This window comes from Neobacillus sp. NPDC097160 (assembly GCF_044762155.1).
Taxonomy (GTDB): Bacteria; Bacillota; Bacilli; order Bacillales; family Cytobacillaceae; genus Neobacillus.
On the sequence record NZ_JBIWDU010000030.1, the window covers coordinates 1 to 47,126 of the forward strand.

40 protein-coding genes and 3 pseudogenes are annotated in these 47,126 nt (G+C 38.4%); 32 read left to right on the forward strand and 11 right to left on the reverse strand.

The features are described from left to right. Nucleotides 1–400 precede the first annotated feature (400 nt). Nucleotides 401–622 (forward strand): hypothetical protein, encoded by a 222-nt coding sequence (locus ACIQXV_RS27695; protein WP_402964995.1) that lies wholly within the window; start codon nucleotides 401–403, stop codon nucleotides 620–622. A gap of 415 nt (nucleotides 623–1,037) precedes the next feature. Here ACIQXV_RS27695 and ACIQXV_RS27700 read toward each other — a convergent pair whose 3' ends face one another. After that, nucleotides 1,038–1,205, reverse strand: a complete 168-nt coding sequence (locus ACIQXV_RS27700; RefSeq protein WP_402964997.1) for a hypothetical protein — start codon at nucleotides 1,203–1,205, stop codon at nucleotides 1,038–1,040. A 482-nt stretch (nucleotides 1,206–1,687) separates the two neighbouring features. Beyond that, entirely contained in the window at nucleotides 1,688–3,568 is a 1,881-nt protein-coding gene (locus tag ACIQXV_RS27705) for a terpene cyclase/mutase family protein (RefSeq protein WP_402964999.1), read from the reverse strand. A 312-nt stretch (nucleotides 3,569–3,880) separates the two neighbouring features. On the opposite strand from ACIQXV_RS27705, the gene ACIQXV_RS27710 reads away from it, so the two are divergent. Beyond that, nucleotides 3,881–4,021: a YjcZ family sporulation protein gene (locus ACIQXV_RS27710; protein WP_402965001.1), complete on the forward strand. Its 141-nt coding sequence runs from the start codon at nucleotides 3,881–3,883 to the stop codon at nucleotides 4,019–4,021. 208 nt (nucleotides 4,022–4,229) lie between these two features. Here ACIQXV_RS27710 and ACIQXV_RS27715 read toward each other — a convergent pair whose 3' ends face one another. Beyond that, on the reverse strand, nucleotides 4,230–4,388 hold the full coding sequence (locus ACIQXV_RS27715; protein WP_402965094.1) for a hypothetical protein: 159 nt from the start codon (nucleotides 4,386–4,388) through the stop codon (nucleotides 4,230–4,232). A 2-nt stretch (nucleotides 4,389–4,390) separates the two neighbouring features. Between ACIQXV_RS27715 and ACIQXV_RS27720 the strand changes: the two are divergent. Beyond that, nucleotides 4,391–4,492 (forward strand): annotated as a pseudogene (locus ACIQXV_RS27720) (recombinase family protein); the annotation flags it as partial. A gap of 634 nt (nucleotides 4,493–5,126) precedes the next feature. On the opposite strand, the gene ACIQXV_RS27725 reads toward ACIQXV_RS27720, so the two are convergent. Further along, nucleotides 5,127–5,681, reverse strand: a complete 555-nt coding sequence (locus ACIQXV_RS27725; RefSeq protein WP_402965003.1) for a hypothetical protein — start codon at nucleotides 5,679–5,681, stop codon at nucleotides 5,127–5,129. A 224-nt stretch (nucleotides 5,682–5,905) separates the two neighbouring features. On the opposite strand from ACIQXV_RS27725, the gene ACIQXV_RS27730 reads away from it, so the two are divergent. The 4 genes from ACIQXV_RS27730 (at nucleotide 5,906) to ACIQXV_RS27745 (ending at nucleotide 10,806) form a co-directional block, all read left to right on the forward strand. After that, the gene (locus ACIQXV_RS27730) at nucleotides 5,906–7,075 is read left to right on the forward strand and encodes an oxalate decarboxylase family bicupin (RefSeq protein ID WP_402965005.1); all 1,170 of its coding nucleotides are present in this window, start codon (nucleotides 5,906–5,908) and stop codon (nucleotides 7,073–7,075) included. Nucleotides 7,076–7,318: 243 nt separating this feature from the next. Further along, nucleotides 7,319–7,708: a cupredoxin domain-containing protein gene (locus ACIQXV_RS27735; RefSeq protein ID WP_402965008.1), complete on the forward strand. Its 390-nt coding sequence runs from the start codon at nucleotides 7,319–7,321 to the stop codon at nucleotides 7,706–7,708. A gap of 163 nt (nucleotides 7,709–7,871) precedes the next feature. After that, nucleotides 7,872–9,077, forward strand: coding sequence for a quaternary amine ABC transporter ATP-binding protein (locus ACIQXV_RS27740; protein WP_402965011.1), 1,206 nt, complete (start codon nucleotides 7,872–7,874; stop codon nucleotides 9,075–9,077). Between the two features lies 1 nt (nucleotide 9,078). Then, nucleotides 9,079–10,806, forward strand: coding sequence for a glycine betaine ABC transporter substrate-binding protein (locus ACIQXV_RS27745; RefSeq protein ID WP_402965014.1), 1,728 nt, complete (start codon nucleotides 9,079–9,081; stop codon nucleotides 10,804–10,806). 115 nt (nucleotides 10,807–10,921) lie between these two features. Here the strand turns inward: ACIQXV_RS27745 and ACIQXV_RS27750 are convergent, their stop codons facing one another. After that, on the reverse strand, nucleotides 10,922–11,980 hold the full coding sequence (locus ACIQXV_RS27750; protein WP_402965016.1) for an LLM class flavin-dependent oxidoreductase: 1,059 nt from the start codon (nucleotides 11,978–11,980) through the stop codon (nucleotides 10,922–10,924). Nucleotides 11,981–12,277: 297 nt separating this feature from the next. On the opposite strand from ACIQXV_RS27750, the gene ACIQXV_RS27755 reads away from it, so the two are divergent. Further along, entirely contained in the window at nucleotides 12,278–12,526 is a 249-nt protein-coding gene (locus ACIQXV_RS27755; RefSeq protein ID WP_402965019.1) for a hypothetical protein, read from the forward strand. 260 nt (nucleotides 12,527–12,786) lie between these two features. Beyond that, on the forward strand, nucleotides 12,787–13,188 hold the full coding sequence (locus tag ACIQXV_RS27760) for a CotD family spore coat protein (RefSeq protein ID WP_402965021.1): 402 nt from the start codon (nucleotides 12,787–12,789) through the stop codon (nucleotides 13,186–13,188). Nucleotides 13,189–13,324: 136 nt separating this feature from the next. Here ACIQXV_RS27760 and ACIQXV_RS27765 read toward each other — a convergent pair whose 3' ends face one another. After that, nucleotides 13,325–14,092, reverse strand: coding sequence for a DUF3891 family protein (locus ACIQXV_RS27765; RefSeq protein WP_402965024.1), 768 nt, complete (start codon nucleotides 14,090–14,092; stop codon nucleotides 13,325–13,327). A gap of 529 nt (nucleotides 14,093–14,621) precedes the next feature. Here ACIQXV_RS27765 and ACIQXV_RS27770 point away from each other — a divergent pair. Together ACIQXV_RS27770 and cdiI are read left to right on the forward strand one after the other, a co-directional pair. Next, nucleotides 14,622–16,655 (forward strand): PrsW family glutamic-type intramembrane protease, encoded by a 2,034-nt coding sequence (locus ACIQXV_RS27770; RefSeq protein WP_402965026.1) that lies wholly within the window; start codon nucleotides 14,622–14,624, stop codon nucleotides 16,653–16,655. A gap of 22 nt (nucleotides 16,656–16,677) precedes the next feature. Further along, complete coding sequence (gene cdiI, locus ACIQXV_RS27775; RefSeq protein ID WP_402965029.1) at nucleotides 16,678–17,040, forward strand: ribonuclease toxin immunity protein CdiI; 363 nt, start codon at nucleotides 16,678–16,680, stop codon at nucleotides 17,038–17,040. 146 nt (nucleotides 17,041–17,186) lie between these two features. Here the strand turns inward: cdiI and ACIQXV_RS27780 are convergent, their stop codons facing one another. Continuing rightward, nucleotides 17,187–20,219, reverse strand: a complete 3,033-nt coding sequence (locus ACIQXV_RS27780; protein ID WP_402965032.1) for an efflux RND transporter permease subunit — start codon at nucleotides 20,217–20,219, stop codon at nucleotides 17,187–17,189. A 511-nt stretch (nucleotides 20,220–20,730) separates the two neighbouring features. Between ACIQXV_RS27780 and ACIQXV_RS27785 the strand changes: the two genes are divergently transcribed. Further along, nucleotides 20,731–21,879, forward strand: a complete 1,149-nt coding sequence (locus ACIQXV_RS27785; protein WP_402965035.1) for an acyl-CoA dehydrogenase family protein — start codon at nucleotides 20,731–20,733, stop codon at nucleotides 21,877–21,879. 42 nt (nucleotides 21,880–21,921) lie between these two features. Beyond that, complete coding sequence (locus tag ACIQXV_RS27790) at nucleotides 21,922–23,514, forward strand: long-chain-fatty-acid--CoA ligase (protein WP_402965037.1); 1,593 nt, start codon at nucleotides 21,922–21,924, stop codon at nucleotides 23,512–23,514. Between the two features lie 34 nt (nucleotides 23,515–23,548). Here ACIQXV_RS27790 and ACIQXV_RS27795 read toward each other — a convergent pair whose 3' ends face one another. After that, a complete protein-coding gene (locus ACIQXV_RS27795; RefSeq protein ID WP_402965040.1) occupies nucleotides 23,549–25,702 on the reverse strand; it encodes a sigma 54-interacting transcriptional regulator in 2,154 nt (717 codons plus the stop codon). A gap of 287 nt (nucleotides 25,703–25,989) precedes the next feature. Here ACIQXV_RS27795 and ACIQXV_RS27800 point away from each other — a divergent pair, with 287 nt between their 5' ends. The 15 genes from ACIQXV_RS27800 to ACIQXV_RS27870 all read left to right on the forward strand — a co-directional run bounded on the left by ACIQXV_RS27800 (nucleotide 25,990) and on the right by ACIQXV_RS27870 (nucleotide 42,111). Further along, a complete protein-coding gene (locus ACIQXV_RS27800; RefSeq protein WP_402965043.1) occupies nucleotides 25,990–27,339 on the forward strand; it encodes an acetyl-CoA carboxylase biotin carboxylase subunit in 1,350 nt (449 codons plus the stop codon). An 18-nt stretch (nucleotides 27,340–27,357) separates the two neighbouring features. After that, nucleotides 27,358–27,570 (forward strand): acetyl-CoA carboxylase biotin carboxyl carrier protein subunit, encoded by a 213-nt coding sequence (locus ACIQXV_RS27805; protein WP_402965045.1) that lies wholly within the window; start codon nucleotides 27,358–27,360, stop codon nucleotides 27,568–27,570. Between the two features lie 26 nt (nucleotides 27,571–27,596). Continuing rightward, complete coding sequence (locus tag ACIQXV_RS27810; RefSeq protein WP_402965048.1) at nucleotides 27,597–27,950, forward strand: AtuA-related protein; 354 nt, start codon at nucleotides 27,597–27,599, stop codon at nucleotides 27,948–27,950. Nucleotides 27,951–27,982: 32 nt separating this feature from the next. Further along, a complete protein-coding gene (locus ACIQXV_RS27815) occupies nucleotides 27,983–28,765 on the forward strand; it encodes an enoyl-CoA hydratase/isomerase family protein (protein WP_402965051.1) in 783 nt (260 codons plus the stop codon). 53 nt (nucleotides 28,766–28,818) lie between these two features. Further along, the gene (locus ACIQXV_RS27820) at nucleotides 28,819–30,198 is read left to right on the forward strand and encodes an acyclic terpene utilization AtuA family protein (protein ID WP_402965053.1); all 1,380 of its coding nucleotides are present in this window, start codon (nucleotides 28,819–28,821) and stop codon (nucleotides 30,196–30,198) included. Next, nucleotides 30,198–31,763 carry an acyl-CoA carboxylase subunit beta gene (locus ACIQXV_RS27825; protein ID WP_402965056.1) on the forward strand — a complete coding sequence of 522 codons (1,566 nt, stop codon included), beginning with the start codon at nucleotides 30,198–30,200 and terminating at the stop codon, nucleotides 31,761–31,763. The genes ACIQXV_RS27820 and ACIQXV_RS27825 overlap by 1 nt, the downstream gene beginning before the upstream one ends. Before the next feature lie 11 nt (nucleotides 31,764–31,774). Then, nucleotides 31,775–32,584, forward strand: a complete 810-nt coding sequence (locus ACIQXV_RS27830) for an SDR family oxidoreductase (protein ID WP_402965059.1) — start codon at nucleotides 31,775–31,777, stop codon at nucleotides 32,582–32,584. A 35-nt stretch (nucleotides 32,585–32,619) separates the two neighbouring features. Further along, nucleotides 32,620–34,179: a class I adenylate-forming enzyme family protein gene (locus ACIQXV_RS27835; RefSeq protein ID WP_402965061.1), complete on the forward strand. Its 1,560-nt coding sequence runs from the start codon at nucleotides 32,620–32,622 to the stop codon at nucleotides 34,177–34,179. A 22-nt stretch (nucleotides 34,180–34,201) separates the two neighbouring features. After that, entirely contained in the window at nucleotides 34,202–34,969 is a 768-nt protein-coding gene (locus tag ACIQXV_RS27840) for an enoyl-CoA hydratase/isomerase family protein (protein ID WP_402965064.1), read from the forward strand. 66 nt (nucleotides 34,970–35,035) lie between these two features. Continuing rightward, nucleotides 35,036–36,703: an AMP-binding protein gene (locus ACIQXV_RS27845; protein ID WP_402965067.1), complete on the forward strand. Its 1,668-nt coding sequence runs from the start codon at nucleotides 35,036–35,038 to the stop codon at nucleotides 36,701–36,703. A 97-nt stretch (nucleotides 36,704–36,800) separates the two neighbouring features. After that, nucleotides 36,801–37,586 carry an enoyl-CoA hydratase/isomerase family protein gene (locus tag ACIQXV_RS27850; RefSeq protein ID WP_402965069.1) on the forward strand — a complete coding sequence of 262 codons (786 nt, stop codon included), beginning with the start codon at nucleotides 36,801–36,803 and terminating at the stop codon, nucleotides 37,584–37,586. Nucleotides 37,587–37,633: 47 nt separating this feature from the next. Then, nucleotides 37,634–39,250, forward strand: coding sequence for an ATP-dependent acyl-CoA ligase (locus ACIQXV_RS27855; RefSeq protein ID WP_402965072.1), 1,617 nt, complete (start codon nucleotides 37,634–37,636; stop codon nucleotides 39,248–39,250). After that, complete coding sequence (locus ACIQXV_RS27860) at nucleotides 39,240–39,641, forward strand: hypothetical protein (protein ID WP_402965074.1); 402 nt, start codon at nucleotides 39,240–39,242, stop codon at nucleotides 39,639–39,641. Before ACIQXV_RS27855 ends, ACIQXV_RS27860 begins: the two co-directional genes overlap by 11 nt. Before the next feature lie 23 nt (nucleotides 39,642–39,664). Beyond that, nucleotides 39,665–41,131: a sodium:solute symporter family transporter gene (locus ACIQXV_RS27865; protein ID WP_402965077.1), complete on the forward strand. Its 1,467-nt coding sequence runs from the start codon at nucleotides 39,665–39,667 to the stop codon at nucleotides 41,129–41,131. Nucleotides 41,132–41,988: 857 nt separating this feature from the next. After that, a complete protein-coding gene (locus ACIQXV_RS27870; protein ID WP_402965080.1) occupies nucleotides 41,989–42,111 on the forward strand; it encodes a hypothetical protein in 123 nt (40 codons plus the stop codon). Between the two features lie 130 nt (nucleotides 42,112–42,241). On the opposite strand, the gene ACIQXV_RS27875 is transcribed toward ACIQXV_RS27870, so the two are convergent. Continuing rightward, nucleotides 42,242–43,000, reverse strand: coding sequence for a cell wall hydrolase (locus ACIQXV_RS27875; protein WP_402965083.1), 759 nt, complete (start codon nucleotides 42,998–43,000; stop codon nucleotides 42,242–42,244). 203 nt (nucleotides 43,001–43,203) lie between these two features. Here ACIQXV_RS27875 and ACIQXV_RS27880 point away from each other — a divergent pair. After that, a pseudogene (locus ACIQXV_RS27880) lies at nucleotides 43,204–43,453 on the forward strand (cysteine synthase A); the annotation flags it as partial. Between the two features lie 522 nt (nucleotides 43,454–43,975). Here ACIQXV_RS27880 and ACIQXV_RS27885 read toward each other — a convergent pair. Then, entirely contained in the window at nucleotides 43,976–44,293 is a 318-nt protein-coding gene (locus tag ACIQXV_RS27885) for a hypothetical protein (RefSeq protein WP_402965085.1), read from the reverse strand. Nucleotides 44,294–44,519: 226 nt separating this feature from the next. Between ACIQXV_RS27885 and ACIQXV_RS27890 the strand changes: the two genes are divergently transcribed. The 3 genes from ACIQXV_RS27890 to ACIQXV_RS27900 all read left to right on the forward strand — a co-directional run bounded on the left by ACIQXV_RS27890 (nucleotide 44,520) and on the right by ACIQXV_RS27900 (nucleotide 46,286). Further along, nucleotides 44,520–44,897: a RidA family protein gene (locus ACIQXV_RS27890; RefSeq protein ID WP_402965088.1), complete on the forward strand. Its 378-nt coding sequence runs from the start codon at nucleotides 44,520–44,522 to the stop codon at nucleotides 44,895–44,897. Nucleotides 44,898–45,167: 270 nt separating this feature from the next. Next, nucleotides 45,168–45,524: an FAD-dependent oxidoreductase gene (locus ACIQXV_RS27895; RefSeq protein WP_402965091.1), complete on the forward strand. Its 357-nt coding sequence runs from the start codon at nucleotides 45,168–45,170 to the stop codon at nucleotides 45,522–45,524. An 84-nt stretch (nucleotides 45,525–45,608) separates the two neighbouring features. After that, entirely contained in the window at nucleotides 45,609–46,286 is a 678-nt protein-coding gene (locus tag ACIQXV_RS27900; protein WP_402965096.1) for an FAD-dependent oxidoreductase, read from the forward strand. Here the strand turns inward: ACIQXV_RS27900 and ACIQXV_RS27905 are convergent. Continuing rightward, a pseudogene (locus ACIQXV_RS27905) lies at nucleotides 46,245–46,835 on the reverse strand (ATP-binding cassette domain-containing protein); the annotation flags it as partial. The gene ACIQXV_RS27900 and the pseudogene ACIQXV_RS27905 overlap by 42 nt on opposite strands. Nucleotides 46,836–47,126 lie beyond the last annotated feature (291 nt).

The following is a 47,126-nucleotide window of genomic DNA, read 5'->3' on the forward strand; positions in this document are numbered from 1 at the left end:
GTAGTACTAATGCAATGCTTATTATAGGCATCACCGTTTTTGGTCTCAATAATGAAGGAGAATGTGAAATATTGTACTTAAAGTAACGGGTGCTTTTGTTAAACAAGAACATTTAAAAAAATTGACTTTTATGTTGTAGCACGGATTTGATTATAAAATTTCCTAGAGCGCTCCCTTATTAGGCTTTGTAAAACTTCTTTGTGAATATACAAGATCTTTAATCTTCTCATTTTGCTACTTTGACCACTACTCCTTCTGGAAGGCAGCAATGATTCCTGAAAGCTTCTTTCCTTTTATAAGTAGTTAGTCCGCCTATTTTAAAGGTAAATAAGCTCTCCTATTTTCTATAAACATAGTATGTATAAGACTATGAGTATTATAAAAAAAAAGGGTGAAAACAATGGCATTAGACTATCATCGTGTTATGGCCTTACCTGGAATGGGTGGAATGGGAATGGGAATGGGTGGAATGCCTGGAATGGGAATGGGTGGAATGCCTGGAATGGGAATGGGTGGAATGCCTGGAATGGGAATGGGTGGAATGCCTGGAATAGGAATGGGTGGAATGCCTGGAATGGGTATGAGTGGTTTCCCAGGAATGAGTATACCAGGTATGATATAGCTTCAAATCAAAAACGAACAATTTGAACCCCTTTTGCGTACAAGGGGTTTTTAGTTTATGTAATTCCTAAAATACCAGCTATGAAAAAGAGGTTGGGTATCTAAAAAGGCATAGAAAAATATGGGTGTATAATGTCCTGTTCCAAAATGATGATGTATATAGCCTTTTATGACAGGAATCTGCTTTTCAACAAATGGGCCAGATTGTGGAATACATAATTATAGATTTAAAATTAAGAAAGGTGAACCGTATCATATATGGATAAAGTTATTCAACAATCGGGCGCTTTTGTTAAATAAGATCATAAAAAAAATTGTCCAACGGATGGAAATCCTATTAAGAATTATTTTCTCAAGTTTAAACGCATCTGCAGTAAAATCTTTACTTCATCATAAGCAATATTGATTAATTGTTATTATTCTTTCGTTAATTCTTCTTCAAAGAAAAAGGTATTTGGGTATTCATTTACAATGTAAGAGTACCTCTTCATGTTTTTTACATAATGACATTTATAAATTGTTACCGATTCACCGGAAGCTTTGATATTTACTTTTTCCCCAATAGTAAACAGACTTTTCCTCATTCTAACACCCTCTTTAGTATCGAAAATAATTAAGTTTTTAATTATTCTTAACGCTTATTTTGCCCAAATACATTTGGGAATGCATACCAGAGTAAGGCATCATTTGTTGTTTTCCTCCTTGAAAAAAATGTAGCCATCTTATCATAATTAATGTATGAAGGGGTTGAATAATGTTAAAATTCTAAAATAAATTCTAACGTTGGGGGAAATGGTAATAATGAAAGTAACTATTTTTAATCAAAAATTAAATGAATTGCCTGAATACAAACAGGTCTAACAAAGTCACACTTTATTTAGTTTGTTCTTCAAAAGAATTACATATTGAGTTTGTAAGCTTTAATAGTGGTTTATCAAGAATACTTATTCGAATGAGGTCCGACCGAGATAGTAAAATATATCGATAGTTAGCTTGTTTTTTGGAGAATGTGAAAGTTTAGCCATAAAAATATCGACGTGCAGCTCTGCCACGTCGATATGGATCATTAATCGAACTTTCGATGATAATGGGACAATGCTATTAATGGGAAAATATACCTATAGCTGTGATAGTGGATATAGAAGCCACCTGCCATTGCCTGGCCCTTTGGATATTCTGTGGTCCAATCTACTTTTTCAATCGACTCAAGTAAATACATGATACCTCCTTGAATTTCTTTAGTTGGACTTTCTTCAACAGTAATCAGTGAATCAAGTGCCCATGAGGTGTCCGTTAAAGTACTCTTATTAAGTGGAACGTATCTTTTTTGACTATCGCTTAGGCAGGATTCCCCCCAACCTCCATCCTTATTTTGAACGCTCTTTAACCAAGTTACTGCTTGTTGTATGGATCTATGGTTTGTTGGAAATCCAACAGAGATTAGTCCTGTAACAGCGGCCCAAGTTCCATATAAATAGCAAATTCCCCACCGGCCGTACCATGAACCATCTTTTTCTTGATTTTTTAACAACCAGTTTATCGCTTTTTTAACCGCAGGATGATTTCTTGGTAAATTTGTATAGTTTCCTAAGAATTCAAGGGTTCTTCCTGTTAAATCTGCAGAAGTTGGGTCACCAAACATAAACTCACCTTTTTCAATCGGCAGTAACCCGAGCCATTTATTCTTAATATTTTTTTCAAAAGAAGCCCAGCCTCCGTCATCATTCTGCATGGATAACAACCAATCTAAGCCGCGATCCCAGGCTTCACGAAATTGTGGGCGGGTTGGAATGCCTCTTGCAATGGATCGTAATGAAGCTGTCGTGTCATCAACATCGGGATTGATTGTATTTACATCCGAAAATCCCCATCCACCTGGTAAACTATTTGGATTATGAATCACCCAATCACCAAATTTATAATGTTGACGCTCTAGTAGATAGTGGTTTGCATTTTTAACAACGGGATCATCGGGGGATACTTGGGCAAACTGCAGAGCAGAAGTAATTAACGAAGTATTCCATACATTAGCAGTTGTATATTGCATATGGGGGACCCCGTTTATTTCAGTCTTCATTGATTTCAAGCCATTAAGCGCTTTTGTAATAAGCGGATCATTTTTTGAATACCCAAGCGATAGTAATGCAAATACCATTAAAAAGGTTGAACTATAATAACTATAAACTGTCCCATCGGGTTCAATGTGCTCCAGCATATATTTTTTTGCCCGATCCATTGCCAATGAATGAAGCTGAATCGGTAAGCCAATTAAGCTTTTTATGCCTTCTTCAATAGATGAAAATAAGGATCGCCACTCAGGTTGAATCTCCCAGTCATTCTCCGTAGTTCTTTTCGAAAATAAGTCCGAAAGATCCGGACTCCGTTTCGTTTTCATACTAAATTTTTTCTCTGCCAAAATCAGGATCGGGGCAAGGTTTACTCTCCCATAAACAGAGAATTGGTAAAAGTTAATGGGAAATGATAGGGGCAATAGAATAACCTCAATCGGTATAGGGAAAAAAGCCGGCCATTTGTAATGTCCTGTTAAGGCAAGCATTATTTTAGTAAACATATTTACCTTTTCAATCCCACCATTGGCAACAATGAATCTTTTTGCAGCTTTCAACCTATGATCTTCTTTCTTGAAATATCCCGAGTATAAAAGCCCGGAATATGCTTCCAAAGTGGCCGTTAAATTTCCATCTCTTTCATCATAGAAAAGCTTCCATGCTCCGTTTTTCTCTTGCTTGCTTATAATTCTTGAAGCAAGCCCCTGAATTAATTCTTCATCATCTATTGACAATGTCCGTAATAAAATGATCATGTAAGCATCTGTTGAAAGTCCTGTTTCAAATGGATAGTTCCATGATCCATCGGGAGATTGGTCTTTTCTAAGCACATCAATTATCTGTTTAATTCCTTTTTTGGTATTTATCGTCAAATACACTCATTCCTCTCCTCAGTAAAATTACCATCATCTATACTTATTCACACGTTGGGGGGAGAATTCATGGAGGGGATGAACTATATTTTTCAAAAGGAATCGAGAAAAAAAACCATTGAGGTTATAAAGGAAGAATTAAAGAGAAGAAAAAAATAGACAAGGCTATTTCAAGTCTATCAAAAGAAGAGGAGAGTATCATAACTCAAATTAAGCTGCAAACAAAGGAATGGAATAAAGATAATGTAACTAGAACAAGGGCCTATCTTAACTTCTACATCATTTGATAAAGATACCTTTCAGAATGGAGGATTTTCTATGGGATTCGGCTGGGGTGGCTGCGGATGCGGCTTCGGAGGTTATGGTTACGGTGGAGGCTTTGGTTACGGTGGAGGTTTCGCCTTAATCGTTGTATTGTTCATCTTATTAATCATCATTGGAGCAACTGTTTTTTATTAAATAAAACTTAGATTCTTTGAAAAAGCCCTCTTTTTAAGAAGGCTTTTTCTTGTTTGATTTTTTGCGCTTTATTACAGATAGTAAATAAAGCAGCAATGCCGGAGTGGATATGGCGTTTCGGCTACTCTTAGTCTATGCATGAGATCATGTACATAATCAAATAAATTAAGCCTGATTTTTATCTATTAATATTCCTCTTCGCTAAGTGTTACTCGACAACGGCACCATCTTTATCGGTAACGATTAATGATCCATCCGAGCGCAAATGATATTCTTTTTCTTTTACACTGATAACACCTGTTGCCATGCTGCCATCTTCATAAAGATAATACCACTTGTTTTTGTCGCGAAGCCATCCTAGGCTGATTTAAGAAATTTCATAAAAATTACGCAGGTATGAATTGTGCAGTAAAGCTATATAAAGAAGGAGGTATGACAGTAAATCAAATTTTTGAAATTACAAATGTATAAAGAGCTTCATTATATAGTAAGCTGTCGGAAGAGAACAAATAGTCATTCCCTATTTCATTAAAGGGCCAGATTGTGGAATACATAATTATAGATTTAACATTAAGAAAGGTGAACCTTATCATATGTAAGGGAGGTTTTTTATGATGTCTAAAAAAGCTGAAATATACAAGTTAATTGATGAAGCTGTGTATATTTCAGCTTAAATTAGCTAAGAAGTAATTATAATTTTTTTTATTGATTCTTTGTGACGACAATTGTTATCTTTGTCTAGGCATCGTTTGCTCATTCTTTTTTAATGCTTCTCCATTCATCTTTTACTGAAAAGTATAAGAATATAACTAATTAGTTTAAACTGAGCGTCTTTATTCATTTGTCTATTGCTTCCTTTGATATTAAGATGGTTCCTGATTATGATAGTAGATCAATTAAAATTTATGCAAAATTTGAATTTAATTTTAAGTATAAGGAGTCAAAGGAGTTTGAAAACAGGTAGAGAGATAATCGCATCCGAAGGGGTCGCTATTGGCGTTCCTGTTTTTTTTTTGAACTAACGGAAGCAGGTTAGTTAAAGTAAAATAATTACAGGAAGACAGTACATTTCCAATAATGGAACCAACCTGCCGTCTAATTAGCCTTAAAAAGAGGCTACATCTGGATCGGCAGTATGAGATTGCTTTGGGAATAGGAATCCTGTGGTGTATGGTGATGATTGGCCTTTTAATCGAAAAGCTTTTTCAATTTCAACTGCAACACGACGAGCATTTTCTACGGTTCGCTTGCCAGTCACAATGTCGTTCATCAAGTTTAATGCCATAAAATTCGCCGCTTCTTGATCGCATTTAGCCGTAGCTTCACCAGCCGTTCGGTCTGGATATAAACTACCATCAAACTGTGCTAATTCATCAAAAAATTGAACAGGAACTTTATAATCAATGGTTTGTTCTAAATAATCAAGATGGGGAGTCGGAGTGTTATGAGGTACAGTATCAAGATGCACAATTGTTCGCTTCCAAGGACCATTATTATACCAGATGATTCTTCTTGAACTTGCTTCATTAGGTAAACCATATTTATTGATTAGCAAATAAACTGTTTTTTTTGGTTCTCCAGTCCATCTCTCCAAAATTTGATCTAAAATTGGATGAATACTGGGATGTTGACGGTAATAACCGCTAAATCCATAATCCATTTAAAATCCCTCCTGCCATATTTTATACTGGTCATTTGTCCATAGTTACAGTGGGCAGCTTGGCAAGCACAAACAAGATTGTGTGTAATTGTACTTATGCAGCGGGTGTATTTCTTGAAAAAGGGATGCCCCTGTTTTTTATCAATATGCACTTTTTGAAGCCCAAGTCATACACTATGAAAAAGAATTTTCTCTATGTAATCCCATAAAAGAGGAGTGTAGTTATGGAAAAACGAACCATTAGTCAAATGGGTGGGAATGTCCCTCAACCTATCAGAAGTGATGGGGCTGGAGGGATTGATTCCGGCCCGCGTAATATTATGCGTGATCTTCAAAATCCGAATATGCTAGTCCCGCCTATTACGGATGCAGGCTTGCTCCCAAACTTGAAATTCTCATTCTCAGATACTTCAATGAAATTAGATCACGGAGGATGGTCCCGTGAGATCACGGTGAGGGAACTTCCTATAGCCACCACCCTTGCAGGAGTAAATATGAGTTTAACTGCCGGCGGGGTACGTGAACTCCATTGGCATAAACAAGCAGAATGGTCTTATATGCTGCTAGGACGGGCACGTATAACTTCGGTTGACCAACAAGGACGAAATTTTATTGCCGACATCGGACCGGGAGATATTTGGTACTTTCCCCCAGGTATTCCACATTCGATCCAAGGGCTGGAACATTGTGAATTTCTGCTCGTCTTCGATGACGGGAACTTTTCCGATCTTTCCACCTTATCCATCTCCGATTGGTTTGCACATACTCCCAAAGATGTTTTGTCTGCAAATTTCGGAGTACCAGAGAGTGCTTTTAACTCAATCCCTTCTGAACAGGTATATATTTATCAGGGAGAGGTACCAGGTTCACTAGAAAGTCAGGAAGTCCAGTCACCCTACGGAGATGTTCCTTTAACCTTCAAGCACGAGCTATTGAAACAAACACCAATGAAAACGCCTGGTGGTAGTGTACGAATTGTGGACTCTTCAAACTTTCCAATTTCGAAAACAGTAGCAGCAGCACTCGTTGAGATTGAACCGGGTGCAATGAGAGAACTTCATTGGCATCCCAATAACGACGAATGGCAGTATTACCTTACCGGACAAGGGCGAATGACTGTATTTACTGGGAATGGTACAGCTCGTACATTTGACTATAGAGCTGGTGATGTCGGATATGTACCCTTTGCTACTGGACACTATATTCAAAACACCGGTACTGAAACATTATGGTTTTTAGAAATGTTCAAAAGCAATCGCTTTGAAGACGTGTCATTAAATCAATGGATGGCACTGACTCCTAAAGATTTAGTTATGAGCAACTTAAATGTTAGAACAGAATTGATTGATTCTCTACGGAAGGAGAAATGGCCTGTTGTGAAATATTCCGGGTAATCCTACTACCCAAAAAACAAGTAGATAAGAGGAGATTTGCTCATCCATAAAGTTGTGGAGGTGTTTACTATGTAGAGTGAATTATTATTCAACTATTGGGTGCAAGAGTTGAGGTTTAAGGCTGTCTTTTAGGCAGTTTTTTTCTTTGTCACTGTCTCAAATAAAAGTGAGCTGGAACCCAATTTATAGTGATAATATATTATGATTTGGAAGAAAATAGTCTTAGGAAAGGAGGGATTGCGAATGTCTTTGAAAAAGTGGTTAACTGGACTAGTCGTTTTGCTTGCGATGATTGTGGTTGGGACAACTCCAGGCTCACTAAGTGTATTTGCCGAATCCGGTGTCGCAACACAGCCTATTGAAACAGTGAAAGCGATTGAGGTCGAGTTGAATGATGATTATTTTAATCCGAAAGAGATCACCATTCCAAATGGAAGAACGACAACGTTGATAGTAAAAAACAAAGGTAGGAAAAAGCACACCTTCACTGTGGAAAATCTCGGAATTGACGCCGAAGTCCAGATGGGTAAAGAAAAAACCATTACCGTGAAACCGACAAAGCCCGGTACATATGATCTAATATGTCGGTACCATTTACAGGAAGGAATGGCTGGAAAAATAATAGTCAAATAATGATTAGTATAATAAATCACATAATTAGTCCTTCTGCTTTAAGCAGTAAGGGCTTTTTACAATCATAATAAATTATGTATGTTATTTTGTCCTAAGGTCACATAGAACGGAACTATTCGGAAAAAATGTATATGATATGGTTTTTATTAGAAGAGGTGACAGGATGAATCCTTATGTTGAGGTCAGGGGTGTTTCTAAGATTTTTGGTACGAATCCAAAAGCAGCGATTGATTTATTAAAGCAGGGGAAAACGAAGAAGGAAATTTTGAAGGCTACCGGACAGACCGTTGGGGTCAAGAATGTTTCTTTTGAAATTTACCCTGGTGAAATATTTGTCATTATGGGTTTATCCGGAAGCGGGAAATCCACATTGATTCGAATGTTTAATCGCCTAATTAAGCCAACAATTGGAGAAATTCTAATTGAAAATGAAGATATTGTGAAGATGAATGATGCGCGGCTAAGGGAAGTCAGGCAGAAAAAAATCAGCATGGTGTTTCAGAACTTTGCGCTGTTTCCTCATAAAACGATCTTAGAAAATACGGAATATGGTCTGGAAATCCAGAAAGTACCCGCTGAAAAGCGCCGGGAAAAAGCATTTAGTGCACTGGAGGTTGTCGGATTAAAAGGGTACGAAAACCAGCTTCCCAAACAATTGAGCGGGGGTATGCAGCAGCGGGTGGGGCTGGCTAGGGCGCTCGCCAGTAACACAGATGTGATCTTGATGGATGAAGCTTTCAGTGCACTTGATCCATTAATTCGAAAAGATATGCAGGATGAATTGCTGGAGATCCAAGAAAAATACAAGAAAACGATCATTTTTATTACTCATGATTTGGATGAGGCACTGAGAATCGGCGATCGGATTGCATTGATGAGGGACGGAAGTATCATTCAACTGGGAACACCAGAACAAATTTTGATGAATCCTGCCAATGAATTTGTCGAGAAATTTGTGGAGGATGTGGATTTATCAAAAATATTAACAGCAACACATGTGATGAAACCGGCAGAAAGAATCGCTGTTGATCGCGGGCCGCGGGTTGCATTGGAAATCATGCGGAAGCAGGGATATTCAAGTATATTCGTCGTTGATCGTAATCGAAAGCTGTTGGGTGCGATTACCGCTGAAGAGGCACGACAGGCCATTGATCAGAATCAATCGATTGCAGAAGTCATGTCAACAGATATTCCAACCGTTTCCGGAGATACTGTACTTGCTGATTTGATGGACGTGATTGCCACATCGAGTCTGCCTATCTCCGTTATCGATGAAGAACACCACCTAAAAGGTGTCGTCATTCGTGGTGCGGTTATTGGGGCATTGGCAGGAAATAAAGATTCCTTGAACGATTTGGAGAGTGAATGAGATGAATGTGCCGAAAATCCCTTTAGGTGATTGGATAGACGTTCTGGTCAAATGGGTCACCGTTGCCTTTGCCGGATTTTTTACCTTTTTAACTACCGTCATCGAGTCTCTGTTAAATATTATTGTGGATGTATTAAGTGCCGGCCCGTCCATCATCTTGATAATCGTTTTAACGCTTTTGGTTGCCTATACCAGCAGGTGGCCATTAGGAATTTTTACCCTCATCAGTTTACTTTTGGTTGATAATCTTGGCTATTGGGATTCAAGTATTCAAACGATTGCCATTGTTTTATTATCAGGCTTACTCACCATCATCATTGGGATCCCTGTTGGAATCTGGTGTGCCCAAAGAAAAACGGTGCATAGAATTGTGACGCCGATTTTAGACTTTATGCAGACCATGCCCGCCTTTGTTTATTTAATTCCTTCTATTTTATTTTTTGGCATTGGGGTAGTACCTGGAATTATTGCCTCATTTATTTTTGCCATTGCACCTACGATTCGGATGACCAATCTAGGCATTAAGGAGGTCCCTAAAGATTTAATAGAGGCAGCTGACGCCTTCGGTTCCAGTAACAGTCAAAAATTATTCAAGGTTCAATTGCCTATAGCCACGCCAACCATTATGGCAGGGGTAAACCAAAGTATTATGCTTGCTCTATCAATGGTGGTGACAGCATCATTAGTGGGTGCACCGGGACTAGGGGCAGATGTTTACCGTGCTGTCAGTCAAATAGACGTAGGCCGTGGTTTTGAGGCTGGATTATCGATTGTGTTCATCGCTGTTATTCTCGACCGAATTTCGCAAAACCTTCGAAAACCGGCATATGAAAATATCGTGAATAAAAAAATAGTCTTTTCCATTGTAGCTCTTCTAATCATCGTGACGGCTGTTGTGACAGGCATTACAAAAGAAACAGCTAAGGATAAGGATGGTAATAGAATTGGGGCTCAAGTTGATTATCAAATTATTGGAATTGAGCCTGGTGCAGGAATCATGTCACAGACGAATAAAGCCATAAAAGACTATCAGTTGAAAAATTGGCAGCTGCAGGAAGGTTCATCCGCAGCGATGGCGGCAGAATTGGACAAGGCTTATCAGAATAAGAAACCAATTATTGTTACCGGGTGGGCACCTCATTGGATGTTTTCTACTTACGATTTGAAATTTCTCAAAGACCCTAAGGAATCATATGGAGCGGTGGAAGATATTCATACAATCGTAAGAAAAGGTTTGGAACAGGATGCGCCAGGCGCCTACACTATCCTCAATCAATTTACCTGGAAACCTGCGGATATGGAAAAAGTGATGCTGGACATTAAAGAGGGAACAGACCCAGCTGAAGCAGCTGAAAATTGGATCAAGGCGAACGGGGAAAAAGTGGGGCAATGGACAAATGGTGCACAGGCAGGGAAAGGGGAAAGCGTGAATCTTGTCTATGTTGCTTGGGATACTGAAATTGCTAGTACAAATGTCATTGGAAAGGTACTTGAGCAGAATGGCTATAAGGTAAAATTGAGCCAAGTTGAGGTTGGACCAATGTTTGCTGGTGTGGCAAATGGCAGTGTGGACGGAATGGTGGCTGCTTGGCTTCCTAGTACTCATAAAGAATTTTATCAACAATATAAAAACGATATTGTTGATCTTGGACCCAATCTTCATGGAACAAAGAATGGACTGGTAGTACCGGAGTATATGGATATAAATTCAATTGAAGATTTGAAGTAGAAAAAGGGATGTCACTTTTGGAGAAGAAGCTTCGCTTTTGTGGAAGAAGATAACAGTCACAACCTAATGAAAAGACCAAGTCGTATAGATTTGGTCTTTAGTATGTGTTAAAAGTTTATTTACTTGTTTCTTTCCGAACAATGGGGGCAACTTCCGTGGCTAAGAGCTTAATATTCTCAGCCACCTTATTAAACGGTAAACCACCGATATCCATCTGCGCCATGAAACGTTGGTGTCCAAAGAGTTCGTGCTGCCGAAGGATTTTTTCGACGATTTGCTGGGGGCTGCCGACGAACAAGGCTGTTTCTGATGCTGCTATTTTTTCATAATCTGCTCGAGACATGCTAAAGCCTAACCCATGCTGCTGGTTTAGGTATGACCAATAATTTGAATAATATGGATAGAATTCATCTTTTGCTTGCTGGGTGGTCTTTGCAATAAAGCTGTGACCGGTTATCCCGACTTTGAGATTTTCCAATGCATGCCCAGCCTCGGTGCCCGTTATTCGGTATAAATCAACCAATGGCTTGAATTGAATAGGATCACCGCCGAGGATAGCTAGCGCCATCCCTACACCCAACTTGCCGGCCCGAGCTGCACTATCAGGTGATCTCCCCACTGCAATCCATATCGGTAACTGTTTTTGTAATGGTCGTGGGGCGACTTCCGCATTTCTTAAAGAGGAGCGGTATTGACCATCCCATGTTATTTTTTCGTTTTCGTTAAGCTTTAAAAATAAGCTCATATGTTCCGAAAATAAGGCGTCACAATTATTTTTGTCATAACCGAAAAGCGGGAAGGATTCCATGAACGCTCCTCGGCCTGCGATGATTTCAGCCCGACCATCCGAGATTAAATCTAATGTAGCGAAGTCTTCGAATAAGCGAACAGGATCAACCGTGCATAACACGGTGGTTGCACTTGTTAATTTGATTCGTTTGGTTGCCTGGGCAATAGCGGCTAACACAACAGGTGGTGCAGAAGTGGCATAGTCTAAGCGATGATGTTCTCCTACTCCGAACACATCCAGTCCCATTTCGTCAGCAAGTTTAGCTGCTTCGATGATTTCCTTCGTTCGTTGTCCTGCACTAATAGTTTTGCCAGTATGGGGATCTGGGCCGAGATCACCAAGTGTATAAAGACCAATTTCTAGTCCGGAATGTTTTTGTTGCATACAGAATGGTCCCTCCAATTTTAGATGTAAATAGTGATGAAATATTTTATTAAAACTCTAGGTAAATGTGATTCAATATGGGATTGTTGGGAACGAAGAGGCGATTTTTTTCCGTACTGGAGATTTAGTTGCTGTAGTAAATGGCATGTGGTGAGTAATTAAACTAAAGAATATACGTTCTTATTCTGACAAGGGTATAATCTACTTTTTGATACTTTGATTTTGAAAGGAATGTCCTAGAACAATTGACAAGGTCCCATACATAAACTATGGTATCAATTCTTAAGGGTGTTCAACATGAGAAACATAACGCAAACACTAATTCAACCTATAATCGGGCATGCATGGACCGGAAAACATGTTGTCTTGCTTCACTGTACAAACGATAATCAGTTCATCAGTCTTTATAAAAGTTACCAGGCTCCGATTGAGCCGCCCCGTCACAATTGTGCGGAAACTTTATCGCAATTACTAAGTATTGGATATCGCATAATGGCCATTACACCAATCTCATTAAATCAAATTCAATACTTTTTGGTACTTTGATTGTAAGCTACCGAGTTAAAAGCCCTTGAAAAAACGAAGAAGTAACCATAAGAAAATATGAAAATACAACTGCACTCTAATAGCAGAGCAAGGGGACGGTTCTTGTGGCTGATAATAACCATTCTAAAAGCCATCGGAACCGTCCCTGTGGTATTTAATTCATTTCTAATTGTAAAAATAGGTATTCAAACTAGTCCGCACAACCAAAAGTTCACATAGACTAATGATGTACCAAGACAAATTCATATGGAGGTCATTTAATGATGAAAAGAAATATTGGATATGGTGGTTTTCCATCAAATATGCCACCAAATATGCCACCAAATATAATGCCTACTCAGTTTGCTCCTATACAATCGATGCCAGCCCAATACTGCCCACCACCACCATGTCCGCCAACATACTGTCCGCCACAAGTGTTTCCAACACAGTATGACCCGGGACTAGTTGACCCTGCACAACAATATGTAAAAACAAACTTATTTAATAATGTAGTCTCTCATGTCCATCCTTCTCATACGACAACAGTAAACAAGTTTCATGTTAATCATCAACATCATTTTCCCCACACAGAATCATGTGTAAATGAATGCTGTGAAACACATACGATGTGCGGTGTACCACATAATCCTTGTTGTCCGACTGGACCATTTGGATTCTAGTTTCTTCAAACTCCCCACCATTTGGTGGGGAATTTTTTTTAACAACTACAAATCCAATTTTATACATAATAAAAGGAGGGTAAGGGTATGGAAATTAATAGTTGCTTTGATTACTGGTGGTTTCTCTGGGAGAAGTTCACTTGATCTTTACTTCCCTGGTGGACTCTGGAGTTTCTGAATAAGCCTTCAATAACCCGTTTGACATGATTTCTTCTATTTTAACTTCCTTAAAAGGTAAATAAACCGATACCTCTTTAGAGAGCGGAGAAACTGAAAGCAAAACTGTTTCTAGGTCCATCCAGTGAGCGTGGATGGGCTGGTGATCGGCGAAAGGAAATACTTCTGGAAATCCGTTTCGGAAAAAGGGGTGCTCATTTACTTTTTCAACCCCGGGTTCATTCAGGCAAATATAGAGGGAGAGGTTATCACAAAACTTTAGGATTTTAAGGTGATCCATGACTAGGGTTTCCATTTTCTTGTTTCCCTGTATTCCTAACTCCTTAAAAAGGCGCCGGAGTCTGTTTCTTTCATCCGCCACAAATTGCTTGGCAGCGAAATGACCGTCATTCTGGAGGAAGGATATATAATGCAGACTGCAAAGAAGACTTGCATACTTACTTTTTATTTCAACTTCATCAATTCCTTTTGTATAAAAAGCTAACTTGGATTCTATTGGGTAATCGGTAAAAGAGTAAGGTTTGTCTTGTCCCGTATTCCATAACGGGTCTGAGTCAGCTTCAATCCAGCCGCGATCGTGTTCACGGATTGCTACCACCACTTCATCTTTCCAATCTATTCCAAAAAAATAGTCATTTTTCCATTGCTGTGAAATGATGCCTGATATTTTGGCGTGATCATGCTGTTTTATCATAATAAAACTGTCTTCCCACTTACGTATTATCATCCTCAGCAACTCCATATCTTTATATTAATAAATAGCTACAGATATCATGACAATCAGGAGGTAACACCCAAAAATAAATCCTATAGAAAAACTCACCGATTGTCGTGCTAAAGTCGAAGACAGAGGGAAAGAATCGCACATATTTACATATCCAATATATGCGATTCATTTATTTTTCTGTACCAAAATGTTATCACTATAAGTTGGTATATCAAACTGAACCTTTACTGACCTAATGTTTCTCTTACTTGATTAGCTTGCAGTCTTTGTTTTTTTGCTTTCCGAAAATGGAATAATTCATAGAATGTTGGGATGATTTTTGCGGCCAGGATATCCTCACTAAAAACACGAGAACCGTCCTTGTGGGATGGAATAACGCTACCAGCGTAAAATATATATTTGGAAAATTTGGCCTATTCCAATTATTAGTAACTTGGGGTATAGTTTGAAACTGTAAGCTGCGGAGATTATCAAAAATTTTATTTTAATATTGCTGGAATGAAAAAATTGGGCATCGGAGTGGTGCAATATGATGACTCATGTTGGAAAATTTAGAGTGAGTTTACGGAAGAAACTCGAGTCAATCTTTCACATTTGGAATGAATGGATTAAGGCACATCCAATCATTTTACGGGTCTACACAATTTTTTCTTGGATATCGCTATTTGCCTTTGTACTTAGCATAATTTTTATGGAAGACTCCCGAAAAATGTTCGTCCAGTTTTTGTGGTCATTTTACCTCATTTTGCAATTTTGGTTACTCTGCCGCAGTAAAACTTTATCTTGGAAGAAGTACACCTATTTCTTTATGGCGGGGGCATGGTTAATCGTACCGTTGAATTCTTTTATTGTCCGTTCCATTACGGCTATTTTCGGTGGGATGGAACAAGATGTATGGAGTCAAGCATTTTTAACCCCAATTGCTGAAGAAGTGTTAAAACTAATCCCTCTTGGAGTTTATCTATTTATTTCACGACATGCTTCTACATTGAGTTTAAGTGATTATGCCCTTATGGGTGCGGCAACGGGGGCAGGTTTTCAATTTTTGGAGGAAACCACTCGTCGATTGGTTTCTAGAGGTATTTTTGATTATAATGTTACACTATTTGGAGGGAAAGTAATTCATTGGGACTTTTTTACACTATTTCCAGGGTACTTTGAGGAGAGCTTTATTCCTGACAAAATGACTGCTGGACATCCGTTGCTTTCCGCTATAGTAGCGTTAGGAATCGGGCTAGCAGTGAAGTCTAAGAGTAAATTTAAGCGATCTACTTATATTTTTCCTGTTATCCTATTGGTTTGGGCCATTTTTGATCACGCAATATGGAATGCTCGTTACCAAGCTCCGGGTTGGTTAACCGGAATTCATGATTTATTAGGAAGCGGATATGCCGCAAAGCCGTTATTTTTAATCATGCTAGGAGCAGCGTTAATCATCGATTATTGGGAATTGAACCGAGTAAGAGAGAAGATTCCCATGCTGGATGGGGAAAACATTATCAATCCTGTTTCTGAATTGTGGAATCTATTCAAATGTATTTTTGAGGAAAGACAGCGTTTTGGATACTTGCTGCAATTTTATCGAGAAAGGAGAGAACTAGGTTTTACATTATTACACGGTAAAACAGAAGCTAGGGAACTGTTATCCGACTTAGAAGCAAATGTAAAGAAGTACTACAAAGCTTTAATCGTCGTCTTTGTAACATTATTCACCGCTATGCTTCTTTCTAGCTGGGGAGTTACAGCCAGTGGTCAAGAGGCTTGCTTTGCTTGTTTATTTGATAGTCTGCAAAACTGGTGGAATGGTTTGTCCGCTTTGGAAAAAAGTTTGCTTGTACTTGGAGCATTTGCTTTAACGTTCCCGTTATTAGGATTCTGGTCGGCTATAGGTGCCGTATCGACTGGAATCGGAATTGCAGAAGGTGGCAGTCAGATTGCAGATAATATCCGCAATCCTAAAAAATTACTTACGCCAGAAACAGCTCTTTTACTGGGAATTGATGTACTTTTAAGTCGAATTCCTTTTGGGAAAGCCCTTGTAAAACTAGGCGACTCGGTTTCACCGAAAATAAAACCTTATATAAAAAAAATCTTGGAATCGTTCACTAGAAAGAAAAGAAATTTTAAACCAGGATATGATAAACATTTAGTGGAAGTACAAGACATTGTGAGGAAAAAAGGTAGGGGTGTAGTTGGAGGACATAATCTCAATAATTTCGAAAAGGCATTTAAAGAGAGAGGCTGGGATTTAAAAGAATGTATTATTTCAAAAAGAAAACACCCATCCATTGAGGGAGTGTATGAAATAGAATATCGCCTACCTAAACAAGACAAGGCAGGAAACATAATACCTGGTGAGTTTAAGAAGGTTACCCATCCAAAAACAGTTTATGATCCTAATATAATATCAGACAAACAGATACTAAAATGGGGAGAAGAAGCTTTGAAAAAAGGTAAAGTTGTTGGGAGAAATATATCAGGAGTTTCCTCTAACGGACTCAAATTTCAAGGCTTTGTTGATGATTCAGGAAAAATAACAAATTTCTTCCCTACACTGGATTAATTATTAAGGAGCTGGAAGCATCGTGGAAGATAAAAAGAGAAATTTAATTAGATACTTCTATCATCATATGGGAGATGGTAAATTTTTAAGAATCTTAAGAAGTTACGCGAACGGTGAAGGTTATGGTACCGAATATGCGAGGTTTGTGTTTGCTGATTATTATGAAGAATGGGAAGAAGATTATTTTGGTAAAGAAGGAATAGCCTATTACATTGATCGTCCTGCAGTAGAGGAAGACGAAGAAGTTATTTTAGATTATCCGACCTTCTATAGATATTTAAAAGAAGATTGTATTCGTTATCTTGAAAATTTTCCCCAAGATAAATCAGAAGTAGAAGCACAAATAAAAAGGATTAAAGAAAGATTTAATATACAAGAACCTTGATTAGCTTATATGCCTTTCGATTGGCGAGCTAAAGTCGAAGACATAGGGAAAGAATCGCATATATTTACATTTCCCATATATGCGATTTTATTTATTTTTCTATACTAAAAAGTTATCTCTATAAGTTGGTATATCAAACTGAACCTTTACTGACCTAATGTTCCAGTTACTTGGTTAGCTTGCAGCCTTTGTTTTTTCGCTTTCCGGAAATGGAATAATTCATAGAATGTTGGGATAATAATCAGTGTCAAAAGGGTAGACACGATGAGTCCAAAAATGACGACCACAGCGAGTCCCTTTGAAACAAGATTTAAACTCATCGCCGATTCATGTGTAACTAGAAGCGGCAACATGGCAAAGACAGTGGCAAGTGCTGTCATAAGAATCGGACGCAGTCGTACGGTTCCTGCTTCCATAATCGCTTCCCGAATGGTCATTGTTTCTTCATTGTGACGGATTCGGTCAACCAGCACTATGGCATTGGTTACCACAATTCCAACGAGCATCAGCATTCCGATACCAGAAGAAATATTGATGCTTGAGTTGGTCATCACGAGTCCTAATAACGAACCGATCGCTGCAAGCGGCAATGTAATCAAGATCGCAATGCTTGCCCGGAACGACTTTAATGTCACGAGCAAAATCATAAACACGATTCCAATTGATAACATAGACAGTTTAGCGAGTTCCCCTAATTGATCGGAAGACTGCATGGAAGAACCGGTAAGTTCTGCACTTGTTCCATTGGAAAATGTTTCATCTTTGTTCCAAGTTAGGAGCTGCTGCTGAATTTTTCCGGCAACGTCTACCATTTTGTCCGGATTCACTTGAGCCGTTACTTGTAGATAATGATGGCCGTCTTTTGTAAAGATAGTCCCCAGCTCATTACTTTCTTCAACATTCGCAATGCTTGATAAAGCAACAGGCCCATCTGGCGTCATCAGCTGCAGATTTTTTACATCGTCCACCGTTTGAATCTCTTTTAGTGCTCCTAATTGTACGGCGGTGCTCCGTCCATCAATCTTAATGTTTCCAATCACTGCAGGCTTTATCATAGCATAAATAGATTGAGCGACTTCCTGTGCATTTGATAACTTGGAATCCACCTGAATGCTAATGGTTGGTTTTGTATTTTGATCGTTGCTTTCTACTTTTTCAACACCATCTATGCTGTTTATTTCTTTCTTCACCATATCAGCTGCTTTTTTGATGTCGTCGTCGTTCTTTCCGATGACATCAATGGAAACAGTAGTCGCATTGGTTCCGAGCAAGCCTGCTGTTTCAGCCGTCAGCTCCGCATTTGGAAACTGGTCTTTTGTTTTTCGGATGTCTTTTGCAAAATTGGCAGAATCGATCCCTTCTTTAGGAAAAATCATAAATCGAACTACGTTTGCCTCTTGCAGGTTGCCATATTGTGCAGCATCCTCATTGACACCTGCCACTGTAATATGGGTTTTTACCCCTTCTTTTTCTGAAAGAATGCTCTCCATTTTTGCAACACCGTCTTTTATTTCGCTAAATGGAGTTCCGTTATCATAGCGAAGGCCGATTGCTATGTAGGCGGAATCTTTCTGATCGACTGAACCTTTAGGCATAGTCATGAATAAACCGACGGACCCGGCTACAACGAGAATCGCAATCGTGATTGGAAGCCATTTATGATTAAGTGACCATTTCAACAATGAAGGGTAGAAGGATTTCGTCTTGTGTTCCTTCATCTTCACCTTTTTCATCATCCGGGCGCTGAGTGCTGGGACCACTGTCAGTGAAACTAGCAGTGAAGATAGTAATGAACAAGTGATCGTAATCGCAAACGGAGCAACTAGATCTCTTAATCCTCCCGAAACAATCAGCATTGGCAGGAATACTGCTACTGTTGTGAGAGTGGATGACGTGATAGCTGATCCCACTTCTTTAACTGATTCTATAAGAAAGGCAGGGGTTAATTCATTATTTTGCTTTCTTCGGTAAATATTCTCCACTACGACAATGCTGTCATCTACTAGCCGTCCGACAGATACTGCAATTCCTCCAAGCGTGAGGATGTTTAAGGTAACGCCAAAGAAGGAAAGTAGAATCATCGTCATGCATAAGGACAATGGTATGCTGATAATCGTGATCAGGGTCATTCGGAAACTGCGAAGGAATAACCAGATAATTAGGGTGGCAAATAATGCCCCGGTCAATACTTCTCTTGTCATCGAATTGATGGAATCAAGAACGGTATCTCCTAAATTCATCACGATTGTTGCTTGAAGGGTTCCCTTGTAATCCTTATTGATTTTTTTTACTGCGTCTTCCACCTGATTTCCAAGTGTTACGGCATTGGAGGTGGAATCCTTCTGAATAACAACGTCGATAAAGCTCTTTCCATTCAGATGGATGATGCTTTCGGTATCTTCTTGCAAGGTAATAGCAGCTACATCCTGTAGTTTTGTCTTATTGTCTAACTGGATGTTTTTAAGTTCATCGAGCGTTTCTAATTTTCCTGTTACGATAATGCTTGTTGCTTCGTTGTTCATCGTTTGTTCGCCCACTGCAACGGAAGCCGTTTTCCCTTGAAGGAGCGTATATAGCTTTTCAAGCGGGAAATTTGCTGCCGCTAATTTAGCAGGATCAACTTTAATCATCACTTGTTGATTATTTCCGCCATTGGTGATGACATTGCCGACACCTTTTAAGTCTTTGAACATCGGCATAATCTCGTTTTCTACGATATTTAGTTCTTGATTGCCAATTTCCTTATCAAAGGTGAGACCTAATTCAACAATCGGAATTTCAGATGTGTTGAGGTTGATAACATATGGTTTCATGACCCCATTGGGGAGATTGACCATTGAAATTCTTTCTTCAATTTGCTGTTTAGCTTCTTTTACATCAATTTTTGTTTCAAATGTGACTGTCAACTGGCTAAAGTTATTTCCTGTTTGTGCAACGACACTTTGTTTTCCTCTAACGCCGTTCAATGCCTTTTCAATTGGCTGTGTAACTTGTTCATCCATGCTTACGGCATCCATACCGTTTCCAACAGTTGAAATGGTTATGTATGGCTGGTCGGCAGATGGCATCAGTTCCATTGGAATCGTGGTGTAACTAAATATGCCAAAAATCATCGAGGCCATTACAGCGAAAACCAATGCCGCTTTGTTCCGCAATGCCCATTTGGTAAACCAAGTCATAAAAGTTCCCCCTAGTTCTCAAGTTATCAAAACAGGTAAATTATACCTCTTCTAGGGAATATTTACCAGTAGTTTTTTCTTAATTTTACAAAAAATTAATATATCCCGTTTTTGCGCCAACTTTGTTTTTGGAGCCGGTTATAAGCCAGCAATGCCAAAAGCAGATGTAGAATTCGCGCAAGATGGGCTTGAAAGAGTAGCATTAAAGGCACAGATAAAAAGAAGAAATAACCATGGATTGGTCCGCTCAATTTTAAACAAGGTTTTCAAAGCTTACTGTAGAATTTATAAAGGTATAAAGATAACGGCACTATAAACCATGTATAAATATTAAACAATTGTACGAAAAATTGACATGTATAAAATGAACACAAATCTTAATACAGCATGGAATGTGTTGTTGTTTTTGGCACAATAGTTGCATGAAAAGTAGTTAAGCAATTGTAAATCTAAAAGGTAAGAAAAAATTAATCAATGAAACTATAAAAAAATGGAAGTACGAGGAGGAACGATGATGGAGTTTTCTGAAGAGCTTAGTATTTTACGAAAGACAATTGCAACCTTTGTCCAAAAGGAAATTGCACCAATAGCAGAAGAAATGGACAGAACCGATGAATTTCCAAATTGGATTTGGAAGAAGCTTGGGGAACTGGGGGTCCTTGGGATTACTATACCTGAGGAATATGGAGGTACTGGTCTTGGACCAGTAGAGCAAGCAATGGTTACGGAAGAAATTGCAAAATATAGTGCGGCAATAGCAGTTTCTTACGCAGCCCATTCTAATCTATGTACTCACAATCTTTACCATAATGGAAATGAAACACAAAGAGAAAAATACTTACCTGGCCTTTGCAGTGGGGAAATAATTGGTGCGCTAGGATTAACAGAACCCGGGTCAGGGTCGGATGCTGTAGGAATGGGGACGACTGCCCGGCTAGAAGGGGATTATTATATCCTTAATGGAAGTAAAACGTTTATCACAAATGGCCCAATTGCGGACGTACTGATTGTTTATGCCAAAACGGATAAGGAAAAGGGTGCTCACGGAATCACTGCCTTTATCGTCGAAAAGGGATTCCCTGGATTTTCAGTATCAAAACGATTGGAGAAAATGGGAAATCGCGGGTCTGTAACAGGTGAATTGATTTTTGATGAATGCAAGGTTCCAGTTGAAAATGTCTTAGGAGAGGTAAATAAAGGAATAAAAGTCATGATGGGCGGATTAGACATTGAAAGAGTTGTTGTATCAGCTTTATCATTGGGCATTGGAGAAGGAGCATTTCGTGAGGCGGTTAAATATTCGAAGGAAAGAACTCAATTTGGAAAAGAAATTGCAAACTTCCAGTTAATTCAGGCAAAAATTGCTGATATGTATACAAATTTACAGGCATCCAGACTTTTAACCTATGATGCTGCTAAAGAGGCTGCAGAAGGAAAGAAAGTAACCTTAAAAGCAGCATCTGCTATTCTTTTTACAGCGGAAACGGCAACGAAGGTGGCGTTAGAAGCGGTTCAAATTCATGGCGGATATGGTTATATGCTAGATTATCCTGTTAATCGTTATTTGCGAGATGCGAAACTATATGAAATAGGTGCAGGAACCTCTGAAGTAAGGCGATTGATTATTGCTCGTGAATTATTAGGAGTGAAAACTTTTTAAATTAAGTATGAACAGTTCCTAAGGATGACAAGGAGGATTTGAATGTCGCTAGAGTATAATTTGGTTCACAGGATAAATATGGGAGATATATTGAAAAGGAGTGCGAAAAGATTCCCGAATAAATTTGCTTTAGTAGAAGGAGAAAGAAGAATTACCTACGAAGAACTGAACAAAATGGTAAACAAAGTGGCACAAGGCTTTCAGGCTATTGGGTTGGTAAAAGGCGATAGACTTGCCATCCTATCAAGTAATTCAATAGAATTTGTCCTTACGTATTTTGCATGTGCAAAAGCTGGAATTACCATTGTTCCTATCAATACAGGATTGCTCCCAAATGAAATCGAATATATTCTTCAAGATTCTCATTCAAAAGCGGTAGTTGTGGAATGTCAATTCCTTGAACACATACAATCGAGCAGGGATATGATCACACTTAAAGATGTAATTGTGATAGGCGGACTTTCCGACTTAAATGAGAGTAATAATAACCAAAGATTCCATGAATGGAACTCAATCTGGAGAAATCAAGATGGTACGGAGGTTCTTTGCCATGTAGACGATCGAGATTTAATGCAGTGTCTTTATACGAGTGGAACTACTTCTAATCCAAAAGGTGTTATGAGTAGTCACACTGCTGTTTATTTTAACACCTTGGGTACAGCTTTTGACTTGAAATTTTCAGACCAGGACGTCTCAATTGCTATGATGCCCTTATATCATGTGGCCCAGTTAAATGCCATCACAACTCCTGTTTTCTTGGCAGGAGGAACAACTATAATTATGAAAAAGTTTGAACCCGAAACATTGATGGCATTAATTGAAAAGGAAAAGGCCACACAAATTTTTGGTCTGCCCATGATGTATCGTGCCTTGCTTGAACACCCAAAAAGAATCGAATATGACCTGTCATCATTAAGGCTGTGTGTATATGCCATGGCTCCGATGCCAGATTACGAATTGAAAAGAGCACATGATGTATTTAAATGTGATTTTGCTCTCCTATTTGGCCAAACCGAAATGGCGCCTGTTGCAACAGTTTTTCGCCCGGAACATCAATTAGTCAAGCCGGGAGCGGCTGGAACGCCTGCTGTAAATGTTGAAGTAGCGGTAATGGATGAAAAAGGTAACATTTTGCCTGAAAAAGAGATAGGAGAAATTGTTTATCGGAGCCCGCAGACAATGGAAGGTTATTTAAATGATAAAGAAAAGACGGATGAAGCCTTTGCACATGGCTGGTTTCATAGCGGTGATTACGGATATTTTGATGACGATCAAATTCTCTGGTTTGTAGATAGGAAAAAAGATATGGTAAAAACAGGCGGGGTAAATGTATCGTCAATTGAAGTGGAAAAAGTAATTTTTCAACATCAAAATGTACAGAATGTTGCTGTTGTTGGGCTTCCGCATGAGCGTTGGACTGAAGCATTAACAGCATTTGTGATCTCGAAAGATAATGTAGAAATTTCCGAGGAAGAAATTGTGAACCTTTGTAAACGTCAATTAGGAGGGTTTAAGGTTCCGAAAAAAGTGGTTATTGTAAAAGAATTTCCGATGACCTCGTCTGGTAAAATACAAAAGCATATACTTCGAAACAATCATATAGATTTATACGAAAATGAAAAATTAATTAAATAGTTAAAAGGGAGACTAGTGATTCCTAGTCTCCTTTTTAGCTATGAAACAACAAGTTCATATCGATATTCAATTTTTTTAGTTTATTATACAAGGTAGTTCTACTGATACCAAGCTGTTCCGCTGCTTTTGAACGATTCCCCTGAACGGATTTCAATGTCTCAATAATAAGTGTCTTTTCTGACTCCTTTAGTGATCCATGTTCATTTGTATTGAAGGGAGATTCTTGGGGAATTGTGAAACTGGTTTTATTTGTTAGTTCATCATGTTTGTGGTTATTTATTGTTAATTCTACTGGTAAATGAATGGTATCGATCCAGCTTTTTACATCAAAATTCATGGCCCTTTCTAAAATGTTTTCTAATTGGCGGATATTGCCTGGCCAGAAATACTTCTTTAAAATGATAAACGCATCCGGACTGATACCGATTACCTGCTTATTTAATTTCATATTCAACTTGTTAATTAAATAATTGCACAGTAAAGGAACATCTTCCGCTCTTTCCCTTAATGGGGGAATGGGAATGGTGACAACATTGATTCGGTAATAAAAATCTTCTCGAAACTCCCCATCCTGGACCATCTGTAATAAGTCTTTATTTGTTGCTGCAATAATTCTTACATCCACAGTCCGAGTGCGATGATCACCGATTCTTTCAAAATTTCGTTCTTGAAGAACCCTTAGCAGCTTAGATTGCAGTGCCAAAGGCATGTCGCCAATTTCATCCAAAAAGAGTGTCCCCTTGTCAGCTAATTCAAACTTTCCAAGTTTCCCACCACGCCTAGCCCCAGTAAAGGCACCATCTACATAACCAAAGAATTCTGATTCTAACAATTCTGAAGGAATCGCTGCACAGTTTACTTTTACAAAATTCCCTTTTCTTCCGGACTCTTTATGTATGGCTTCTGCAAAGAGTTCCTTACCCGTACCGCTTTCTCCGGTTATAAGTACTGTAGAATTGTTCTTTGCTGATAAAAAAGCTTGGTGTTTGAGATTAGCCATTATTTTATTATTCGATTTAATTATGTCGAATGAAGAATTTTTCGTAAGTTTTTCATATTCACTTCGGTAAAAATTTAATTCATTTTCTAGTTTATCCATCCGGTAAAACATTTCTTTCCATTGATCAAGTTGGTTAGAGATGATTTTAATTATCATACCAACTTCTTTCCCTGAATGAACAATGTATTCTTTGGTTAATATACCTGTCTTGTTATTAATGGTGAATATTTCTTTTTTTACGTCTGGATTAGTAGCGAATCTTGTAAGTGCTGGTAGAACATCAGTAATATACTGATTGGTAATATTTCTTTCTTCTTTTTCAAAAAAATCTAAGAAAGCCTGATTGGTCAGGGTAATTCTCCCTTCTTTCTTTATTATTAGGATGGCATCATAAGATAGTGCAATTGCCTGTTGAAGTGTTTGTTGGAGATTCTTTGTAGTTTCGAGTTCCTGGGCAAATTCTTCTAATGTTGTAATATCTTTGATAATCGCAATGGCACCGCTAGTATGCTCTTTATACGTGATCGGGATAAAGGAACCGATTCCGATCACGGGACCTATTGACACTTTCTGCTGTTTGATGGATTTAACCTCTTCGAAAGATTCTACTAGATAAGGAGAAATCTCCGGAAAACACTCTTCAATATTTTTCCCAATAATCGCTTCCTTTTTCAATTGAATAACTTCTTCTGCGGCACTATTGAAGGCTACTATTTTTTTATTTACATCAATTGAAATGACAATCTCTTGAAGGTTTTCAATTAAACCTGATAATTGATTGACTAGGATACCAGTCTCATGTAAAAAACCCTGAATGATATCTGCCTTGCTAATTACACCGATTACCTTATTTTCCTTATTTATCACTATTCCATGGGCTACGTTATGTTCTAATAAAACATCTTTAACATATTTAAACGTTTCTTGGTCGCTAACAGTTAGTACATTCCGTTGGAGAATGGATTTGACGGATGAATGGATCTTATTTCCTTCTAATATCGAGCGATAAACAGAATATTTACTGACTATACCAATTGGGAAATCATTTTTATCGACAATACATGCAACATCAATGCGCTGTTGCAAAAAGCCTATAATCACATCTGAAATTTTGGCCGATTCAGTTAGTTTCAATGCCTCGGAATAATAATCTTTAATATTTAATTCCTTCATAATCTTGATGACCAAACTCCCCCTTACAACTGTAAAAAAATTGTACATCCTATTATTTATTATAACAAATTTTTAGAATCATACAATTATTCTGAAATCAAAATGAAATCCTATAGAATACTCATGGTGTTAAAAATCTTTACACTTGTTAATTAATGTGACAATCACAGCCAGTAAAGTTTACAGTACGGCCATATACATGATCTATTTTCTTTCTAATTGTCTTGGCATGATTATTGCACTAATAAGAAGTGTAGGCACATTTGATTGAATTATGATTGAATCCGGATTGGAGGGTTAGGATGAATATTAAAAAGATTTTAGTTGCGAATCGAGGAGAAATAGCAGATAGAATTATTCAAACCTGTAAACGGTTAGGAATTCAAACTGTAGCCGTCTATTCAGAAGCTGATGAGCAAATGCCTTATGTAAAAGCTGCAGATGAGGCGTTTTTAATCGGACCACCTCCAGCATTCCAAAGCTATTTGAAAGTAGATGAAATTCTTAATGCAGCTTTAACAGCTAAGGTGGACGCCATACATCCGGGCTATGGGTTTCTTTCTGAAAACAGTAATTTTGTCGATCGCTGTGAAAAGGAAGGAATTGTATTTATTGGTCCATCAAGTGAAGTCATTAAAATGATGGGCAGTAAGATTGAAGCGAGAAAAAGAATGAAGGAACTCGGCGTACCCGTTGTCCCAGGAAGTATAGATGCCATTGGATCGGTAGAAGAAGCCATTCAATTGGCAAACTACATCGGCTATCCCGTAATGTTAAAGGCCAGTGCAGGCGGTGGAGGTATCGGGATGGAGCTGGTTTATTCAGATATGGAACTGGAAAAGGCATTTACCTCAACCAAAAGCCGTTCAGAGAAATTTTTTGGAGATTCCGCTATTTTTATAGAAAAGTATATTGAAAATCCAAGACATATTGAAGTACAGATTGCAATTGATTCTTTTGGGAATGCGGTTCATTTATTTGAGAGGGAATGTTCGGTTCAGCGGCGACATCAAAAAGTAATGGAAGAAAGTCCTTCACCTAGCATTGACTCTAGCCAATGGGAGGAATTAAAACTAGCTGCGTTAAAGGGTGCTGCCGGGATTGGATATCACAATCTTGGAACAATGGAATTTATCTTTGACGACCAAGGGAATTTCTATTTCTTAGAGATGAATACAAGACTTCAGGTAGAACATCCGGTTACAGAAGAAATCACCGGGTTAGATCTTGTAGAATGGCAAATCGAAATTGCCAATCAGCGACCATTACCAAGCTTGCAAGAAAACATTCAAAGAAAAGGGCATGCAATGGAATGCCGTATTTATGCAGAAGATCCTGTACGTTTTTTCCCTTCACCTGGGAAAATCACGGAATTGGTTTGGCCTGACAATATAAGAATCGATACTGCGATTAGGAATGAAACCACTATTACACCTTTTTACGATCCAATGATTGCAAAAATAGTTGTAAAAGGAACGACTAGAGAGGAAAGTATTCAAAAAATGAAAACAGCCCTTCTGGAAACAAAGATTACAGGAATTAAAACAAATATTCCTTTATTGGTAGAGGTATTAGAGAATAAAGAATTTCAAAGTGGATTTTATTCAACTAATCTTGTAAATAAAATGCGTAACAATACTGTAAATAAATAAAAAAGGAGTGGATTAGGAATGAATATTCAATCAAATATGAGTGGAAGCTTATGGAAGTTATTAGTTAAAGTAGGTGACCAAGTGGATGCAGGACAGGAAGTAGCGATTTTAGAATCGATGAAAATGGAAATTCCTATTGTGTCAGAAGTATCAGGAGTGGTAGAAGCCGTGGTAAAAAATGAAGGTGATTTTGTTCAGGAAGATGAGGTAGTAGTAAAACTACAAGTCTAATAAAAAATTTGAAAGGAGAGGCTAATATGCAGTGTGTAAAGCTTGCAGAGATTGCATTTTCAAGATCTGGTGATAAAGGAAATATTTCTGATATTTCTCTTTTTGCCAAAAATCTTCAAATTTATGAGGTCTTAAAAAGTCTTGTTACGGCTAAAAAGGTCAAAGAACATTTTAGAGGAGTGTCAACAGGGGAAGTTGAACGTTATGAGGTCCCAAATGTGCTAGCGTTAAAATTTATACTACATGATGCACTTGGTGGTGGTGCTGCTTCTTCATTGCGAATGGATAACCTGGGGAAATCCTTAAGTGCGGCCCTGTTGAGAATGGAAGTAGAGGTGCCCGAAGAGATTTTGGGGGGCTGGAATGGTAGTCCACAGTGAAAATCACAAAAACATGATCATTGGAGGATATGATGAGTGAATTAGTTTGTTACCGAATAGAGAATAACATTGGTGTAATAGAAATGAATGACCCGGAAAGCAGGAACCCTTTATCACAGGAAATGTGTTATTCATTGATACATGCATTTAGGTCTGCTGAAGCAAATGAGGATGTTCATGTGATTGTATTAACTGGTGCAGGAAAAGCCTTTTGTGCTGGAGGAAATATAAAGGAGTTTGCGGCATATCAAGAAAAACGAGCCAGTCAGGTTCATAAAGAGGGAGAGGCTACAACCATATTATTTCAAACAATTACAAGCCTACGTAAGCCTGTGATTGGAGCCATTAACGGTCATGCTTTGGGCGGCGGGTTAGGTTTAGTTGCTGCCTGCCATTATACGATAGCATCCGAGAAGGCAAAAATAGGAACGACCGAAATCAAATTAGGATTGTTCCCATTAGTGATTCTTCCCGTCATCATTGAAGCGATTGGGAGTAAGAAAGCCTTGGAAATTAGTTTTGCCGGTGAGATTTTTACAGCCCAAAAAGGAAAGGAATATGGATTAGTTAACAAAGTAGTACCTGATGAAAATGTAATGCAGGAGGCATTGGAATTTGCCGGACAGTTAGCCTCTGCCAGTCCATTAGCTGTAAAAATCGGGATGGATTGCTTTGTTAGAACACGGGATATGGAATGGAATAATAAATTGGATTATGCGAACACGTTACGTGTCATTTCGTTCCTAAGTGATGATCTACAAGAAGGCGCCCAAGCTTTCTTAGAGAAAAGACAGCCCAATTGGAAAGGAAGATAACGGGAGCTGCATCTCTTTTAAAATGCGATTACCATGATTGGGAGGGAATTGAAATGTCGAAAAAAGTAAGAATTGGTGCGGGAATGGGATTCTATGGTGATTCCATTTTACCTGCCTTAGATATTGCCAAAAGAGGTAATGTTCAATATATCTGCTTTGATGACTTGGCAGAGTTAACTATGGCCATTTTGGAAAAAGATCGAAAAAGGGATATAACAAAAGGATATACAAAGGATATCACGCAAACTATGAGTTTACTCTTGCCGGAATGTTATCCAAAGGGGATTAAATTAATCACCAATGCTGGAGGTATTAACCCAGATGGGGCAGTAGAGGAAGTCAAAAAAATTGCGGAAAAGCTGGGCTACCATGATATCAAAATTGGCGTTGTCAAAGGGGATAATATTTACGATCGTTTACAAGAAGTAAGTCCATATTTTGTCCATAAAAATGAAGAAGAAACATGGAAACAATATGAGGATCGATTACTATTTGCGTCTGTTTATTTGGGATCAAAACCAATAGTTGAAGCATTAACGCAAGGAGCTGACGTGGTAATTACAGGCCGAACTACGGATTCAGCTCAATTTGCTGCACCGCTAATCTACGAGTTTAATTGGTCTTTTGAAGACTGGGATCGAGTCGCATCAGCTGTTCTTTTGGGGCATTTGATGGAATGTTCAGGACAGGTAACGGGCGGTAACCATACAGGTAAATGGTGGGAAGTAGACGATTTGGACGATATTGGGTACCCAATTGCAGAAGTGGATGAAGATGGTTCGTTCATTCTGACCAAAACCGAAGGCACAGGAGGAAAGGTTTCGGTTGAAACAGTAAAAGAGCAATTCCTATATGAAATCCATGATCCGCATAACTATATTACTCCCGATGTCATAGTAGATTTTACCACTACTGTATTCGAAGATGTCGGTCCAGACCAGGTTCGGGTATCCAATGTAAAAGGAAAGCCGGCACCGCCAACCTTAAAAGTGTTAATGGGGTATGAAAATGGCTGGGCAGGAGATGGAATGATGGGCTACTCTTGGCCGCACGCGTTAGAAAAGGCTAAAAAAGCGGAGGAAATTTTAAGGAAGCAAATAGATAGGTTGGGGATTAAAACCGAAGAAATCCATACCAGTTACATTGGCTATAATTCCTTGCATGGACCATTAGCACACGAGGTGGATACGGATTCTTTAAATGAAATCTATTTGTATTTTGCAATCCGAACAAATGAGAAAAGTGATGCAGCGAAACTAGGAAGATTGCTTCCGCCTTTAGCAGTCAATGGACCGCCATTTGGGGGTGGAGGTTTAGGTAAAGGGGGAAAACCACGGCAATTATTAGGAATGTTTTCCTGCTTAATTGATCGAAATATCATTGAAAGCAATGTAACCGTAGAGGTTGTAACGGCAAATAAGGAGGTAGTCTGATGACAAAAACACAAATCGAAACATTTAAACTAAGCAATCAAGAAAAGGAAGATAAAATTGAAGCGGAAAAGGAACGAATTAAAGAAGGCGGTGCGGAAAAGTATCGCAGCCGAGTTAAGGCACAGAACAAATTGTTAGTTCGTGAACGGCTCGCCCTCTTGCTTGATCCCGGATCCTTCCGGGAAGAGGGCTTATTAGCAGAGGCTCTAAAGCCCGATTTACCAGCAGATGCCATGGTTACCGGTATTGGCAAAATAAATGGTAAAAAAGTAGCTTTTTTAGCCGCAGACCCTACTGTTAAGGCTGGATCTTGGGGGGCAAAATCAGTAGAAAAAATGATTCGTATTCAAGAATTAGCTATGAAACTAAAAATCCCGATGATTTATATGCTCGATTCAGCTGGGGGGAGAATTACCGACCAAATTCAAATTTTCCCGGGGCGAAGGCATTCCGGTAAGATTTTCTATAATCAAGTGAAAATGTCGGGAATGGTGCCGCAGATTTGTATTAATTTTGGCCCTTCACCTGCAGGTTCGGCCTATATTCCAGCCTTTTCCGATTTAGTCATTATGGTTGATAAAAACGCGAGTGCTTATTTGGGTTCGACCAGAATGGTAGAAATGGTCATTGGTGAAAAAACTACCATGGAAGAAATGGGCGGCGCAAGAATGCACTGCTCATCGAGTGGGCTAGGCGATGTATTAGCCAAGGATGATGAGGATGCCATTAAATTGATAAAACAATATCTTTCCTACATGCCGCAGAATTATAAATTAACACCTGAACTGGCAGAAGCAGTTTCTCCCATGCAGGGCAGATCAATTAAAGAAATCATTCCAGAGGATATGAATCGTCCTTATAATATGCATGAATTAATTGACCAAGTAATCGATGAGGGAAGCTGGTTTGAAATCAAAAAACTGTTTGCCCAGGAGCTAATTGTTGGTTTCGGCAGGATTGGTGGAAGAGCAGTTGGAATAGTTGCCAATCAGCCAAAAGTAAAGGGTGGAACATTATTTATGGATTCAGCTGATAAGGGAGCACGTTTTGTGACTCTTTGTAACGCTTTTAATATCCCGCTGTTATTCCTTGCTGATGTTCCGGGTTATATGGTCGGTTCATCCGTTGAGAAAAAAGGAATCATCCGCCATGGAGCAAAATTTATTACGGCAGTTTCTGAGGCAACAGTACCAAAGCTGACGGTTATCGTTAGAAAGTGTTATGGAGCTGGGCTCTACGCGATGTGCGGACCAGCATATGACCCAGAAAAGGTTATTGCATTGCCATCAGCATCCATTGCCATCATGGGTCCTGAGGCTGCCATTAACGCAGTCTATTACAATAAAATCCAAGCATTGCCGGAAGAAGAACGGCCTGAATTTATTCAGAGATTAAGAGAAGAATATTCGGAAGATATTAACATATATGCCCTCGGTTCAGAACTCATCATTGATGAGGTCATTCCATATAATCAGCTTCGTAATGAGGCGATTGTTCATTTTGATTACTACGAATCAAAAGATATCACCTTTGGTGAGAAAAAGTGTCCAGTACATCCAGTATAAGGGGGAATTCCATGAAAGCGTCAGAAATTTTTTCTACTAATCTGCTGAAAGAAAAAGTTGCCATTGTAACTGGCGGCGGTACCGGGATTGGGAAAGAAATTGCGAATCAATTAGGAAGTGTCGGCGCTAAGCTTGTACTAGCCGGCAGGCGGGAAGAAGTTCTAAAAGGAACAGAGAAAGAGTTTATCGCTAAAGGGTATGAAGTAATGTCCGTCCCTACTGATATTAGAGAAATGGATCAGGTTGAAAACCTTGTGGCAGAAACGGTAAACCGATATGGCAAAGTAGATATCCTGATAAACAATGCTGGCGGTCAATTTCCTAAAAAGGCTGAAGAACTGTCAAAGAATGGCTGGGATGCCGTCATCAGGACCAATTTAAATGGAACTTTTTATATCACGCAGAGCGTTGGTAAGCAAATGATCAAACAAGGAACTGGAGGGGCCATAACAAATATTCTAGTTTCCTTTTTACATCGGGGAGCTCCCGGGATTGCTCATTCAGTTGCAGCTAGAAACGGGGTATATGGGTTAATGAAGAACCTTGCTTTAGAGTGGGCGCAGCATCATATTCGCATAAATTCTATTGGGGCAGGACTTTTCATCACCGAGGGAATGCAGGATGAAATGGCTGCAGCTGACCCTCATTTTATTGAAAATACAATCAATGCCGTACCATTGAGACGGGTTGGAAAATTAGAAGAGCTAGGCTGGCTAGCAACCTATTTATCTAGTGATGCCAGCGGCTATATTACTGGTGAAAATATTATTATTGATGGTGGTAATTCCTTAGGACATGGGATTACGTTTTTTCCATATTAACCTTTATCATTTTGCTCTTTTAAGGAGAGAATTTCATGGGGTTTACCAATCATTTAAATATTTCTTATTTGATTAAACGAGAGGGACTAGATCTTAATAAGAAAGCAATTGTATTTGAAGGTGAAAGTTTAACCTACAAGGAATTGAGAGATCGTTCGTTAGGATTTGCAAATGGTCTTTATGAAATGGGAGTCAGAAAGGGAGACAGGGTAGTTGTTGTAACCAAAAATTGTTTGGAATTTTGGGAAATCAATTTTGGCATTTATGAAACGGGTGGAATAGTGGTTCCTTTAAACAGTAGGCTTTCCCCGGTAGAAATTGGACATTTAATAAAGCATGCAGAACCAAAAGTAATTGTTTTTGATCGTGACCATGTTGAACATATTCAGTGCAGTCTAAGAGAATATAACGGGGCTTCTCTTGTTTATTTAGGTGAAGAGGAAATAAGTGAATTTCCCAATTGCAAGACTTATTCTACTGTTTTAGCAGGCGCGGCAACGGATCCATTAGATATCCTTGTTGATGCGGATGATCCCGCTGAAATCATTTACACGTCAGGGACAACAGGTTTTCCGAAGGGAGCTGTGTGGACGCACGGAACTGTCCTTTGGAATTCCATTCAACAAAGTATGGACTATCGAATTACAAGTGACGATAGTGTATATGTCTTATTAGGATTAAACTACATTGGCGGCCGCCATGAATTTACCATGTCCGTTTTTCACCAAGGCGGTACTGTTCATATTAGGCGAATGGGAGATTATGAAATCAACGAAACAGTAGATTATATTGAAAAACACAAAATAAGCTTAATTCTTTTGGTCCCAATCATGCTGCACGACATGCATCGCACTAGTCATTCATTAGATAAAAAATTAAAAAGCCTAAAAATGATTATGTGCGGCGGAGCTCCAGTACCTGTACCGTTAATTGAAAAAACAATGGAAGTGTGTCCACATGTTGATGTTATTCAGGTTTATGGGTCAACCGAGATAGGTGGAACGGTTTCAGCTCTAAAAAAGAGTGACTCCATTCGAAAAATTGGATCGTGCGGTAAACCAACTTTACACAATTTAATTTCAATTGTGGATGAGCAGGGCCAGCCAGTCCAGATAGGCCAGCCAGGAGAGATCATCGTTAAGGGGCCAGCCATTGTAAAAGAATACTGGAGGAATCCAGAAAAAACACAAAATGCCTTTAAAGATGGTTGGTTTTATACCGGTGATATAGGCAAAATGGATGAGGAAAATTTCCTTTATATAGTCGGAAGAAAAAAGGACATGATTATTAGCGGAGGAATGAATATTTATCCTGAGGAGATTGAACTCACTTTACGGAAACATCCCGGGATAAATGATTGTGCAATTATTGGTGTTCCTGATGAACGATGGGGAGAATCTATTATGGCCATTATTCATCCAAATGAAAGCGCACTCCCGACTGAGCAGGAAGTAATAGATTATTGCCGTAAATATTTGGGAAGCTATAAAAAACCTAAATATGTTAAATTCGTACCGGAGTTGCCTCGAACTCAATCGGGTAAAATACAAAAATTTATTCTACGCGATCAATTCTCAAATGTTTATGCAAAATAGTATCCTATAAGGGGGTGCTAGCTTGAAGGATTATAAATATCTTATTCTTGCCGAACCCGAAACTGGCATTTTGGAGGTTACCCTTTCCCGTCCCAAACAGCTAAATGCTTTAAGTATGAACATGGTAGATGAGTTATTTCATTTGACAAGCGAACTAAGAGGGGCTTTAGCAAATAAGTATAAGGTAGTCATCATTCGTGGAGACGGGCGGGCTTTTTGCAGCGGAGGAGACATCAAGGAATTTCTAAATATATATGAACAAGATAATAGTACAATAGAAAATTATATTTCTAAAATTCTTCGATTTGCAAAAGTATGGTATGAGCTGCCGATTCCAACCATTGCTAGTTTGCACGGTGCTGTTGCAGGAGGCGGCGCTTCACTTGCGTTGGCCTGCGATATTCGGATTGCTGCTGAAAATACAAAGATCTATTTTAATTTTTCCAGAATAGGGTTAATTCCCGATATGGGCGCTCATTATTTACTGCCAAAACTAATAGGGGAAGCTAGAAGCTTAGAAATATTTTATACCGGCAGACCGATTCTACCTAGTGAGGCTATACAAATAGGATTGGTTAACCAAGTTGTTGGCAATGAGGAGCTTCAACAACAATCCGTTGAATATGCACGCCAATTTACCGCTGGAAATGTTTACAAACATATTAAACAACTTGTAAAAGCAAGTAATGATTCGTTAGACCTAACATTACATCAAGAAGCGATCCTTCAAACCGAAAGATTCAAAAGTAAAGAATTTAAAGAATATATGGATGTTTTTTTTAATAAATAGGTTTTTCAGATGGCAATTTTGCTGTGCAGCCAATTTATAATTCTATACTTTTTGGAGGAATGAAAAATGATGAACCTTGATGTGACATCCCTTTATGGGAGAAAAAGAGTAAATAGGTGGGAACGAGTCAGTGTGGGAGATATGCTAGAAAGGTTAAGGTACAGTTTCCCGGATAAGGAAGCATTGGTGGGATGGGAGGGGGCTTTTGCCCATCCTGAAAATGCCAGACTTTCCTATCTTCAGGCAGACAATAAGGCAAATCAATTTGCCAATGCCTTGTTGCAAAAGGGATTGGTTAAAGGCGATAAGGTACTTTTGTTTTGCGACAACTCTGTAGAAGCCTTCCTCGCCAAAATTGCTATCGCCAAAGCAGGGTTGGTGGCAGTTCCGATGAATACAATGATGGCTCCTGATGTCATCTCATATTTAATAAACCTAGTAGAACCAAAACTATTTATCGCAGACTCAGAACATTGGCCAAAAGTTGAATCAGTTTTTAAGAAACAAAATATCCATCTCGATATTACTATTCCTATTGGAGGAGCAGTAATTCCAGGAAGTCAGTCGTTTGAGGATTTTTTCACTGGTCAATCGACAGATGAACCTGATGTAGAAATTCATGGTGATGATATTTGGGAAATGTTGTTTACATCGGGGACTACTACCATGCCAAAATGCGTTATGATTTCCCACACGAACACCTATATGGCAGCTTATAGTTTCGCCCTATCATTGACAAGAGGACTTTCCATAGAAAATGAGTTGAAAATTTGCAGCTTCTTACCGATTGTTTTTCATGTGGCGGATCAGGTCTTTGCCTTTCCTGCTTTTCTTTCAGGAGGGACATTTGTTATCGGGCGAACACTTAATCCACAGGCTATGGCAAGTGCCATTACTGAGGAAAAGGTAACCGCGCTGTGGGCCGGCTCTCCAGCATTTTTAACCATCTTAACTGATGTATTCGTAAAAGAGAAAGAGCAATTTAACCCAAGAAGTTTAAAAGTAATCGTGTACGGATGGTCAGCTTTGAGCCCAGATTATACAAAAACGCTGAAGCAGCTTTGCGGGGAAGATTTAGTTACATTTGAGATTTTTGGTCAGACCGAAGCCATTTCCTGTTTTCGTTTTTGGCCGGATAAATGGCCTGAGATACACGAAGAGACAGCTCCAGCACTAAATTACGTTGGTGTGCCAAATCCTTTATTAGCATCTGTAATCATGGATGAAAATGGGAATGTTGTAACGGATCCTAAAATACCAGGTGAAGCTGTTTATCGCTCTCCTGCTATGATGTCGGGTTATTACAAAGATGAAAATGCGACTCGTAAAGCTTTTGAATATGGCTGGTTTCACTCCGGGGACAGTTGTATGTATGATGAAGACGGGTTAGCGATAATGGTTGATCGTTATAAGGATATTATTAAATCGGGCGGAGAAAATGTTTCTAGTATCCGGGTGGAAGCCGTCCTAAGACAACACCCATCCGTGGAAAAGGCCGCAATTATCGCATTACCTCACGAAAAATGGGGGGAAATGGTTACCGGGGTAGTGGTTCTCAAAAATGGAGAGGTTTTATCGGAAGAAGAACTAATTGGATTTAGCCGGTCCAAGCTCGGTGGTTTTGAAACGCCAAAGAAAATTATCTTTACTGATAGATTACCGGAAACTGTAGGAGGAAAAATACTAAAATATCGTTTGCGGGAGAAATATACCACAGTTAATCAAAATAACTAAAAAATTTAGTAATCCAGAAAGTCAGTTCGTTTTGTAAAAAATGGACTGTCTCATACGATTGATAGAATTCTAAATTTAAAGGATTAAAGGTGATGAAATGGGAAAAGAAGTAATATATGAAAAAACGGAAAATAGAGCTGTCATTACCTTAAATCGACCAAAGGTGTACAATGCTTTAACACCAGATGGATGGAACTTATTAGGGGATTTATTCCAAGAAGCAGAACGTGACACAGATATTCGAGTTGTGATCATAACAGGGGCTGGAGAAAAAGCCTTTTGTTCAGGTGCTGATTTACAAAAAACGATACCCTCTTTATTGGGAGAACAGCGAAATGAGGAACTTGAAACAAAAATTAATCATGCAATGATGAAATTCAAGCCTATTTCGAAGCCAATTATTGCAGCGGTAAACGGACATTGTTTAGCAGGGGGAACAGAGCTGCTGCAAGCAACGGACATCAGAATTGCGGCTGAACATGCTACATTTGGTCTTCCGGAAACAAAATGGTCGATTATGGCAGCAGGGGGATCATTAGTAAGACTCGCTCGACAAATTCCCTATTGCCGTGCTATGGAAATATTATTGACTGGCAGACAATTATCAGCGGAAGAAGCAGAAAAAATGGGGTTAATAAATAAGGTTGTTTCCAAGGCAGAATTGATGGCGGAAGTCGACAGATATGCAGAATTAATCTTACAGAATGGTCCAATTGCTGTTCAATCCACCAAGGCAGCCGTTATTGGTTTGCAAAATTTACCTTTAGAAGAAGCTTATAAAGTTGAGTGGGATTACGCCCAGAAGGCTTTTAAAAGCAAGGATGCAAAAGAGGGCATTAAGGCATTCAATGAAAAAAGAACACCACAATTTTTAGGAGAATAACCAATAGTATAAATGGGTTTAAATTAATTTATGGGGGTTGGAAAATATTGCAGAATATAAGAGAAGTTGTGGAACGGGCTGCCACATTATTTGGTGAAAAGACTTTTTTATATTTTGAAAATGAAGAAATCTCCTTTTCAACTTTACATGAGCAATCTGGAAAAGTAGCAAATGCTTTTAAGAAACTTGGAATAAAAAAAGGTGATAAAGTCGCTCTTTTTCTTCCCAATTGTAAGGAATTTATTTATACATGGATCGGGTTAAATAAGTTAGGGGCCGTAATGGTTCCCGTTAATACCTTTTTCAAAGAAAATGAAACGACTTTTGTTATCAATAATTCAGATTCCAAAATCATCCTAACAGACTCTAATTCTTTAGAGATGATAATTAGCATTCGTGGGGAATGCGAAATAGTAGAAAACGTAATAGTTATAGATAAAGGTAACACCCCAGAAGTCCTCTCATTTTACGAACTCATAAAGAATGAATTACCGCAGATTAGCCCAGTTGAAATCTCCCTAGATGATGATGCAGCCATTCTATATACTTCAGGTACAACCGGCAATCCTAAAGGGTGTGTTGTTTCACAAAGTTATTATTTAGTCAATGCCAAGCTTTGGTTAAAGCATCAAGAACTAACTTCTGAGGACCGTTTTTTAACTCCGTTACCGTTTTTTCACATGAATCCACAAATCTTAACAACAATGGGCGCTTTAACAATTGGAGCAAGTGTCATTTTATTGGATCGGTTTCATCCCAAAACTTGGTGGGAAGATGTTGCCCGTTATGGTGCAACCCAATTTCATTACTTAGGTGTAATGCCTGCAATTTTGAATGCACTTCCACCAAGTCAATTAGATACAGCTCATAAGGTTAATTTATGTCTAGGAGCGGGGATTTCTTATAAATTTCATGAATCCTTTGAAAAACGATTTAACCTTAAAACCCTGGAGGTCTTTGGAATGACTGAGACCGGTTTAAATATGATTACCCCAATAAAAGGGGATCGGAAGTTAGGGACCGGGAGCATGGGGAAGGTATTACCAGGAATTAAAGCAAAAGTGGTGGATGGAGATGATAAAGAAGTGCCTATTGGAACGCCAGGGGAACTTGTATTAAAGGAGGAGGTACGTGCTGAGGGAAGTTCTATGATGAAATATTACTACAAGAATGAAAAAGCCACTAAAGAAGCTTGGCGTAACGGTTGGTTTCATACAGGAGATATTGTAAGACAGGATGAGGAAGGATTCTTTTATTTCGTCGATCGAAAAAAAGATATTATCCGAAGAAGTGGAGAGAACATATCGTCCATGGAAATTGAGGACTGTATTAGAAATCATCCAAAGGTAGTAGATGCTGCGGCAGTACCATTCCCTGATCCAATCCGTGAACAAGAGGTAAGAGTATGTATTATTCTAAAACCTGGTGAAAGCTCTGCAACCATTCATGAGGGTGAAATCATTAAATGGTGTACAGAGCGATTAGCCTATTTTAAGGTGCCGCGTTTTATCGAGTTTGTTTCAGAATTTCCTAAAACTGCAAGTCAAAAGGTACAAAAATCAGTTCTAAAAAATCTTTTTTCCGCAAAGACATTTGACAAGTCCAAAAAAGAGTATGTTTCTTTGAAAAGTATTCTAGAGGAGGTAGAGGCAAATGTCCAATAAGTCAGTTTATGCTTTTGCTGCATTACTTTTATTGGTGATTATTGGGATGCTTACCGGATCATTTCGACTGGTCATTTACCCTTACATGTTGATAGTGGGTTTATTGTTATTGGGTGGTTTAACAAAAAAATTGAACGTTAATAAAAAACTAATCTGGATACCAACCGTCATCACCGTTCTATTCCTGCTGCTGCAACTATGTTTAGATTTGGTAACCCTCCATTCTCCAATTGGTAATGGAAAATTAATTTTTGGTATTACATCAAGCACAGCTATTTATTATTTAGGAATTTGGCTAGTATGTGCCAGCATTTCACTGATTTATTCATGGACATTTATTCATCCAGAAGAAAAACAGTCTGTCATTGAGACAAATTCGTTAGATGTTTAACCAAAGATACGAGGGGGAAAATCATGAATCCTACGATAATCGCAATTGCCGTTATCTATTTATTGATTTGTGTATTAATCGGATATTGGGCATCGAAAAAAACTAAGACAAGTGGAGACTTTTTCGTTGCAGGTAAAGACATGGGAATGTTTGTTATGGCAATCGCAGCCTTTTCTTCTATTCAAAGCGGATTCGGTATGGTGGGTGGAACCGGGCTGACATTTTCTGGCGGTCTGGGATTTGCTTCCGGATTAATGGTTTCTGCTCCATTAGGTTTTGCATTAGCGTGGTTCCTCATAGGAAAAAGACTATATAAAATGAGCAGGCTCGATGAGGTTTATTCAATAGGGGATATCATAGAAATTCGTTATCAGAGTAAAACAGCCCGCGGCTGGATTTCGGTTGCCATGGTATTAGGAGTACTAGGTTATCTAGGTACACAGGTTCAGGCAATGGGTGTCATCATGCATTCCATTTTTGGAGTTTCTCCAATGGTTGGTGCATTAATCGGTTTGGCGATTTTGGCCTTTTATAGTGTCGGTGGCGGTATGATTGCCGCTGTGTATACCGATCTGTTTCAAGGCACCATTATGATTGTTGTTTCAATTATCATGTTTTTCGTTGCAATTAACATAGGTGGAGGAATCTCAGAAATGACTCACACCCTTGTTGAATCCAATCCAGCATTGGCCTCCCCTTTTGGAACATTTCCGGTATTAACAGTCTTTTGCTGGTTTTTTATGATTAGTTTAGGAGCTGCCGCACAACCACATTTTCTTACTAAATTTTTACTGCTTAAGGATAGTAAGGACTTAAAGTGGGGGGCATTTACCGCAAGTATATCCTATATGATTACCACTTTGTTAGTAATCGGAATAGGACTTGCAGCATTAGTATTGAATCTACAAGGGAAATTTCCAAAGGTAAGTTCTGTAGATGATGCTTTAACCGTTTTCTTAACAATGTTCACTAATCCATTTATAAGCGGACTAGTAATTGCTGGATTAATGTCAGCTATCATGTCCACGGGCAGTAGTTTCGTTAATATTGGCGCAGCTAGTATTGTTAGAGATATTCCGAAGGCATTGAATATTGAAGTGAAAAATGAGTTGTTTTGGAGTCGTATTGCTGTACTAGGTCTCCTTGTCCTATCCGCATTTTTCTCCTTCTATATGAATACATTGGTTGGCTTATTAGGCGTATTTGGGTGGGGGATGTTTGCATCCGCGATTTTTCCTTCCGTTGTTTTAGGTTTAATTTGGTCAAAAGCAACGAAGCAGGGGGCCATTTACAGTATCGTTATTAGTCTAGTATTAAATATTGTTCTAGAAATTGGCGGTAAATATGGCTTTAAGATTCTTCCTGCAGGGGTTATAAATGGTGCATTTGCATTGGCAGTTTCAACATTTTTATTTATTGTCATTTCATTAGTAACCCAACCACATGAAGCAAAGATAAGTAAAGAATTGGAAAGTGTTATTGAGGGTTAGGAAATCCAGGGTTTACAAAACTATTTTTCCGTACTGTACCGAGGGCACGGGATAGCACTGTTGTTGGAAAAGGTTTAGAGCTTATTAGAATAAAAAGGTAATTATTTTTTGAGACGACACTTTGAATGAATGTATGAAAACAATATCTTCTTGGACTTCATATGAAAAGGGAAAATTAATGGAATAAGGTTAAACAATCAGTTTTGGGCCTTCTATTTAAGGATAGGGGCCTATTTTTATTATAACTTATTAACATTTCAAATATGGTAAATACAAGTATTTTTGGGTATGAAAAAACCCATTATAATTAGGTTTGGTCTGTCTTGTCCAAATTATGCGACGGTTGATTTGACTACTATTCAAAAACTGTTGAACCATTTTAGAGAAAGTGATTCAATAAAATAAATAGAACAAAACGAATGCGCCAGCACCATATGTATGTGATTGAGGCGACTGAGGATATTCAATGAAGGTATATAGATTAAAAAAACAGTTTAACGTCTATAAAAAGTGGAACACAGTTTTACTTGATTAGTGAATCAGAATTTATAGGAATTAAAGAGTTTATAATGAGAACGAAAGATTTAACGATTAGGATATCGATCAATGAAAGTGAACTTCTTAACAATTTTACCTTCATAAAAGAAATCTTTTAATGAATCAAATGTCGGAGCATCTGACGGACTGACACATTCATAAATAGAGGTTACACCTTTAAATGGCTTTTTTTAAAGTTTTCTAACAGTTCGGTTAGGTTTTACCGAAAATAATCCGCATTGTATAGCCTGCAAAAAATAATCCAAACTAAAAAAGCGGATGCCAACTACGAACTTAAACTGGTAAAGGTGGTGACAAATTTGTCTGATAAGAAGAATAAGCAAATAAGGAATAATCCAGCGATGCCAAAAACAGATGTAGAATTCGCGCAAGAAGGACTTGAGAGAGTAGCATTAAAGGCTCAAGATAAAAAGAAGAAATAACCATGTTTCTGGATCAAATATTGCGAAAAAAGCAATATAAAGACTGGGATTGGGAAAATCAATTAAAATTATTTATTGTAAAAATTATATAAAAAGGATGAAATGAAGGTTTCATCCTTTTTAAAATAATCTATTTCGCAAACACGTGATTCCCGATTGTCTCCACTGTTTCACGAGAACGAATCCAATTATCTGTTGCAATTTTTGGGTTATAGAAGAAAATGGAATCATCTAAAGTATTTTCTTTTTTTAGAGCTTCTTCTACTGCTTGGATTGACTCTTCTGAAGCCGGTTTATTAATTTCACCATTTTGAACAGGTGAAAAGGCATAAGCATGACCGACAACTTCATTAATCACTTCTGTCACTGTATCAGGAAACTGAGGGGATTCCACTCGATTTAACACGACGGTTGCAACGGCTACTTTTCCTTCATAGGGCTCACCTTTTGCCTCCGCTTCAACTAATCTGGCAAATAAGTCTTTTTCTTTATCTGAAATAGAAATCGCAGGTGTTGCAGACTCTTCAACTGGAGCTTCAACTTTCGGTTCATTTGGTTGAACCGCTTTTTCTGCTACTTCTGGTAAATCATTAGTAGTCTCATCTACAGGTTTTGATGGGTCTGCTAGTAACTCAACTGCTTTTGCAGCTATATTAATCACAGGTTTTGCTAATTGGATGGATATGTTCTGCGGTTGTAAGATTTCTCCAATAGAAATACCTTGTTTTACCCCATTATTCAATGTTAAATTAGTTTGTTTTTCATGTATCGGAAGGCTGTGTTCATTTAGATTGATCGATTCGGTGATTGCCTTCGCCGTATTAATGTGTATCCCAAAGGCAATTGTAGCTACACCAGCTACAATAAATGATTTAAAAGAATTTCTCATGCTGTAAGCTACCTCCTGTAAAATTCTCATGATATTACCCTAACACGGCAAATCCTTCATTTACAGAACGATAGTATTACAAATCTTTATGTTTTGATGAACAACATTTCATAAAAAGTTGTTTTATGACAATACTCCTATGAAAATGTCATAAACTAGGAAATTATACGAAGTAGAGGAATAAATTACCCAAGAGGGGAACATCAGGCGGTGATCTTGGACCTCATAAAATCCCAGGAACAGGTCCCGGTTTTATTCCTAAGATATTAAATCGTGATATTTTTATATGAAATTTTGCACATTAAGGATGAAGATGTCCAGGTAATGGCACGCCGGCTTGCTTCAGTGGAAGGGAACTTTGTATGCGCATCAGGAGCATCTTCAGCTAAAGTCCTTCGTCTAGATCCAGACACGGGAGAACGTTATTTGTCTTCTGACTTATTTCTAAGTTGAGTCCAGAGTCCATGTGGCCGGTTTTTGTGGCCGGTCCTATCCCCACTTAACTCGACGAGAACCGTCCCCTATGTCATGTTAATAATCCCGCTCATTACCCGAATAGGAAAAAAAGAAGTTCATTCGGTAAATGATATCGGGTTCCATTACCCAGGAGACGAAAAAAAGATTCTAATTGGTAAATGAAAGTGAGTTCCATTGCCCAAGACACGAAAAAAAGCTTCTAATAAGTAAATGAAAGTGAAGTCGATAGCACGGGGCTTTAGCCGCTGCTTATCAAGGGCACACGGTTAAATCGCTCAATCAATACTATAACAAATTAAGAGCAAAAACATGTACATAATAAGAAATGGAAAAAGTTCAAAAGAAGGGATATTTACCACTTACCAATTGAGTTCCCTGGATCGAAAGAGGAATAACCGCGTCATGGATTTTTTACATAAAGCAAGTGCAAAAGGAAAAGGCAACGCGGTTTTTAAAGCCTATTCTTTCGAAACCCCTAAACTTTAGTTATGGGGATACTCATTTCTTTTCTACTTTTACTAATCCTTTACCTAAATTACCTTTTTCAAAATAGCATATGACTTCATCATTCACTTGTATTTCATTACCCGAAACGATACTTTTACTATAAAAAATGATCTCTGTCTCGTCATCCCTTTTTCCGTAGTACTGATTGCCTTCAATTTTGGTAATTTTATATTTTATCATAGTGTACTCTGAAGAATCATTGCTTTTCGGACTTGGACTGTAGGCAGGAGCAGGTGAATGAGTTCTAACTAAAACTAATGCTAATAAGACTAATGAAAGCACCACAAGGATGCTCACTCTTTTGAACATTCTACTAACCTCCTCCTATGTATTTTAAGAGTTGAAGGGGGAAAGTAAATCCTCCTTTTTTCCTTAGTCTTTATACCTAATCCGTACAATTTAAGTGATGTAGACCCTAGTTTTAAAGTACTTAAACGTTATTCAAATTTAGTGAGTTGAATGTGAACTGCAATATATCATATAATTTTGTCATATACCTATATTTATTATTTTTAATCCAAAGGGGGAGTTTTATTTGGCAAGAAAGCCTTTTAGTACATCTGGAGCTGTTTCTGTTGGACCATACTCACATGCTGTTGAAGCAGGAGATTTAATATTTTTATCGGGGCAGACTCCAATTGACCCACAGACTGGAGAGCTTGTAAAAGGTGATATTGTTGAACAGACAAATCAATGTTTTAAAAATCTTTTCAATGTATTGGAAGCAGCGGGTTTAACCCCTGAACATGTTGAAAAAGTGAATGTATTTTTAACTGAGATGAATCATTTCACTGCAATGAATGAAGTTTATTCAAAACAATTTTCTTCTCCATATCCTGCTCGTACAACCATAGGTGTGTCATCCCTACCCCTAGGTGCACAGATTGAAATAGAGATGATAGCTAGAAGATAGAAATAGCAGTCCCAAACTCCCAAAAGAAGTCGATAAAGCAAGGCTTGGTTTTAAACGAAAGTATGTATGATGTTAAAATGAGCCTCGCATTGCGAAACAATCTTCACTCATCCAAAGCGTTGATCCAACAAGGATTTAACGCTATTTTTGTTGAAATTCTTAAACTATTGCATCTTTAGATGAAGACATCAAAAAACTTTCGCCTCCATTTTGTCACAGAATCCTTTACTCATCCGTTATATTAGTAAATAACCGAAAAGGATGATGACGTTGATAAAATATGAAGTGGCTATTGTAGGCGGGGGAATTGCGGGTTTAATGTCTGTGATTTATGCAGCAAAAACAGGGAAACGAACCATTGTATTGGAACAGCAAAAGCAATGGGGAGGCAGAGCCATCACCAACAAAAAGCAGGGTGTATATTTTAATTTGGGTGCGCATGCATTGTATAAAGGGGAGGCGTATGAAGCATTCCGCGAACTCGGATTACGACTTGAGGGAAGCACACCATCTATTGATGCTTACGGGATGTGGAAAGAACAAATATTGCCCTTTCCAACGAACGTATCCTCCTTCATTCAAACGCCGCTCCTAAGTTGGGGAGGAAAGCTCGATTTAGCAAAATAGTTCATTAAATTAGGAAAAATGGACACAAGCGTTTGGAACCAGATTAGTATCCGCGATTGGATTGAAACTCAATTGAATGATCCAATGCTGCGCAACGTGTTCTATCCACTGCTCCGAACATCCACTTATGTGCTTACGCCTGAATTACACGCTGCTGGTCCTGCCTTAAAGCAGCTGCAGCGTGCACTAAAAGGAGTCTTGTATCTCGATAAAGGCTGGGGGACACTCGTAGAAGAACTGCGTGAACTTGCTGTCCAACAAGGAGTGGAGCTGGTCACCGGTTGTAAAGTGGTTGCAGTCGAACATAAAGATCAAAAAGTACACTCGATTTTATGTGAGGGTGGCACTAGAATAGAAGCATTAAATGTTATACTAACTACACCACCATCCATTTCTCACAAACTAGTTCCCCATGCGGATCAAACAGCACTCGATAAATGGAACAAGCAAGCGATTCCTGTTACGGTTGCCTGTCTAGATGTTGGATTACGGCAGCTGCCTATACATGAGCACCAATTTATCTATGGATTGGATCAACCTATCTTCTTTACGCATCTTTCAAGGGAGGGAAAACCAAGGCCAGCTATCTTGAGTGATGATGGGACAAAAGTGATATCGCTTTTTAAATATCAAGGTCCACAAACAGATGCAATGAAGGATGAGGGTGAGTTGGAGCAAGTGTTAGATGTGGTTCAACCTGGCTGGCGAAATGAATTAGTTATTAGACAATTCCTGCCGAAAATGACGGTTGTTTATAGATAAGATATGGTCAACGCATCCATCTAAAAAGATTCTGTCATGTGAAATTAAAATAAACCCTTTTTTCTTCCTTAGATAATCAGAGACAATCTTTCTTGCATCAGTGTCTAGATGATTGGTTGGCTCATCAATTAATAGAAATTGACCCTCATTCAAAAAAAGTGCAGCAAGCGATACCTTTGTTTGTTCTCCATTTGATAATGTTTTAAATGGTCGGTACATGACCTCGACATCAACATTTAGATAGGATATTTCACGAAGAAATTCCCAATCTTCTGCTTGGGGGCAAATTTCTTCAAAAATTTCATGAGTATACTTGTTTTTATCCGAAACTGGATAAGGAAAATAATTAAATTCTACCGAAGACATGATTTTCCCACTATACTCATAACTCCCTAATAATAAATTAAAGAATGTTGTTTTACCTCGTCCATTTCTACCGATAAATCCAAGTTTCCAATCCGTATCTATTTGAAAATTTACACCTTCAAAAATATTATCAAAGCTACCTGGATAAGAAAAAGTTAAGTCTTGTACTTGTATCATTGACATGATAATTCCTCCTTTGTATATCAACACTTTTTACTTTTTTATACAAAGTCGGTACATCCATCTATTCTAAATTTCTCCGTATAAGTTTGATGGATATTAACGACTTATACGGAGTATTACATGCGTAACAATAGTGTCTGAATTGCTCATTTCTCTCTCTCCTTTATTTATTTAATTAAAGTTACAGATTAAAAAACATCAATCTTATCTAGGGGAGAATAAAAAATCCCCCCAATTTGTAATTGGAAGGATTAGTCTTTCACTTATATTAAATAAGTTCTTTTTTGCCAT

Excerpts from the sequence above, each read along its gene's own strand:
- ACIQXV_RS27695 (WP_402964995.1), top strand. The coding sequence starts at position 401 with ATGGCATTAGACTATCATCGTGTTATGGCCTTACCTGGAATGGGTGGA.
- ACIQXV_RS27700 (WP_402964997.1), bottom strand. The coding sequence starts at position 1,205 with ATGAGGAAAAGTCTGTTTACTATTGGGGAAAAAGTAAATATCAAAGCT.
- ACIQXV_RS27710 (WP_402965001.1), top strand. The coding sequence starts at position 3,881 with ATGGGATTCGGCTGGGGTGGCTGCGGATGCGGCTTCGGAGGTTATGGT.
- ACIQXV_RS27725 (WP_402965003.1), bottom strand. The coding sequence starts at position 5,681 with ATGGATTATGGATTTAGCGGTTATTACCGTCAACATCCCAGTATTCAT.
- ACIQXV_RS27730 (WP_402965005.1), top strand. The coding sequence starts at position 5,906 with ATGGAAAAACGAACCATTAGTCAAATGGGTGGGAATGTCCCTCAACCT.
- ACIQXV_RS27735 (WP_402965008.1), top strand. The coding sequence starts at position 7,319 with ATGTCTTTGAAAAAGTGGTTAACTGGACTAGTCGTTTTGCTTGCGATG.
- ACIQXV_RS27740 (WP_402965011.1), top strand. The coding sequence starts at position 7,872 with ATGAATCCTTATGTTGAGGTCAGGGGTGTTTCTAAGATTTTTGGTACG.
- ACIQXV_RS27745 (WP_402965014.1), top strand. The coding sequence starts at position 9,079 with ATGAATGTGCCGAAAATCCCTTTAGGTGATTGGATAGACGTTCTGGTC.
- ACIQXV_RS27750 (WP_402965016.1), bottom strand. The coding sequence starts at position 11,980 with ATGCAACAAAAACATTCCGGACTAGAAATTGGTCTTTATACACTTGGT.
- ACIQXV_RS27755 (WP_402965019.1), top strand. The coding sequence starts at position 12,278 with ATGAGAAACATAACGCAAACACTAATTCAACCTATAATCGGGCATGCA.
- ACIQXV_RS27760 (WP_402965021.1), top strand. The coding sequence starts at position 12,787 with ATGATGAAAAGAAATATTGGATATGGTGGTTTTCCATCAAATATGCCA.
- ACIQXV_RS27765 (WP_402965024.1), bottom strand. The coding sequence starts at position 14,092 with ATGATAATACGTAAGTGGGAAGACAGTTTTATTATGATAAAACAGCAT.
- ACIQXV_RS27770 (WP_402965026.1), top strand. The coding sequence starts at position 14,622 with ATGATGACTCATGTTGGAAAATTTAGAGTGAGTTTACGGAAGAAACTC.
- ACIQXV_RS27780 (WP_402965032.1), bottom strand. The coding sequence starts at position 20,219 with ATGACTTGGTTTACCAAATGGGCATTGCGGAACAAAGCGGCATTGGTT.
- ACIQXV_RS27785 (WP_402965035.1), top strand. The coding sequence starts at position 20,731 with ATGATGGAGTTTTCTGAAGAGCTTAGTATTTTACGAAAGACAATTGCA.
- ACIQXV_RS27790 (WP_402965037.1), top strand. The coding sequence starts at position 21,922 with ATGTCGCTAGAGTATAATTTGGTTCACAGGATAAATATGGGAGATATA.
- ACIQXV_RS27800 (WP_402965043.1), top strand. The coding sequence starts at position 25,990 with ATGAATATTAAAAAGATTTTAGTTGCGAATCGAGGAGAAATAGCAGAT.
- ACIQXV_RS27805 (WP_402965045.1), top strand. The coding sequence starts at position 27,358 with ATGAATATTCAATCAAATATGAGTGGAAGCTTATGGAAGTTATTAGTT.
- ACIQXV_RS27810 (WP_402965048.1), top strand. The coding sequence starts at position 27,597 with ATGCAGTGTGTAAAGCTTGCAGAGATTGCATTTTCAAGATCTGGTGAT.
- ACIQXV_RS27815 (WP_402965051.1), top strand. The coding sequence starts at position 27,983 with ATGAGTGAATTAGTTTGTTACCGAATAGAGAATAACATTGGTGTAATA.
- ACIQXV_RS27820 (WP_402965053.1), top strand. The coding sequence starts at position 28,819 with ATGTCGAAAAAAGTAAGAATTGGTGCGGGAATGGGATTCTATGGTGAT.
- ACIQXV_RS27825 (WP_402965056.1), top strand. The coding sequence starts at position 30,198 with ATGACAAAAACACAAATCGAAACATTTAAACTAAGCAATCAAGAAAAG.
- ACIQXV_RS27830 (WP_402965059.1), top strand. The coding sequence starts at position 31,775 with ATGAAAGCGTCAGAAATTTTTTCTACTAATCTGCTGAAAGAAAAAGTT.
- ACIQXV_RS27835 (WP_402965061.1), top strand. The coding sequence starts at position 32,620 with ATGGGGTTTACCAATCATTTAAATATTTCTTATTTGATTAAACGAGAG.
- ACIQXV_RS27845 (WP_402965067.1), top strand. The coding sequence starts at position 35,036 with ATGATGAACCTTGATGTGACATCCCTTTATGGGAGAAAAAGAGTAAAT.
- ACIQXV_RS27850 (WP_402965069.1), top strand. The coding sequence starts at position 36,801 with ATGGGAAAAGAAGTAATATATGAAAAAACGGAAAATAGAGCTGTCATT.
- ACIQXV_RS27860 (WP_402965074.1), top strand. The coding sequence starts at position 39,240 with ATGTCCAATAAGTCAGTTTATGCTTTTGCTGCATTACTTTTATTGGTG.
- ACIQXV_RS27865 (WP_402965077.1), top strand. The coding sequence starts at position 39,665 with ATGAATCCTACGATAATCGCAATTGCCGTTATCTATTTATTGATTTGT.
- ACIQXV_RS27875 (WP_402965083.1), bottom strand. The coding sequence starts at position 43,000 with ATGAGAAATTCTTTTAAATCATTTATTGTAGCTGGTGTAGCTACAATT.
- ACIQXV_RS27885 (WP_402965085.1), bottom strand. The coding sequence starts at position 44,293 with ATGTTCAAAAGAGTGAGCATCCTTGTGGTGCTTTCATTAGTCTTATTA.
- ACIQXV_RS27900 (WP_402965096.1), top strand. The coding sequence starts at position 45,609 with ATGCTGCGCAACGTGTTCTATCCACTGCTCCGAACATCCACTTATGTG.